Below are 57671 nucleotides of genomic sequence, written 5' to 3' on the forward strand. Positions count from 1 at the left end.
TATCAAGAATAGAATCATAAAGAGCAAAAAATGTTAAACGCAATTGGTTGTATTGAACTGAATTCGATTGCCCGGGGTTATTTGGTGGCAGATGCCATGCTCAAAGCCGCGAGCGTCGAGATTTTATTTAACCGGACGATTTGCCCGGGTAAGTTTATGGTGATGGTCGGTGGTGATGTGGCTGCAGTGAATGCGTCGGTAGAAGCCGGTCTCCGAATTGGTGGTGCCGAAGTTATTGATGAGCTGATTATAGCCAATGTTCACCCCGATGTTTTCCCGGCGATTGCGGGCACTCGTGTTGTCGAACATACCGCCGCACTGGGGATTGTTGAAACCTTCTCCGTGGCAGCCATTGTTGAGGCGGCAGATGCGGCAGTAAAGGCGGCCAATATTGAGCTGCTTGAAGTGCATATGGCAATGGCCATCGGTGGTAAGGGGTTCGTTACTCTGACCGGTGATGTTGCGGCGGTTCAGGCTGCGGTTGATGCTGCGGCCGAGCGTATCCGTGATAAAGGTGTTCTGGTTGATAAGGTTGTTATAGCCCAGCCGAGAAAAGAGATCCTGGAAGGAAAGGTGTAGCCAAAAGAAGAAAAGAATTTATTGCCGGAGGGCATTGCTTTTCGGCGTTATATCAAGAAAGGCAAGGAACATTACGGATCATTACGATCCGCGTTTAACAGTTTGTGTGATTTTGAAGTTGAGTTGAGCCATGTGTGATCGCACAGGGCAGGGTTCGTTCATTCTGAAAAAAGGACTTTTCTCTGAACTGGCGATTGTTGATGAATTATCAGGAAGGTAGAAACATCATGAATGACATTATTCTTTATATTATGGTGGGCTTTATGGTGCTCGGCGCGATAGACAAGGTGCTGGGTAACCGCTGGGGCTACGGAGAGCAGTTCGAAGAAGGCTTTATGGCAATGGGTGCATTGGCGCTGGCAATGGTCGGGGTAGTGAGTCTGGCACCTGTGCTTGCAAACATTTTGAGTCCGGTTGTTGTTCCTGTATATACCGCGCTGGGTGCTGACCCTGCTATGTTTGCCGGTACTTTGCTGGCTAATGATATGGGTGGTTACCCGCTGGCGCAAAGTATGGCTGAAACTGAAGCCGCTGGTGTATTTTCTGGTTTGATCCTTGGTGCCATGATGGGGCCGACACTGGTATTCACCATTCCTGTTGCTCTTGGCATTATTGAAAAAGAAGACACTCAATACCTCGCGCGCGGTGTGTTGATTGGCCTCACAACCATTCCTGTCGGTTGTTTTGTCGGTGGTTTGGTTGCTGGTTTCGATATGGCAATGATTTTGGGTAACTTGGTACCAATCGTGATTGTTGCAGCATTGATTGCAGTCGGTTTGTGGTTGAAACCTGATGCTATGATCCGTGGCTTTGAAGTTTTCGGTAAGGGTGTTATCGCAGTTATCACTTTGGCATTGGCTGCCATTGTGGTCGAAACTCTGACTGGCCTGGTTATTATTCCGGGTATGGCTCCAATCTCAGATGGTATCGAAATCGTCGGTGCTATTGCGATTGTGTTGGCCGGTGCATTCCCTATGGTTCACTTCATCACTCAACATCTTAAAAAGCCGCTGGTTAAATTGGGCGGGTCTTTAGGTATGGGGGAGACTGCTGCTGCCGGTCTTGTCGCAACCATGGCGAACAATATCGCGATGTTTAATATTTTCAAGGATATGGACAATCGTGGAAAGGTTATTAACGTAGCGTTTGCCGTGTGTGGTTCGTTTGTATTCGGTGACCACCTCGGATTCACAGCCGCTGTGAACAGCGATATGATTTCTGCGGTTGTAGCAGGTAAGTTGGTCGGTGGTGTTTCTGCTCTGTTGCTGGCTGTATATGTTACCCGCAATATGTCTTTCGATGAGCCGAAAACGAAGGATGAACCAAAAGAAGCCGTTGCAAGCTAATTAGCATCAGCTACGTTTCTTTTATTAACAATTAATGTCGGCCCTGTGTTTGTCTATCTACACTCAAAGTGTGTGACTGTCCGGAGAATCTGGCGATGGCAAAAGAGAAACCTGGTATCAGGGCCGAACAAATGAAAGAACGTAAAGCTCAGGATATGAACCCCTCAGGGCGTTCTCAAAAGCGTAAAGGCATGAGCATGCATCAGGGGATCGCTCCGTGGTGCGATTGCTGCGTCTGTGAAGCTGAGCCTTATTGGGCTGAACTGGCTGACGAGATGGGCATCAGCCTGAGCGATTATGAAGATGATCAGTGAGAGTATTCGTTGATTTATGCTATGTGTTATTCCTGATTGTAAAACGCGATTTTTTCAGTCGGTGTTGGTACACATTGCGATAAGCTTTGTTGTAGCCAAACGGTGAATTGTTGCTCCAGATCGTCAGGTGCTCTTTCCTGACTGAGTAAGATGTAACTATGTCCCGACAAGATAAAACCAAATGGTGCGATGAGGTTTCCTCTTTTTAAATCATCAGCAACAAGGGGATAAGAGCCTATTGCAGCACCTAAACCGTCTACAGCAGCTTGAAAGCAAAAGTAAAAATGAGCAAATGTTTGATGAGTTTTATCGGATATAATCGTATCACCGTAACTTGATGACCAGTCTTCCCATGCTTGTGGCCTTGTTTGGCTATGAAGTAGTTTAACTTTGCTTAAATCTTTATTGATCTGATGCCAGTATTCAGGCGAAAAAACAGGCCCAACCCACTCGTCAACTAACTTCGTTTTTTTATAATCGTGAAGCAATTCAAAATCATTGCGACGTATTGCCAGCGATAATCCACTTGAGCCTAATGTTACAGGCCCGCCAGCTGTCGAAAGTCGTACATCTGCACCAGAGTTATGATGAAAATCAGATAGTCTCGGCATTAACCAACGCATCGTTAGCGTCGGTTCACAAGAGACTTCTAAGCACTGATTTTTTACTTGAAATAGTTTACTAACACCAGCCTCAAGTGTTTGAAATGCTTGCTCTGTGTAGCTTTTTAACAATTCCCCCTCTTGTGTTAAGCGCACATTTCTCCCCTGTTTGTAAAACAAAGGGTGGGAGAGGTAATTTTCAAGAACTTTAATCTGTTTGCTCACTGCACCATGAGTGATGTTTAACTTAGCCGCTGCTTCGCTGTAACTTGAGGAAGTGGCCGCAGTGTGGAAAACATGGAATGCTTTAAGATGTCTCATGCGTGAATTTTTCTCACATAATGATTGAGATTGTTTCGATTATAGTCAGCTTCAAAAGTACATACAATGAGACCCAATAAGACATCATAAATGATATTTGGAGTGCATATGGAGCTTATAAGTTTAGCGATTCTCGGAGTGCTCATTGTAATCAGTCCGGGGGCTGATTTTGTTTTAGTCCTTAAAAACAGTATTAACCAGGGTAGAAAAGCGGGCATTTGGACAGCGATAGGTGTCAGTTTGGCAATATGTGTTCATATTGGTTATTCGATGCTGGGAATAAGTTACTTAATCTCACAAAACCAGATGTTGTTCAATGCAGTAAGATACGCTGGTTCTGCATATTTGATCTACTTGGGTATTAAGGGGATTATTTCTGCTGACAATTGCGCAGAAATAGAAAAAGTCACGGAAAACCACATAAAGGTTTCTCAATATTTAGTACAAGGGTTCTTGTGTAATGTTCTGAACCCCAAAACAATGCTTTTCTTCCTTAGCATTTTCAGTCAAGTCATTACACCTGACACAAGTGAGAGCCATACTGCTCTTATGTATGGCGTTTATATGATAGTGCTACATGGCGTCTGGTTTAGCATTGTTGCAGTACTATTTACTTCTGAAGTGCTTCAGGCCCGTTTACTTAAAATGAAGAAAAAACTGAATCAAATGTGCGGAGTGGGGCTATGTTCGTTTGGGGCTATGCTAGCGATAAAGTCGTAATGTTGATGATGGTATAAAAAAAATAGCCACACTATTGTGGCTATTTTTTGTCAACTCTATGCCAACCGATCCTAACATTGATTAGGATGGATTGAGTTCGCAAGTGGCTTACAGTTACTGAATGGTTCTGATGAGTCTGTTCAGTTCATCAACCAGTTTTTCAGTGTTTGGATCCTGTTCCTGCATTGCCATCATCATGTCTTGTTGCAGTTGTTCCTGCATGGTCATCAGCTCTTTGTCGGCAATAATGGCCTGACGTTGCTCCGCCATTTTTTGCTTGGCTGCTGTAAACTCTTTAATAAGCTCACTACGCTCTTTTTCTGTCAGGGATGAGTCCTTAACCTGCTCCTGGATTTCCTGGGCTTTGTTGATGAACTCATCCGGTTCATAGCCTACTTCTTTAGCTTTTTGTTCGAACTTAGCTTCCAGCTCTTTTGACTGGGTGATCAGTTCTGGGTTTGCCTGCAATGTTTGCTGACGAATGCTGGTCAGGTCGCGCTGAATGGCGTTGATTCGGTTGACGGTATCCCGCTGCTCACGGCTGGCATCTGCCGATATCGCGCTGGCATTGGCAAATGGTGCTAGTACCATAGCGGTGATGAAAAGCAGCGGTAAAGACATTTTGATAAACCAGTGCTTTGATGCTGACTGATGCAGGGTTTGAGTACTGATATTGTTCATGGCTGAAACCTCTTAGTAATCGTCTTAATCGTACTTATCGCGATAGAGTTCAATCTATAAGAGCGGGTTACAGCGAATGTCAGCGATGTGTCATGAATCCTGTGCGTAGGCTGAACAGGGCAAAATTGAGCTTGTAGGTGAGATTGTATGCGAGGGAGTGGGGGGATAAATAGAAAAAGGCCGGCAATCCATCTGCCGGCAACGAGAGATAGTGATTTCAGTCTTTACTGACCGATAGGGTTATTGTTCTTCAGCCGCAAGGAATGCGGTATCTAATTTACAGAACGCCAGCAACAGGTTAACGGCTGCGGCATAAAAGCCGAACTTGTCGCGTTCGTTACAATCTTTGGCAAAGGCCGGCAGCCAGTTCATCAGCATAGTTGAAATGAATGAGTGCTGAGCTTGCATGATTTCTTCAGCCTTCGCTTCATCTTGCTGCTGGTTTGCCATGATGATCAGGTTACCCATGAAGTCCAGCTCGACAGCAAGGTGATCTGCCGGTTCGTTGAATTCTTTGCGCTGGGCGATATCGTACTTTTCCATCCAGTCATGCATTTCTTGTGCTGGCTTGTCGTTAAGCAAACCGCTGTCGCCGACATACATAGATGCATAAGGAAGGGCACCGGATTTTGGTGTGCTCAGGAACAGGCCGCAGAAATCAGCTGCTAGTTCCAGTTGAGTGTCTTCACGAGTTTTAAGACGATTGATCGCTTCACGGAAGTTTTCAACCGGCTGTTTCAATTCTTCTGTCATGCCCAGGCCGGACAGGAAAGTGTACATATCACCACCGTGATACTGTTCCAGATCTTCTGCTGTCAGCTCACGGGCCATCAGTGATGACATCCACCAGTAAATTTCTGCACGTTGTTCGTTGAAAGCAATAAACTCTTGCATGGGCACTCCAGTATAAAGCAGTCTCAGCTTGTTAAGTTGTTATCTTGCCGGACTGTACAAAACATATTCAGATAAAATCTCGACTGTTCCGTGATTATATGTGAATAGGTTTTATGAGGGTAATAAAACCAATTAAAAGGTAATGGAACAGGCCATTACCTTTTATTCTAATTCGCAACTCTTGTGTTATGAGTTGCCGGAGAGGGACTCTCCGGCATTATCAATTAACGACAAGAAGACTTCAGATCCATTGCCGGGAACAGAGGATCGATGTCAGTCACTTCTGTTGGGCCGTGGAAACCAGTTACAGCTGGTACTTTACCTTTGTACTTCTCAATCTGAACAACAGCAGAAGCAGCTGAAGTCGCCTGAGCAAGTTTAGATGAACCGATGTCCTGAGTCAGAACGTTTGGATCACCGTAAGTACATAGTGTACCTGGCTTACCGCCTTCAAGCGGGCTGTACCATGCACCTTCGTGGATACGACATACGCCTGGCTTGTAGTCGTCAGTAACTACAGCACCAGCCAGAAGTTCACCACGGTCGTTGAATACGCGAACGATGTCACCAGACTTGATGCCACGCGCTTTCGCATCTTCAGTGCTGATGTAGATCGGCTCACGATCTGCTACAGCGTATGTTGCGCGGTGCTCAGTTGAAGAACACAGCTGTGAGTGCAGACGGTGTTTAGGGTGCGTACTCTGCAGGTTGATCGGGAAGCGATCAGAACGAGGACCACCGTGGCTACGTTCTTTCTTCTCGAACCACATTGGGTGACCCTGGCAGTCGTCGTAACCCATGTCAGCGATTGTCTTACAGTAGATCTCGATCAGACCAGTAGCTGTACCTAGTGGCTCCAGATCCGGTTCTTTACGGAATGATTCGTGACGAACCCACTCTTTACCAGCAGGGAAATCAACGAAGCCTTCGCCTTCCCAGAACTTCTTGAAGTTAGGCAGACGTACGCCCAGACCACGGCCCTGAAGACGTGCACCGTTGTAGATTTCTTCGATCCACTGCATCTGAGTCTTACCGCCTGTGAATGCTTCTTCACGGTCGAAACGGCGACACAGGTCACGGAAGATATCGAAGTCATCGCGAGATTCGAACATTGGCTCAACAACTTTCGGCAGGGCAATGATACCCGCGTTAGAGTGGTTACCGTACTGTTCGATATCGTTACGTTCGTGCGTAGTTGTTGCAGGAAGAACGATGTCAGAGAAACGACAAGTCGCAGTCCACTGGTGTTCGATAGTTACAACCGTTTCCAGTTTACGCCACGCCTTGATCATCTTGTTACGATCCTGGTGGTGGTTGAACGGGTTGTTACCACAGAACACAGCCATCTTCATTTCTGGGAATGTGATGTCGTGGCCGTTCCACTGGATTTTCTTACCTGGGTTTTCGATACAATCAACGAAACGAGCTACCGGAATGTAAGTTGAGTAGCCTTTGTAAGAACCGTTGTGGATAGGGTCAACGCCAGTTACACCACTGAAGCCAGACATTAGCGGGCCGTTAGAGGTGATAGAACCAGCATCGTTGTAGTGCCAGCCGAAGCCGAAACCACCACCTGGCAGACCGATCTGACCAAGCATTGCTGCAACAACAACCAGCATCCACGCGTACTGCTCACCGTGCTGCATACGCTGTAGACACCAGCCGCCGATGATCTGAGTACGGCCAGAAGCCATAGTACGAGCCAGTTCACGGATCTTGTCAGCGTCGATGCCACAGATCTTTTCAGCCCACTCAGGTGTCTTCTCAACGCCGTCTTTCTCACCTGTCAGGTAAGGAATGAACTTGTCGAAGCCTGTAGTGTAGTCAGCGATGAAGTCTTTGTTGTACAGGTTTTCTTTGTACAGTGTGTGAGCGATAGCCAGCATTAGTGGCACGTCAGTCTGCGGGTTAACCGGAACCTGCTCGCCGCCAACGAACTTCTGAGTATCTGAAACAACTGGATCGATGTAGAGTACTTTGATCTCTTTGTTCTTCACTTTCTCAGCCAGCTGCTCGTAGTAAGCGTATGGGCTGTGGTCTGGTACTAGCCAGCCAACCTGAAGGTTCTTGATTGGGTCAGAACCCCAAACAACGATAGTGTCAGAGTGCTCAAGAACCAGCGGCCATGAAGTCTGCTGCTCGTAAACCTCCATCGCACCAGCAACGTAAGGCAGGATAACCTGAGCTGCACCGGTAGAGTAGTCACCCGCTTTAGCAAGGAAAGTACCGTGAAGGCCGATAGCACGCATCATCATGGTACCTGCAGAGTGCAGTTTACCAACTGACTGCCAGCCAGTGTGACCAGCGTACAGTGCACTTGGGCCGAAGTTGTTCTGGATACGTTCCATTTCGTGGTAGAAGAAGTCCAGAGCCTGAGACCATGGCACACGTACGAAACGGTTGTCACCACGCTGAGTTGTATCAGACTTGTAGCCGTGCTTCAGCCAGTCGATACGTACCATTGGGTATTTAACACGAGCAGGGTTGTAAACAACTTCACGTACACCGTTGATCATTGAAGTAGGGTGCTTGTCCTTTTCGAAAGGAACCGTGTCTACCCAAACGCCGTTTTCAACTTTTGCACGGAAAGCACCCCAGTGAGAACCAGAAAGTACTTCACCGGTGAAGTTTGCTTTTTCGTGTGATGCTGCCATCGCTTTGCGAGGAGCAAGCAGGCTGGTCCCAACTACAGATGCTGCACTCGCAGCAACCATACCTGAAAGGAAGCGACGGCGTGAAACGCCTTTATTTAGAATTTGAGTCGCCATTTAGAAATCCTTAAATTTTAAAATTCTTTTTTGAAGAGCGGTGGGGGGGGAAATAGCCCACCGCAGATCAGGAATTAGTGTTTACCAGCGCCGCCAGTGTCTTTACCGTGGTTCTGCAGGTATTTCAGCAGAGTACGCTCTTCGGTCTTGGTCAGGCGGTAGTACGCGCTCATCGCGTTCAGGCCTGAGATCCAACCGTTTGCAGTAAAATGCGCAGGGTCTGGTGCTGCATGACATGCGTTGCAAGTAGCGCCGAACATGCCTTCTGCGTAGTTCCAGATTGGCTGGATGTTGTCGATCATGTCTTCAGCTGTGATCCAAGCTTCAACAGAAACGTGCTGCCAAACGATGTCAGTTGCAGGGTCAGTCTTTTCTTCGATTAGCTGTTCTGTTGCTTTAACGTCACCACGGATAGTTGCCTTGAATACACGTTTACCCATGTACTCAGTCATTACGCGACCTTTACCCGCTTTTTCCAGCCAGCCGTCAACTTTGATCTTCAGCATGTTGTCTTTACGCTCAAGAACAGTTACTTCAGAAGCAGGAAGCAGCTTACCTTCAGCTTTAGCGCCTGCGTCAGCAGATGCGAACAGATCTTTTTCACCAAGAGAGTAAAGTACTTTAGCGTCAGCGGCTTGAGCATTAGCAGTTGCTTGCAGCTCTTGGAAATCTTTCTGGAAACCACCAGCCATGTTTGGCAGTTCGTGGGCAATACCTTTGTGACACTCGATACAGTTCATGTCAGCAGCAGCGGCTTTGTTCATTTCCATCGCAGCTTTAGCAGACTGTTTAGAGTGATCCATTGCATCGTATGAGTGACAGCTCTTACACGTCTTAGAATTCTGGCTCTTCATACGCGCCCAAACCATTTCAGCAAGCTCTAGACGGTGCTCTTCCAGTTTCTCTGGAGTGTCAATTTTCTTGGTGATGAAATGGTTGTATACGTCTTTCCAAGCACCCAGCTTACGCATAACTTTGCCTGGAAGATCTTTTGGCTGGTGACAGTCAACACACTCTGCACGTACACCAGAAGCATTCTTGTAGTGAATGCGTTGTTTGTATTCTTCGTAGTTCTGCTGCATGGTGTGGCAAGAAGTACAGAACTCAGTTCGAGAGGCGAATTCGAAACTTTTGTGAACGACAACTGTTCCTGCCAGTGTGATAACAATACCGACCAAAACAAGAGCAAGAATAGAATACTTGCTACTTGGCTTAGTCAACGTTTGCCAAAGTTTTTTCATAGTGGAAGATTCCATTAAAGATTTAATGTCTCCGTAAAGCACGGTGACGTATGGTTTTTTATGGTTTAATCTTAATTCCACGATGTGAATAAGGATATGGGCGGTAATTAACAGCTTGGTCGCCGTTGTGACAAATTGTGAATAACCGCTTCGTGTGCTACCGTTTTTAAGAGACAGCCGAAACAAATAAAGAGATAAACATGAGTCATCACGTACTTGTTGTAGAAGATGAGATTGTTACCCGAACTAAGCTTGTCGGGTATTTTGAAAATGAAGGTTATAAGGTGAGCCAGGCCGATAGCGGTGATCAAATGCGTGAGATCATGGCTAGTGAAAAAATCGACCTGGTTATGCTTGATATTAATTTGCCGGGCGAAGATGGTTTGATGCTTACTCGTGAGCTTCGCAGCCGCTCTGACGTGGGTATTATTTTGGTTACAGGACGTACTGACAGCATCGACCGAATCGTTGGTTTGGAGATGGGTGCAGACGACTACGTAACAAAACCATTTGAGTTGCGTGAATTGCTTGTACGCGTAAAAAACCTGTTGTGGCGCATGACTTTAGTAGAAAAAGCTCGCGATGAAACTATGGTTGAAATGCAGGAAGACAGCATCATTCGATTCGGTGACTGGCAGTTTGATATCAACAAACGCGCGCTGACTCATAATGGTGTGCCTGTGAAACTAACAAAGGCTGAATATGAGCTGCTTGTTGCGTTTTCATCTCACCCGAATGTTGTTTTGAGCCGTGAGCGTATTCTGAATATGTTGAGCCATCGTGTAGAAGCACCAAACGATCGTACTATTGATGTATTGATTCGTCGCATGCGTTCTAAGATGGAAGCAGATCCTAAGAACCCGCAAATTTTTGTAACGGTTCATGGTGAAGGTTATATGTTTGCTGGTGATTAATTTTGCACTCAGTAGTGAATAATTAATCCTGACAATAAATAATTCAGATTGAAACAATTTGAAATAAATAAGCCGGTATATTTAGTATATCGGCTTTTTTGTATCTGGCGAAAACAACGTTTTATTGTCCTGAATCAAATGATGTTAACTGCTATTAATAATCGAAAGGCGAATAAAACAGCATTCCTATTTTTGTGGTTGATGATTATTTAAACGATATCATCAATGCTAATATGAAGAGGCGGGATATTTTAAAAAAAATATTTCTGTTTCAGGTGGAAAATAAGACCAAATTTTCGCTTATTTTCACAATAAATGGATTCTGGTTAGTGACTATTTTTAGTTAATTTAAATTTCACGCTCAAAAAGTGTTCGTTTGTTTTTCTTATTTTGGATTGTTTGATATTCATTCTCATTTAATGTGATTGAATTTGTCTTAATTTGAATACAAAAACAGCCAGTTTTATAGACTGGCTGTTTTGTTATCTGAAGCTTGTAACTGTAAGAGCAGAGTTGAACCGTCAATTAATGGCTGAGAATTTCTTCTGTCAGCGCCATGATTTTCGGATAACTTATCTCGCTTTGCAGTGCTAATAGCTGCTGCTCCGACAGAACGTCCTGTAGGATTTGATTTGTGGTCAGCGGGTTGGCCAGTACCACTCGGAAAACAGTTGTCAGGTAACGGTCCCATTTTTCCGGGTTGATTCGGGTACGGGATACAAACGACTTACCGGATTCACGCTGTCTCTTCTGAATGAATTGTGTAAGGTCATTCAATGATGCAAGCAGTTCAGCTTTTTGTTCTGGTGTGGCAATAGCCAGTGCTCGCTGAGTTGCCTCAGGTACATAACGATAGGTCAACAAACACAGCTCCGGTTCACTGACCAGCTCAAAGTCAGGATGTGCATCGATCCGTTCTGCAAAGTATCGCGCTTTCTCAATACTGTTGTTGATGAGCAGCTCATAACCTGGTCGGCTGATAATGTTCAGGCTGGCAAACAGTAGCATCGCCATACCACTTCGCGAACCTTCCAGCGTATGACTGCCCAGATCTTTCGAACCTTCACGCAGAATATATTCGGCATGGTGCTCGATAGCCGCAGCCGACGTTGGGTTCTTGAAGATCACCATACCTGCGCCCATCGGTACATAAAGCTGTTTGTGGGCATCAATGGTCACAGAGTCTGCCCGTTCAATACCTTTGAGCAGGGTACGGTACTTGTTCGACATCAGTGTCGCGCCGCCCCAGGCCGCGTCAACATGGAAGTGACAATCGTGTTCTTCGGCAATATCTGCCAACTCTTCCAGTGGGTCGATGTTTCCGGTTTCTGTGGTACCGGCAACGCCAACGATGGCGAATGGTTTGATGTTGCGTTCTTTTAGTGAGAACAGTGTTGATTTGAGATCATCAATGCATACCCGGTTATTGCCGTCTGTCTTAATTGGAACAAGACAATCACGCCCGATGCCCAGTACATCGGCAGCTTTTTTCAGCGAGTAGTGACCACGTTCAGAAACCAGAACGGCAAGATCATCATAACCGTAGTGTTTCATTGCCCGGAACAGGCCTTCCTGTGCGACACCGCGGAATTCTCCATCAGGCTTGAGTGCGTTGTTTCGCGCAACCCAAAGGGCAGTAATATTGGCAACAGTACCGCCCGAACAAAACGCTCCCAGAGAGTGGTCTGCACTGTGCATCCACTGGTCGTAGAACGCATTGTCCTCATGGAAAATAAGGTTGTGAAGCATACCCAGAACCTGACGTTCAAGTGGGGTAAAGGCTTTGGACGTCTCGATCTTTACCAGATTCTGGTTCAGGCCGATCATGATTTTTGACAGTGGCATCAAAAAGTACGGTAGTGCTGACGTCATATGGCCAATGAAGCTTGGCGCGGAGGTGTGCACAGATTGTGCAACCAGTTTATCCAGCAAGAACGCAGTGTGATCGGAGACAAATGAAGGATTTTCCGGAATATCAGCAGATGAAAAATCCTTCTCTATCTCAGTCAGTGGCTTTTCCCTTGCCGCAATGTGTGTTTGCAAAAAGGCGTTAAGATTTTCTGAGATTTCTTTTTCAATCCGACCCAAAGTCGAATTGGGTGCTTCCGGCACCGTAAAAATGCGATGCAGCGAGTCAACTGAAGCATCGGCTTTTCTATTATCGACTGCCATATTTAGTTGATACTTTGATGAAAGTTGGCAAATTGTTGCTAATTTAATGCAATTTGAACAGCTTGTCCCGAAAAAAGTGATTGCAGATCACTGTTCTATTTAACAGTTTACACTGCAACAAATGAAAGAAACGACTGATTATTGTCGATTTTATCACTACTAGAAGCGGTAATTCAGACCAGCTGACAGAAGTAACGAGTCTTCATCATAGAAGTTGATGTTGGAGTTACTTTGATTATAACCAGCCAGTGAAACTATCCCCCAATTCTCCCACCCGAAAGGTTCCTGATACTCATAGGCAAGGAAGACACCCCAACGATTATCTTTTTGTTTTTGGTCGAAAACCGGGTTAGCTGCATTAAATTCTGCACGATCATAGCTTAATGTCAGCGCAAGGCTGGAGCTTGGCAGGAACTGGATGAAACCGATTTCTGCTCCGTAGATATCATTGGCCATGGCATCACCGTCAGCATTGATTCGACTGTAATTTACAGCGCCGCGGAGTAACAAGCGTTGGTTAACTGATTTGAAATAGCTTAATTGAGTGAAAAGGATATCTGATTCACGTTGTAGTAATGCCTGCTCTGTAGCACTGAAGTTGCGATGACCACTTTTTTCATTATCTATATCCTGTCGGCCGCCAGCGATCTCAGCCGAGAAGTTCGAGCCCAGAATTCGATCATATTGAAGACGAAGGCCCCGGATTTTGCTGTCTGTTTCTTTGCGGACTTCACCAGTAATAAACGGATCTTCCCAGGTAGATGTCTCAACTAGTCCCGGTACATAACTGATGCTAATCATCCCATTGTCAGGAATGCGTTGACGATAACCCAATTCAACATGAAATCGGCCCAATGCTACATCTGAACGGCTGGTACCAAAGTATACTTGCTTGTCAGCCGACTCCATGGTGTAACTGATAGTACCAAGCGGGGTGAACAGGGCATCGCTTTGGGTATCACCATTGTTGTCGAGAGTGTCGGTGATTGTATTATCGGTATTGAATTGGGATGTCTCGCGGGTATAGCCGGTAAGGAAAGAGAGATCTGCGCCAAAACCCGGCTGCCATGATGGATCGGGGGCCGCCAGGGCAGAAGTAGAAATAATGCCGGTAAGTAGGCAGAGTTTACAGTGCTTCATTATTGCTCCAGGTTATTGTTTAGTTAGGCACTAGCTATATGGGGGAAAGGTATAATATTGCTTTTGAAGGCAAATTTATATTCCATCACGGGCAATAAAATGTCAGTAAATCGTAAAAATATCAACCTATATTCATATGAAATGGTTGGGTGGGTTATACGTAACTTACGTCAATAAAACAGCCGGAAAAGAGGAGCTTCCCCGGCCGGATAGGGGGGGACTTGATTACTTACATTCGATATCGGCAATGGTTGCCATTTTTTTATTGTAAGCATTGAGCGGGTTATCGATATTTCCTGGGTGTGTCAGCAGATCAGCAAAGGCACTACGCAGTTCATAGTTTTTAGCGTGGGGCTTGCGTTGGCGATCATCAAACACGGTTTTGGCAGTCTTTCCCAGTTCACTGTCTTGCTTAGAAAGAGCTTTGACATCCTGTTGGCTGAGTTTCAGCCATGATTCAACGGGCTGAGAGAAATCCAGTTTGTCCTTATCGTTTTCTAAATACCAGTCGAATGCCGAGCGGTTCAACTCGAAGTGATGTTTGCGTCCGTCAAGGAACCACTGGCCTACATCCTTTAGATCTTCATCTTTTTCTACAGCCAGCTCGACAAGGCTTTCATACCAGGAAAGTGATGCATCGACATACTGATGATATTTGTCACTCTGACAGTTGGTAGCTGCTGATACCGATGCTGGCAGTAATGCCAGAGAGAGTAAGATAACAGGTAACTTCATTGACTTTCCTTGGTTGTTATTCTTGTAGGTTTTATTGGTCAATTGTAATGGCGAGATTGCATAGTGGAAAACAATTCTTTGCAGGAATGGTTGGTGGCTAGCAAAGTTTTTGATAACAGTGGAAAAACAAAGGGCTCTTATGAGCCCCTTGTTGGTGATAGTTAGCTTATTATGCTTAACGGTTTTGTTGTTTCATTGCCAGCGATATGCAATATGCTGCGCCGCCCCAGGTAATGCCGAAACCAAACACCATCATGATAATTGCGCCGAATGTCATAGTTATGCCTCCTGATGAGTTTGAGGTTTAGATGCCAGGTTGATAATCACAGCCACAACAAACATTGCTGCAACCAGACCCCAGCCAAGCAGTAGCAGATCAGACATGGCATAGCCGCCATAACCTTCCTTGAAGGTATTGATCAGGTTAGTGCTAAGAATCACTGCCAACATAATCGGGCTCAGGAAGCGAATACAGATCTCGAACCACTTGCCGACACAGAATTCCGAAATGTTGTTCGCATAGCTGCGAACATCCGCAGCTTTAAACAGCCAGCCGATTACCAGCAATTCAATTAGGCAGCTGGTCAGCAAAGCAACGTTGTTAATGAAGTAGTCGATCAGATCCAGCAGTAGTAAGCCACCGTTTGTTGCAAATGCCAGTGACACAATAAAACCGACACCACACACTATCGATGCTGCTTTTTTGCGCGACCAGTTCATTTTATCGATCAGAGCTGATGTTACCGCTTCAATGATGGAAATGTGCGAGCTCAAACCGGCAACAACCAATGCCAGGAAGAACAGTGGGCCCAGAATATACGGGGCAGGTAACAGGTTAATTGCCGCCGGAATAGTTACAAATGCCAGACCGACACCCGCAGAAACCACTTCTGTTATTGGCTTGGCTTGCTCTTGTGCCATGTAACCAAGCACACCGAAGATCAGCACACCGGCAGTAATAGAGAAGCCACAGTTGATCAGAACGGTCATGAATGCATTGTTGTTGATATCTGATTTTTCAGGCAGATAGCTGGAGTACGCAATCATGATGGCAAAGCCGACACTCAGGGTGAAGAAGATTTGACCATATGCAGCAGACCAGACTTTTGCATCCATGATTTTGCTGAAATCAGGCTGGAACAGGTAATTAAGGCCGTCAAGGGCGCCAGGTAAGAACACGATACGGGTGATAAGACCCATTACCATAATAAACAGCAGTGGCATCAGGATTTTGTTGGCTCGTTCAATACCGCCTTTAACACCACCAAAGATTGCGGCAAAGGTGATGCCCCACGCCAGAACCATTGGAATAGCAATATGTAACTGTAAGCTGCCAAGCTTTGTTGGGGAGTTCTCACCCAACTTCAGGTATTCGCTGAAGAAGAAGCCGTTCGTATCGCTGCCCCAGGACTGCGTAAACGAATAGCTGAAATAAGAAATTGCCCAACCGATAACGGCAACATAGTAAACAGCGATAATGGCAGCGATAAACACCTGGAACCAGCCAAGCCATTCCAGCTTCACACCGATTTTAGAGAAGGTACGCGGCGCAGCACCACGGAGCTTATGACCCAAGCTGAATTCCATCAGCATAAACGGGATACCGGCGGTTAACATGGCAAAAAGGTAAGGAATAAAAAATGCGCCACCGCCGTTTTCATATGCCATATACGGGAAACGCCAAATATTCCCCAGTCCAATCGCGGACCCTACGGCAGCCAGGATAAACCCGGCGCGAGAGCCCCATTGTTCGCGTTTCATAAACATCTCCTTATGTACTGCAATTCTCTATGAAACAAAGAGTTCTAAGTTATTTCTTCTGTTATTAATCTTCCGGCAACGTGGGATCTGGATTGAAATGCCACGTTAATGAGTTGAGATTAGCCAGAGAGAAAATGTAAAGCAATAGACTGTAACTTTGTTAATGTCTTGCTTTTGTGGTGTTAACTTTTGTGTTTTTCCCTTTCCGATGAGACAAAAGTGAGCAGTAAAATCGTATTGCCAGATATTAATGTTGGGTTTATGTGAGCTGCTAGGTGGAAATTTTATTTTTATTTGAGGGTAAAAGAGGCTAAAAATACGCCAAAATATGGCTGTTTTGCTTACTCGAAAGTAGAAAGGCCAGATAATCCGGCCTTTAGAGTAATAACTTAAAACGAATAGGTAATGCCGATATTAGTTTGCAGCTGACTGATCCAGTCGGATTCAATCTTTATCCGACATGTTTCATCCCCGGTAGGCAGGGTACAAATTGCGTTTGTATTGCTATCAATAAGGTTTGCTAACCAGCGAGCTTCCAGAACCAGTTTTGTATTGCTGTTGATTTTGTACTCTGCTCCGCCAAAGAATCCGCCGGAGAAAAGCAGATCATTACTGGTCCAGTCTGACTCTGAGATTGTTGTACCTACACTGGCACCAAAAAAAGAGTCAAATGAGGGATTAACATCAAAACGAAGTGAGCTCTGGAATTGGAAATAAGTGAATGAACCATCCCCTTGGATATTTTCGGCTTCATTCGGTTGATGGCTGATAAACAGGCCGATTCTCCCGGCTCCCATATCGGTATCCAGGCTGAATGCAATATGAGGATCATCTTCGATGCGTATCGCGTTGCCGTTTTCATCGGTGATGTTGCTGGTAAAGGCGTATCCCACATAAGGTGTAAAGTAAAACGTGTTGTCCGACTGAACTTGAGGTGAAACGAAGGCAGTCAGGGTAGTGCACAAGAGTGTTGCAACTAATGGTAGCTTCATTGCTGGCCTCTATTCCGTTGATTCAGCATAAATTTAATTGTGACAGCTATCTGAATATAGTGCTTTTTTAATAATTAGAAACTTGATGTGACCACAAAAAGAGGTTAATAATATGTTAAATCAACATAGTGAGTGGGGGATTTCATCATGGATCGTGATTTCAAACTAGCTGTATTTACCGCCGTGATAACTTTGACTGTGATAATGACCTTTGCTGTTATTTCAGTGACAGCATAAGTTATTAAATTAAAAGCTTTTTGATGTTCATTCAGTTTTCGTTCTGATATGTGCAAGCTAAGGATGGTATGCTGTCGACAGTGAATTTTCGGATTCTTTGTTGCGAGTAGAATATGCAGAATCATCTGCCGTTTAGTTTGAATGAATTGGATTTACAGCATGTTAACGCATTCTCAACACGTTTGTTGGGTGCAAACAAGCTGAGGATCGCTTTGGTTGTACAGGGTGGGGGACAGCGCGGGATATTTACTGCTGGCGTTTTCGACGCTTTTCTTGAAGCGGGGTTCGACCCGTTTGAACTTTATATCGGCACTTCTGCCGGTGCGCTGAATCTCTCATCTTTTATTAGCCGGCAACATCAGTTCGGATACAACTTCATTGTCAATTACACCACAGAGAATGAGTTTTTTAATCTCTACAAGTACCTTAGTAAACAGAAACCAATGAACCTTGACTGGGCACTGGAATGTGTTGCGTCCGGTGGCTCTTTACCTCTCGATATTTCTACGGCAAAGACAGTTTTACAGCACAGAACTGCGCTTGCCTGCGCAACTCGAAAAGATAACCTTCAGGATATTTATCTGCCAATGTACCAAAGTGACTGGCGTGATGTACTTCGTGCATCTTGCGCTATTCCTGTGATTTATAACCAGCCGGTTAATTTGCGTGATCTTGAGTGGGTTGACGGTGGTGTGAGCGCAGCTGTTCCGGTCAGGGAGGCCTGGCTTCGTGGCGCTGATTTAGTGGTGGTGGTCAGAACAGAGCCTGTCACTGGCCTGACAGATGAAAGCAGCGTTTTTAATGATTGGCGTGAAAAAATAGAAACGGCACTTCCTGATTATATCGATCGGCTTAGCCTGAATCAGTCGCTTGATAAGGTGAAGTCTATTCGTAATGATTTAACACAGCGTTTTGAACAGTGGAAGCTGGTCCGTCAGGAGCAGAAAGTCAAAACGGAACCACTGGACGATAAGGCGGATAGTATTGCCAACACTATTGAGCAGTCTAGAGGTAGTAACTGGCGTTTACTGTCTGCTGATAATATTGAGCGTTTCTTGTCCATAGCAGGGAAAGGTAAGAGTGCTGAAATACTTGAGATGCTCAATCGTTACTATAAAACCTACGATGAAATGAGCCAGTTCCTGTTGGATCCGCCTGAAGGGCTCAAAGTGATTCAGATAACGCCGGAGCGACCATTGAAGAGCAGGGCGCTATTGAGTGATAAGGACGACCTAGAGGTTGATTATCGCGAAGGTAAGCTGGTGGGACGACATTTCGTGGAGCATTTTTCTGAAACACTGAATGAAATCACCGCGCTGAAACAACTGCGTCGAAGAATTTGAATTGTCGGAGATATAAAAAACGCCAGCTAATAAGCTGGCGTTTTTTTGAGTAACTTAGCGTGAATGAATTACGCAAGTACCTTCTGTAGCCACGGCCAGCCTTGTTTCTTACGGCTTAGCGTGTTTTCCATCATCAGTACGCCGTTGTCTGCGTGCTGATCAAGCGTTGCGTTCCACTCACCTTTGTAAAGCAGGCGGGTAGTGCTTGTTGTGATGTCAGTTAGCATCAGTGCAGCCATTGCCAGGCCTTCTTCGTCACAACGACGTTGAAGATCAGCGTTTAGCTCTTCGATCATACCGTCAACCTGCTCCAGAGTAGCAAGCTCGATCTGACCAACAACAACGTTACGGTCGTTGAATGGGTATGCTTTTAGGTCTTTTTCAACCAGCTCAGAAGCGCTCAGGCCTGCGATGTCAGTTTTAGCGATCAGCAGATCTTTGATGAATGCATCCAGATCCTGAACGTCAGCAATCTTAGCCAGCTCTGCTACTGCGTCTTTATCTTTCTGTGTGCAAGTTGGTGATGCGAAACCAACAGTGTCACTCAGGATTGCAGACATCATCAGAATCGCAAGAGGGCGAGTGATTTCTGCATTTTCCATCTTGAACAGGTTGAACAGGATTGTACAAGTACAACCTACAGGCCAGATCCATGCTTCAAGCGGGTTAGTAGTGGTTACATCACCCAGACGGTGGTGGTCAACAATACCTGCGATTTCAGCATCAGCGATGTCATCAGGACCCTGAGCCAGATCAGAGAAATCTACCAGCCAGATGTTTTGACCAGCAACGCCAGTGCACATTTCTGGTTGTTCAACATCAGCCTGAGCCAGGATGTGCTGAGTTTCACGGTTTAGTTCACCTTGACGTACAGCCTTTGCTTCCAGGCCACGTGCTTTTAGAAGTTCAGCACAAACAAGTGCTGCGCAAATGCTATCACTATCAGGGTTTTTGTGCCCTACTACTTGAATCATCTTGTATCCTTTAACTGCCAACCACAGCGATTTATGCTGTATGACTTATCAAAAAATCCGCCCTGAGACCTTTGCTCACGATCAGGCCAGAAATAGTAAACCGTGCAATTTTAGAGTTTTTTTTAGAAATAACAAATGAAGTTGAGTAAAAAAGGTGTGGTTGCTTAAATCCGCACCCGATCTGGTTGCTATCTGAGTTGAACAGAGCCATTTGGAAGCTCCCCCCCGGCGTGCAAGACTTGTTTCGTTAGGGGAGGATTGAGGGGAAACCTGCATTTTTGCCAGAGCGAGAAAGATCAGCGATTAGATGGCGAGAAGCTGCCATCAATGACTTGTCAAAACCTGTACGAAAACCCAAAACTAAGAAATAGTCTTATTAATTACTAATAATAAATTACGATTTCAGGACTTTTTTAATTTATTAGCGAAAAAAAGTGTGGATATGCTTTAGGAAACATTATTAAGGTCGTTAGACTACCCCTATACATGTCCTTTCTATAAATAGCTGCTTGCAATTATGTGGATATGATTTATGTGACTCAAGTTGTTTGAGTGTGTCGTTTTATATTTCTTTGAATCAACGCGCTGCCTGATTATCTGTGCAGAACCCACCTTTTATTATCTATTTTGCGTTTGATTTCATTTGTTTTAAAACAGTTGCATTAGCTTATTGAGTTGTTGGATTCATTAATAAAGCAAAGTAAATTTATCTATGCTCAACTTTACAGTGAAACAAAAGTTATATTGTGCGCTAATTTCGTTAGCCGTGGTCATTTTATTTCTTGGTTTGATTTCGAACCGGAATATGGAAAAACAGGAACTGCAAACCACCATTGTTCTGGGGTTGAAGGAGGCTGACACCAAGCTGTTTCTGGCTCGTTTAGCTCAGGCTGACTATATGGTGCAGGAAAAGCTGGAATTTCGAGACAATGTAAGCCGTTCGGTTCAGTCTGCGCTTGAAGCCCTTGAAGAAACCAAGCAGATGATGAAGGTTGAAGAAAACCGCCATAAGGTAGATGGTATTATTGATTCAATTCAATTGTTTAATAATAGTTTTACCGACTTTGTAAAAGCAAAAGACAATACAATTAAGGTTCGAAATGATTTCCTGATTGCTGCAACAAACTTCTCTAATACGATTGATAATGTTTTGTTGTCGATAGAAACGTATTATACGGCTAACCAGAGTGATTTTGCAGAATTTGGTCGGTATCGTGAAGCGAAGTCATTAAAAGATAAATTTAATGAACTTCGTGTTGATATTTGGATGTATAACGAACATCCGACAAAAACAAAAGCTGAAGAAATAAATAATAAAATTGATAACCTTCAGTCGCATATTCTTGAACTTCAGAAAATAATGTTGTCCGCTGAAACACAACAATATTTAAAGGTGCTTGATAGTCAGTTTGACACATATCGTATGCTCTTTTCTGCAACGGTTAATGATGTAACAACGATAAAAGCAACCAGCCAGCATATTCTGGATAATGCGAACAGAGCCTCAGAACAGGTTTACGCGTTAGTTAAAAATGAACTGAGCGTGGCAAAATCAGTACAGTCTCGTCTGGAAATGATGACTTATGCTGCAATTATGTTTTCAGTAGTGCTTAGTGCTGGTTTGAGTATCTGGCTTGTGCGTTCAATCATGCAGCCATTGTCTCAGTCGGTTGGTTTTGCTCAGCAGATTGCTCAGGGCAATCTGACACATCATATTGATCTTAAAGGCAATGATGAATTTACCACTTTGAATCAGGCGTTAAATCAGTCATCAGACTCACTACGTGACATTATTGGACAGGTTAAGAATCTTTCAGCTGTTTTGGCTGATTCAAGCAATGCAATTGAGGGCTCCGTAACCGGGTCAACTCAGTCGGTGCAATTGCAGCAGACTGAAACAGAGAATATTGCTACTGCAATTAATGAAATGACTGTAGCTGCAACGCAAATTTCAGCTAATGCAGATCAGGCGTCCGAGCAGAGTGATCATGCCACTGATGCAGCAAGCACTGGTAATGAAGTTGTTCAAAATACCAGTGATGCAATGAATGCCTTGTCCGATGCCATGCTCAGGGCTTCAAATGTCGTCAATAAACTGAATGAAGATACCAATAATATCGGCAATATCCTTGGCGTTATTCGTGGTATTGCTGATCAAACCAACTTGCTGGCGTTGAATGCGGCGATTGAAGCGGCACGTGCTGGGGAGCAAGGACGTGGATTTGCGGTTGTTGCAGATGAAGTACGAAGCCTTGCACAAAAAACACAGGATTCTATCGAAGACATCACTGTCATTATCGAGGCCATTCAGGCAGGTGCTTCTGATGTCGTAGAGGTTGTGAACACGTCAACAGAACAAAGCGATAAAGTTCAGGTGTTGTCCCGCCGTTCGGGCGATGCTTACAAAAATATTGTTGATGCGATTTCGGTTATTACTGATATGAACACTCAAGTGTCTGTTGGTGCTAAGGAGCAGTCTGTTGTTGCTGAAAACATCAACACGAACATTCTTCAAATCAAGGCTATTGCTGATGAGAATGCTGCGGGCCTGAGCAAAATCCAGACTCAGATTAATAATCAGCTGGAACAGACTGAAGCTCTGAACAAAGTTATTGCCTTCTTCCGTATATAGTGAAAACCAAGCGCGTCAGCATTAATCTTGCTGGCAGGTAGCTTTTCAAAAGCCAGTGCAGGGATAACCTGCTCTGGCTTTTGTTCTTTATAAGTTGTATATATAGTGCAACTTATAACCTTTAGCAGGGCGATATATGAATACAGACAAAGGATATTTACCCAACCTTGTTTTGCTGTTGCCGGTAGTGCTGAGCTTTTGGCTGCTGGGGGCGCATTATCTGAGGTTCGGCAATATGACTGTTTTCCTATTGTTGCTTGTTTCCCCTTCGATTCTGTTGTTACGTCGGTTGTTGATTGTCCGGTTCGTTCAGTTTTGTTTGGGAGTCATTGCCGTCACCTGGATGCAAATCACATATCAGATGTTGGAGATGCGCTTGATGATGGGGGATGACTGGATGCGAATGGCTCTGATAATGGGCGGTGTGATTATTTTCACCCTGCTGTCTGCCTGTTGTTTTCTCCATCCCAAACTTGAACGTTATTACTCGGCAAACCAGTGACTTAGATAATGTGACAGAGTGCATAATGTGAAAAAGGTATAATTGTTATAATATAACAATTATATTGCTGGCTAAAACGAATCTGCATTGTAGTGTTGAACTCAAAATCAGTGTTAAGTGATGTTGTGCTGTTTTAGTGTAATAATTTTAGATATCATCTAAGCAATAAAAGAGGAATGCTCAATTCTCAATCAAATTCTTTAAAATCAAAGTCTTATGATGGTTGGGTGTTATGTGGAGTAAATTTGCTTTTATGGGAATGTGGCTGAAAAGCTGAACAATCTCTGGTTTGAAACCAGGTAAGAGTGCTGATTGACTCCCATACGAGTAATGAAGAAATACTTAGGAACATCATGGTAAATGTAAGGGCGCGAGTGCCTTTTAAAGTTGGCTTAAATAGCGATATACCAGCCGAGTTACTTTCATTTAACGGCCTTGAATCTGGCAAAGAGCATGTCGCTCTGGTTTTTAAAGGCGCAGACAAAAATTCAGAGCCGCCACTGGTTCGAATGCATTCAGAGTGTCTGACTGGGGATGTATTCCATTCATCCCGTTGTGACTGTGGTGAGCAGTTGGATGAGACGATTAACCGCATGGGCGCGCAGGGCGGTGTTTTGCTTTATCTTCGTCAGGAAGGGCGAGGTATCGGTCTGTACAATAAAATTGATGCTTATGAGCTGCAAAGCCAGGGCATGAATACGTATGAAGCCAATAACCATCTTGGATTTGGTGACGACTTACGCGATTTCACCGAAGCTGCTTTGATGCTAAAAGCACTTGGCCTGAAAGAGATCCGCCTGATCACGAACAATCCGAAGAAGATCAATGAGCTGGAAGCTCTGGGGATCACCATTGCTGAAGTTGTGGGTACTAAGGCTTATATCAAAGATGGTAATGAAAGTTACCTGAGAACCAAAGCTAGCCACGGTAAGCACAGATTTAACTTCGATTAATCTTCGAACAATCATTACAAGACCCCGCATTCGCGGGGTTTTTTATGAATATTAGATTTAACGTTCACCCAGCACTTCAAAGTCATCATAAGTTAACTTTACAGAGCCATCAGGTTGACGTTCCCAGCGTTCTTCATGAACGACACCAAATGCTTTGTTCATCGTCCATGCTGAGCGAAGAATAAAACAGTTCCCGTCTTTTTGTTCCCAACTTGTATCTTGATATTCAACGTCCTGGTAGCCTGAATCGATAATTTGCTGCCAGAATGCGCGGATTTCTTCTGTTCCCCGAAAGGTTCCAAAAGGCCGTGCATGCATTACTGCATTTTCTTTATATTGTCCGGCGCAACCAGCCGCATCCTGTTGATTAAAGGCTTTTTTCCATTGGTTGATGCCGTTTTTGAATGATTCTGGTACTTGAGTTGTCATTGTATCCATCCTTTTGAAGTATGCGATTGCTTGGGATGGTGTAAGGATAAAAAACACATTAGTCGTGAAAAACAGATTATTATGTAAATACTGTTTAACAAAATCGAACAATGCGATGAATTATCTCCGTCATATGGCTGTGTTTGCCAAAGTTGTCGAGCAGGGCTCTATCAGTGCTGCCGCAGAAGAACTGAGCTTGTCTAAGTCTGTGATCAGCCAACACTTGAAAGTGCTTGAACAGGAGCTGGGGATTGTGCTTCTGAACCGGACAACCAGGAGGCAAACTCTGACTCCGGCTGGAGCGGCATTTTATGAAAAATGTCAGCAAATGAATCAGCTGGCTCAGGAAGCATGGGAAGGCGCGAGAGAAAGCCAGCTTACACCGACCGGTTCTGTCACCATTACCGCCCCTCATGCTTTGATGGGCAGTATTGTTGCTCCGGCTATCGGCGAATTGGTTTCTGTTTATCCTGCGATCATTCCACATCTTGTTGCCGAAGATGGGCGGCTCGACATTATTGAGCATGGTATAGACCTAGCGATCCGTGTCGGTGACTCTGCATCTAGTAGTTACCGGCAGCGGCGTATCGGTCAGTTCAGGGATGTGCTGTGTGCTGCACCGGAATACCTGAGTCAATTTGAGGACGAGTTTTCTTTTTCTGAAGATCTGTCGGAAGAACTCAGTATTTGTGATTATGTGGCGAATGCCTGGCAGGGGAAATATGTTATCCACCATCTCCATTATTCGACTCAGAATGATCCGGTAACACTTATGCTGCATCCGACTCGTTTTGCTGATTCACTGCCAACGACTGTGGCTTTGATTGAGGCTGGCGCAGGATTAGGGATAGTTCCTGAATTCATCTTTCACCAGCGGGAGGAAGCCGGGGCCTTAACAGAAGTCATTCCGGGGAGCTATTTGTCACCGAATCCTGTTTATGCGACACATGCCTTTAATCATTCGATGCCGTTGCTGGTCAGGCTTTGCATTGAGGCGATTGAATCCCGGTTATCGTCACCGTCTGTAGTGGTGACTTAACAACATATTTGGTATGCCTTGCGGTTAACTAATAATAAGCAAAAATGCATTAGATTAACTAATGTAAATCATGACAAAAATTCGTGCTTACAATCACATTCATTTCTTGCTTAAGCATATCTTCAAGATTACTATCTCCGCACACCACATAGTGGTTGAACCTGATTTTCTTATAATACCCTTACATACCATCATGATATCTCTCTAGCTTAGAGGAATATTCTGTGTTTGGGTGTTTATTCTCAATATACGGTAAGTTTTCATTATTTTATTCTGTGATTAAGGAGTAGGTTGTGATTAAGCAATCTTCTACTGCTGGTATGGCAAAGCTGTTATTTTTAGTAATCATTCTTGCTGCGGTTGGGCAAATGACGCAGACGATGTATGTGCCATCAATTCCGGTTATGTCGGAGTATTTTGCAGTTAAGTCTTCTTACCTGCAGGCGGTAATGGCAGCTTATCTGATCCCGTATGGATTATCACAGTTTGTTTATGGCCCGGTGTCTGATCGCATTGGTCGTCGTCCGGTAATCATGATTGGTATGGTGATCTTCCTGCTGGGTACAGTAGCTGCTTTACTTGCACCGTCGTTTGAGTGGTTTCTGGTAGCCAGTTTTGTGCAGGGGCTGGGAACAGGCTGCAGCGGTGCTATGTGTCGAACAGTGACACGCGATTGCTATGATGGCGCAGAACTTCACCGTGCCAACAGCTTGGTCAGCATGGGCGTGATTTTTTCACCCTTGCTTGCTCCTGTAATGGGCGGATACTTGTCGGCTACGTTTAATTGGCACGCAAGCTATTTGTTCCTGTTGGTATTCGGAGCGTTAGTGACTGTCGCCATGATGCTGATGTTTACAGAAACGCTGCCAGTTGAGCGCCGTCGCTATGAGCGCGTATGGGTAAGTTACGCTTATGTGCTGGGTAACCGCCGTTTTCAGGGATATGTTCTTTGCCTGATTGCGACATTTGCCGGAATTGCAGTATTTGAAGCTGCCGCAGGCGTGCTGTTGGGCAGTGTTCTGGCACTTGATCCTACAACCGTAAGCTGGCTGTTTATTTTGCCGCTACCGGGGTATCTGGCGGGTTCATGGTTGTCTTCGGCACTGGTTAAGCAGTGGGGGAATGGTCGTGTGCTGTTTCTGGGTGTACTGGCTCTGACTGTAGGTGCGCTGACCATTTTTATCCCGGGGTTAGCCGGTGAAGTGACTGTCAGCTCATTGATTGGCGGTGCTTTTATCTACTTTATTGGTGCTGGTATTCTATTCCCGGCGGCAACAACAGCTGCGATTCAACCATTCCCGCACCATGCAGGAACTGCCGGAGCTGTTCTTGGTGGTCTCCAGAACTTAGGTGCAGGTCTGGCAACTTTGGCAGCATCGCTGATGCGAGCAGAAGATCAGTACAGTCTTGGTGTGGTGATGACAGTAATGGCTATTCTGGTTGTATTGAGCCTGCTGTGGGTTCGCAGAAGCCAACGTCAGGATACACCGGTTCTGGTATAGATTGCGTTAGAGCTGGATACAGAAAGGCGGAGCACTTTGCTCCGCCTTTTTTGCATTTAAAACCGCTTATATGGGCGGGCTTAGTCGCGCTTCCACAGAATGTGGCAGAATTTGTGTTCTGGATCGCGGCTCACCAGCATGCGGGCAAACACATCATCCAGTTCATCATTTTCTTCATTAACAAGACCGATGCGTACTTCGGCATAAACTTCTTTGTCTACATCAAAACCTACATGACCAGCCCAGTCGTCTTTTGTCTCGACAATTTCTGCTGCGCCGCGATCTTCAAATTGTGCAGTAAAAATAATGACGTCTGCAGGCTCCAGGCTGTCTTGTGCCATTTCCAGGAAAATGTCGTATGCCGCGTCAATAACGTCATCGTAAGAAATCAGGTTTGATGTTTCCATGTATAGCTTAAATCTCTGATGTTGAGTGAAGGGGCATTATAACCAGCGAAGGAGAAAATTGGTAATGATTGGAATGAGGGGGAGGTTTGCTACGGAATTGGTGGGGGATATTAAAAAGGGATACAAAGAAATGTATCCCTTCTTCGGCAAATCTAACGATTAGTCTGCGCGGCTCATAAAGCGGCGTTCCTGAACGTTGATCTTCACTTTTTCGCCGGTTGAGATGTACTCAGGTACCTGAACAGTCAGGCCGGTTGCAAAGCGAGCCGGTTTGGTACGGGCAGAAGCTGAAGCACCTTTGATTGACGGATCAGTTTCTTCGATAACCATTTCAACAGAAGCAGGAAGTTCCAGGCCGATAGCTTTTTCGTCAGCAGTCAGTACAAGCAGGCCTTGAATATCTTCAGTAATGAAAAGCAGCTCATCTTCGATGTCGCTCTTGTTGAAGCTGTACTGAGTGTAATCTTCACTATCCATGAAGATGTATTCGTCGCCATCAATATAAGAGAAAGTAGAAGGGCGGCGTGATAGGTCAACTGCGGTCAGAATGTCGTCGCCTTTAAAGCGTTCTTCAACTTTCAGGCCGGTTGCCACGTCAGTAAAGCGCATTTTGTACAGCGTTGATGCACCACGGGCGCTCGGGCTCTGTACGTCAATATCTTTTACAAGAAGTAGCTTGCCGTTGTATTCGACAGCTGCGCCTTTTTTAATCTCACTTGCTTTAGGCATAAATCACGCTCTTATTCGAAATAAAAGAAAACGAGAAATTATCATGGTTATAGTGGAATACCAAGATTTTCATTAAGTTCTGATAAATGGGTATTGCTTGTTTTTATACGTTTTTTTAACGCAGCAAAGTAATCCGTGTAGGGCATAGGTTGTGCGTAGTAGAAACCTTGGCATCGCTGGATTCCTAACTGAGCAACATGCTCAGCTTCTTCGGCTGTTTCCACCCCTTCCGCAACCAGTGTACAGTTCAATTCAAGACCCATTTCAGCGATGTTGCCAAGAATCGAGTGGGTAATCGCATCGGTGACAGATGATGCGACAAAGGTTCGGTCGATTTTCAAAATGTCGAAACTCAGGGTTTGCAGGGTTGAAAGCCCCGCATAGCCAGTGCCGAAATCATCCAGTGCCCAGCGGACGCCAACTTCTCTCAACCTCTCCATGCCGGATAGCAGTAAGCCCAGTTCCGCTGTGGCAAAGGTTTCGCGCTCGGTGAACTCCAAAACGACATTATTCTGAAGTACCGGATATTGCTTTATCAGTCCAATCAACGATTCTACATAGTCAGTATTGGTAATCATTGAGGCCGTTACATTGACGGAAATATAACTGTTGGGCGCAAGTTCATTGATCGTCGATTTTTCATAAGCCGCACGCTCTAACAGTTGCAGTGTGATTTGGTTGATCTGACCTGACTGTTCTGCTGCCGGAATAAACTCTGCTGGTGTAATTATCCCCGATTTTGGATGATTCCACCTGACCAGCAGCTCTGCACCATGCCAATGATTGGTGTTGGCATCGACGATAGGCTGATAATAAGCAATAAACTCTTTTCTCTCTATTCCACGCTGAATATCATTTAAAAGCGAATGGCGCCAATTAAAGTACGCATGTACGGTTAAAGTAACGATACATGAAAGGCTGATAATAATAAGTGCGGCGTATGGGAGTTGTTTAAACCATATTTTAAAGAATATTTGGTTAGTATAACCGCCAACTGCATGGAAAGGATACTTTGCTGACTGTTTAGATGCAGAATAAACAATATGTTTCGAGCTTTTATTCTCGCAGTTATATAAAGCATTATCGTTATTACTTTTGAAGCAAGCAAAAACTTGGTGATGGTCCGCTAATTCATCAATCCAGAAATCCATGTAACGAGCATTAAATAGCACTTGGTACCAGCCATTATTTGCAGGCACCATGAAAAAGATACCTTCTACATTTCGGCGTTCACTAGTAGCACGGTAAATGATGTAATCACTCGAGTTGTCAGTGAGTTTTAGGTGTTTATTATCAATAGCTTGCTGGTTGTTGTGGTCTCTGTCGCTACAAATAAAGCGATCATTTTCAATATAGGTAATTTCCTGAATAACACTGGAATTAAAGATAATATCTTCAAGCTTCTGCCTGTTTTCAGTACTGCATGGCAAGCTGTGATGATCTAATTGCGTTAATTGAGCCTCTACTTGTTCAAGCGTGAATTCAATACTTTCAACCAAATAAGAGATGGAGTTATCCGTATTCTTATTGGCTACTTGTTTAACCCAGGCAATATCGATGATGAGACCAAGGATAAGAGTAAATAGTAGAATTTTTGCAGTATGAGAATGCTTCATTATGAACAAAAAAAGACCGCCATAGTAAATAAGGTGCAGAGGATATATCAGTTTGTTCCGTATTTACATAAATATTTAAAAAATAATAATAAAACAGCTTTCAAGTCATTTTATTGGCGTTAATTGTTTTGTGGGTGACGAAATAATGGCTGTAAAAGTGAGTAATTAATATATTTCGTCTTTAAAATTTTAACATTCGATTCGTGTAATCAATTTCATTGAATCATTGATGAAGTTAGCTCTGTGATGCAAGGGTTGTTAGAATAGACAACGCAGGAAAATCCTGTCATTAACAGATTATGTAACAACCAGTTGAAGGAAGAACGTGTGGCGAGAGCATTGCCCGTACTTGATGGTGGAACGCCTTTTCAACAAGACTACCTGCCCGTATTGCTGGACGCTGTAAAGCAATTAAGAGCCGGGTTGGGTAAAACATTACACAGTATATATGTTCACGGCAGTGTTGCCCGCAGGCAGGCGACCCCAGATAAGTCAGATCTGAATCTGACCGTTATTTTAAACCGCCCGCTGAATACCTCAGAGCAGTCAGTGTTGAATTCGATTCGTTGGCGCATTAGTTCCCGGTATCCGTTTGTGACGGCAGTGGAAATCAAGAGTGCCGTGATTGACGATGTTTTGTCGCTGGAGTCGATTTTTACCTGGGGTTTTTGGCTTAAGCATTGTTGTCTGTGCCTTTTCGGTGATGACCTTTCAACACGCTTTGGCTGTTTTGAAGCCAGCTGGGATATCGCTAAAGCGCTGAATGGTGATATTAAGACTGAGCTTGATGATTACAAAAAGAAAATCATGGCTACCAAGGTGGTGAAAAATTACCTGGATTACTGTGAGTATATTGCCAGGAAAATGCTCTGGAGCTGTTTTTCACTGGTAATGCACCGTGAACAGACGCTGGCACTGTCTATTGAAGAGTGTGCAGATATCTTTCTGAAATATTACCCGGATAGGGAACAGGAGATCGAGCGCCTGTTCATTTTGGTCAGTCGTACACAGGTGCCCAAAAAAGCCTCTCTGTTTATGATTGAGTCGTTTGGCGGCTGGATTGTGTCTGAATTTGAGAGGATTGACCGAAAGATTGGTTAATCATTTCTAAGCTACTTATTAGGCGGCTATTTGCTGCCTTGTCTCGATAACATAAGCAGAGGTTTTTTTGCAGACACAGTCAACAGGATTTGTCCTGACCAGACAAAGCCGGGATGTCCGGGGCCAGACCGAGATTGTACTTTGGGTGAAAACCGAACAAGGACCATGCCGTTTAGTTGTGCAGGGAGATAAGCCTGTATGTTTTGTTACGGAAAGTGACTACCCAAATGCAGTGCAGATCTTGCAACAAGCAAATATCCCGGTTACCTGGCGTCAGCTGACGTTGAAAAATTTTCAACATAAGCCAATGTATGGCTGCTACTGTCAGACAGTTCGTGACAGTTTACAATTGACAACGTTGTTGCGTGGAGAGGGGATTGAAGCGTTTGAAGCGGATATCCGACTAGCTGACCGCTATTTAATGGAGCGCTTTATTCGCGGCGGGATTGCCTTTACCGGTAACATTCACCCCAAAGCGGGTTACAGCGAGTTTACACAGGTAAAAGCTAAATCTGCGGAATACCTTCCTAAGCTGTCTGTGGTCTCATTGGATATTGAGTGCTCAGAAAAAGGTGTGCTTTATTCGGTCGGTTTACACAGCGATATGGACAGCCGTGTCATTATGGTTGGTGAACCAAAAGCCGGAGAAGAGCAGGAAACATGGATCCAGTGGGTGGCGTCAGAAAAAGATTTGCTACTGGCATTGGAGGCGTGGTTCATCAGCTTTGATCCTGACATCATTATTGGCTGGAACGTTATCGATTTCGATTTTCGTTTGCTATTAAAGCGTGCGGAATGGAATAAGTTGGGATTACGGATTGGGCGCGGTAAGCAGACACCGCATTGGCGTCAGTCTGCGCAGAATCCAAATCAGGGCTTCATATCCATTCCTGGCCGAGTGGTGCTTGACGGCATTGATACCTTGAAGACTGCGACTTATAACTTCCGTTCCTGGTCGCTGGAATCGGTATCGCAAGAGTTGCTCGGAGAAGGCAAGGAAATCCATAACGTTCATGACAGAATGGACGAAATCAACCAGATGTTCCGCAAAGACAAGCTTTCTCTGGCGCGCTATAACTTGCAGGATTGCAAATTGGTTACCCGGATTTTTGCTCATACCCATTTGCTTGATTTTGCCATTGAGCGCAGTCGCTTGACCGGGGTTGAGCTTGACCGCGTTGGCGGCTCAGTCGCCGCATTTACTAATTTGTATTTACCTCAGCTTCATCGTGCCGGTTATGTGGCACCAAGCCTCGACAGCGAAAATTGGATTGCCAGTCCGGGTGGTTACGTCATGGACTCGAAACCCGGCTTGTATGACTCAGTGTTGGTTTTGGATTTTAAGTCGCTGTACCCTTCGATTATTCGCTCATTTCGTATCGACCCTATGGGGCTAGTGGAGGGGCTGTTACTACAGGAAGGAAAGGGTGATGGAGAAGCGATTGCCGGTTTCCGTGGCGGTCGGTTCCATCGTAGTAAGCATTTTCTACCCCAAATGATCGAGGAACTGTGGGCTGCTCGTGATCAGGCGAAACGCGATGGTGAAAAAGCCTTCTCTCAGGCGATTAAGATCATTATGAACTCGTTTTATGGCGTGCTGGGATCGTCTGGTTGCCGTTTCTTCGATCATCGCCTTGCTTCATCTATCACGATGCGCGGACATGAGATCATGAAAACCACGAGGGAGTTGATAGAGGGAAAAGGCTACGAGGTGATATACGGTGATACGGACTCAACGTTTGTATCCTTGAATGCTGCTTTTTCTTCAAAAGAGGCCGATAAAATAGGTCAGGACTTGGTTGCCTATATCAATCAATGGTGGACCAATCACCTGAAAGAGGAATATAACCTTGAATCAGCTCTTGAGCTGGAATACGAAACTCACTATCACAAGTTCCTGATGCCGACGATCCGGGGCCAGGAGACAGGCAGTAAGAAGCGTTATGCGGGGCTGGTGAAACGCGGTGACAATGAGGAGATTGTATTTAAAGGCCTTGAGACAGTACGAACCGATTGGACTCAGTTGGCGCAGGAATTTCAGAAGACGCTGTATTATAAAGTCTTTCACGATCAGGATGTGGAAGAGTATGTTCGCCAGTATGTTGAGAAAGCGAATGCCGGTGAATTTGATGATAAACTCATTTATCGCAAAAGGTTACGTCGTAACTTGTCTGAGTATCAAAAGAACGTGCCTCCACATGTTCGTGCCGCACGGATGGCTGATGAAGTGAACCAGAAGTTGGGTAGGCCGTTGCAGTATCAGAATGGTGGTTGGATCGAGTACTTGATCACACTTAATGGCCCTGAGCCAAAAGAAGCATTGCAGAGCCCGGTTGATTACGGACATTATGTTGATAAGCAGTTAAAGCCTGTCGCTGATGGTATCTTGCCTTTCATCGGCAAAAATTTCGATGAAATCACGGCTCCTCAGCTGGGGCTGTTTTAGTAACTAGCATTGAGACGGACAAGTAAAAACGCGCACGAAATTATCGTGTGCGTTTTTTTGATCCCTGAGATCTATGCTGATCAGTCGAAATACTCGACATTTGTCACTGCGGATTTGATCGCGTGGATCGGATCAAACTTAATAGCGCCGCGGTTAGGTGTACAGACTTTATAGACATCACCACAATCAAAGATTGCCAGCACGGTTTCATCGGTGCGGAAAACGCTCGGTAGTGTTTTACCCACTTCGCAATAGCAAGTCTGGCCTTCATGTTGCCATTCTAGTTTATAAACGCGGTGAGATTGGGATGGAGCAGAGACGTGGTTGGCAATTGATGAGAATACAGATTCAGCTTGTGTAGAACTTGATGCCGATGGGACGAAAAAATCCATGGTTCCCTCCTGTGAAGCGTTATTTCTTAAAGCACTTATGGAAATAAACGCAGATAAATATTCAAACTATCGCTCCAGATAGCCGGAAAACGGTATCAAAATCTGCATTGATGTGCAAGATGGTTGAATAATCAATCATTGATATCATTTTTGAATCAAACAGTTAGAAAAGTAAACAGTGACTAAATCGCTATATTTGGTTCTGTAACCGGATCTGCCGTATTATTTAAATAAAGCATAACGGGAGGAGTGTATGGAACAACTTGAGTTTTTCTCGATTCCGAGCCCGTGTGTTGGTGTTTGTCAGGTTAATGAGCGTGGTTACTGTAAAGGTTGTATGCGAAGCAGGGAAGAGCGTTTTAACTGGCAGAAAATGACGCCAGACCAACAGAGAAATACCATCCGTTTATGCCGTCAGCGTTATCTCAGGATGAAGCGGAGAGCACAACAGGACACTCAGTCAGCCGCACAAGCCGAGCAGGATGTGACAGGTCAGCAGTCGCTTTTTGATTAATATAGCCGGATTTAGAAAGCAGTTTGTTCAGATGTAAAAAAAGCGCCACAAGGGCGCTTTTTTGAAGACTATGAACTCGCAATTAGATGCGTTTGAAGTCCATGTGGTCAACTTTTGGCTTGTACGCGTGACGCTGGATGTCTTGCGGCTTAACCTTAACTTCTTTACCGTCAACCACTAGAGTGATTGCTTCGTAGAACTCAGGCTTGTCCATTTGGTTGATCACGTCATCGTGGTTTAGTTCGATAGCTACTGGAGCTTCTTCACCACCGTAGATGATTGCTGGGAACTTGTTTGTTAGACGTAGACGGCGGCTCGCACCTTTACCTAGGTCAGTACGTACTACTGCTTCGAATTTCATCTTAAATACTCTTTAAGTTAGTTTAACGAGACATTAAGTAATGCGACCTTACTTAATGTCTTAAATCGAGCGCGGATACTAACACCCAAATCAGGAACCGGCAAGATAAAATCATAATAAAATGTCTTAAGTACCTATATTCTCATCAGTTACTCTATTCTTAATTCGTTTTGGCTGAATTTCATTCGCTTTTTCTTTTTGCCTGATCTGTAAGCTAACTTCTTGGCATCAATAATTATGGTCTTTTGCTAATTAAAGGCAATTCACACAAAGTCACAACACAAGTGATAGTAATTATCATTTGTATTTGGTATTGTTCTTGTCGCTCTTATATTGATAAATGTAACCATAAGAAGGGAATATGAGTAACAAGCTTTCTATTGTCGCCAGTTCTGTATTACTCGCGCTGTCACCAGTATTGCAAGCCCAAGAGGATGTTTCTGTTTTTGATGAAGTGGTTGTTTCGGGAACCCGTTCAGAACAGAGCATCAAAAACGTACCTTCAAGTATTTCGAAAGTAAGTTCCGAAGACATTGAGCAAAATTTAGCAACCAATGTACAGCAGGCGTTGAAGTATGAGCCAGGCGTTCAGGTAAACGGTCAGGGTCGATTCGGTGTAGAAGACTTCACTATTCGCGGCATGAGTGGCAGCCGAGTTAAGGTCATGGTTGATGGTGTAGAGCAGCCGGCATCATATAACCCCGGCGCAGATGTGATGCGCAAGAACAACAATAATTTTGAGCTTGATACTCTTACTGCTATTGAAGTGAATAAAGGGCCATCTTCAACCCTTTATGGTAGTGATGCATTAGGCGGTACAGTTTTGATGCGTACTAAAAATCCGGAAGATCTATTGAATGATGGTGACGATACCCATGTTGGCTTGAAAACAGGTTATGCAAGTGCCAGCGATGAATATAAGGCGACGGTCGAATTAGCGAATCGTACCGGCGGTTTGGAAACGATGGTTATCTATACCTATCGTGATGGTCAGGAAACAGAAACTCACGCCGACGGTGCTGATATTGTCGGTTCTGAACGTGGTGCGGCAGATCCTCTGACTTACACTTCGCACAATGTATTGGGTAAAGTTTTCTACCAAGTGAATGATAATCATCGTGTTGGCCTGACTGGTGAGTACTTCACTCGAGAGCAGGATATTAATCGCCTTTCCCGTGAAGGGTACGATGCTGGTGGTGGTTTTATGCCGGGTTTTGTTTACACCAAAGTTCGGGGTGATGATAAGGATGAGCGCATTCGTTTGGGGTTAGAGCACGAATGGTTGGCGACTAATGTCGCTTTCGATAGCCTTGAGTGGAAGCTTAACTGGTCGGAGAGTCAATCCAAGCATAATAACTACGATCATACTGGTCGTTACGGCAATCGTAATCGTGCTCGTTCAGGGACAGATGAAAGTCTGCAGTTTGATGCTCAGCTACAAAAAGAGCTGGAGTTGGCATCAAGCCGTCATGAATTAACTTATGGCCTTGCAGCCTCGGATACCTCGTTTGAGTTGAGTTATACAGACTACTTCCTTGATAGCGGCACAAGTAAACCTGGTTCAATGGAAGTACCTAAATCTGATTCAGAAAAGCGTGCAGTATTTGTTCAGGATCAGATGTTCTTTATGGATGAACAACTAGTTGTGACTGCTGGTCTTCGTTATGACGACTACAAGGCAAAACCTGATGCAACATCAGGTTTGCAAGAGCATAACAGTGATGCTCTGACATCTCGTCTGGGAGCGGTGTACCACTGGACAAATAATATCAGTACATATGCGCAATATAGCGAAGGCTTCCGTTCTCCGACAATCTATGAACTGTACTACGACAAAAATAATGCTTCACATGGCTATAAGATCGTCTCTAACCCGAATCTGAAACCGGAAGAAAGCCAGTCTTATGAGGTTGGTTTACGTGCAAATAACCGATTGGGTGCACTTGAGATAGCGGCGTTCTTCAACGACTATGAGAACTTCATTAAGAGTAAAACAGAGAGTATTAATGGTGTTGATGTTACAACTAACGAGAACATAGATAAGGCACGTATTTACGGCGCAGAATTCAAAGGTAGTCTGTGGCTGGATGAAGCATTGGGTGCCCCGATGGGCTCATATGCGCGCCTTTCAATGGCTTACCTTGACGGTGAAAATAAAGAAAACGGTGACACCCTGGATACTATTGCGCCGTTCACGACAGTTGTCGGTTTAGGCTATGACGCACCGAGTGATATTTGGGGGAGTGCCCTAAGCGTTACTATGGTTGCAGCCAAGAATGATTGGGAACGTCCTGAATCAGGTATGAAGCCTAATGTTAAAGCGCCTAGCTACACAGTGGTGGATTTGACCGCTTACTATCGTCCGATGACGGATTTGACTGTACGAGCAGGCCTTTTTAATGCGTTCGATGAAAAATATTGGTTATATCAGGATCTTGAAGGCGTATACGAGAGCACCGTTGGCAAAGATCGCCGGACTCAGCCAGGTCGTAACTGGGGTATCTCGCTGGATTATGCATTTTAATATAATTTGCTGATATATAAGCAAAGCCGCACACAAGTGCGGCTTTTTGCTGTTTGGGACTCTTTGTATGAGCAAGAATGGTTAGTCTTTTTTGTATTGATCGAGATCGAACAGTTTATCCCTGATAGCCCAGAAACGGCCGCTTTTGCGGGCAATAATAATTTCTGGCGGACGTAGCCGATGTTCATTGTTAGCAACTTTGGTTGGTGCCGTATCTGTAAATGGACGGTGGCGATCAACCAGATGTGGGTTAATAAACTTTTTGAGGAAGTTATCTTTTTGAGTTTTGGTGGATAGTGGCCAGATCTCGCTGATTTCCGAATCTGCATCACTAATATAGATGACTTTCAGTTGTGGTTTGCCAAATTTGTTTTTTCCCGGCTCCAGACGCAGATCGGTACATTTCATGATCATTGCATCTTTGAGCTTCAACGCATCACGTAGCTTTTTGTCCGGATCCACCATTACGGCATCACAGATGTGGCAGCGTCGGGCGGCAATGTCATTATCGGCTCCACATTCTTCACAGTATTTAGCCCGGAAGCGGTAACCGCATTCTTCTCGTTCGCCGTCATCATCCTCAAAATAGCCCTGACAGCGGCGACCATAGTGTTCAATCAGGAATCCGGCGGGATCCAGTTTGCCCCAGAAGCTGTTTTTAAATCCGCAGGCAGGGCAGGGAACCATGATGACTTCACTGGCGCTGTCGGGTTTGGGATCGCCGACTTCCGGTTGGTACAGGTCATAACAGTTTCCTGCATACTCCAGAATCAGGCAGTCTTCTTTTCCGTCATACAGACGCAGGCCGCGGCCGACAATCTGTTGATACAGACTGATGGATTCTGTTGGGCGCAAAATGGCAATTAAATCAACGTGCGGGGCGTCGAAGCCAGTTGTCAGCACCGAAACGTTGACCAGATATTTTATTTCTTGTTGTTTGAAAGCTTCAATGATGCGATCACGTTCATCAAGAGGGGTATCGCCGACGACTAAAGCCGCTTTCTCTCCCTCAAGGTAACCCATTATTTCCTGAGCATGATTGACGGTCGAGGCAAAGATCATTACCCCCCGGCGATCTTTTGCATAGTCAATAACCTGGTCGATGATCATAGGGGTAGCACGGCCGGATTTTTCTATCACACTGTCTAAATCCGCTTCCCGGTATCGGCCATTCGAGGCAGGCTTCAGGCTGGAAAAATCATAGCCAATGACCGCCATATCCATGATTTTGGGTTCGGTCAGGAAGTTTTCATCCAGCAGGTAGCGGATTGGCAGCTCGAAGATGCAGTCACGGAAAAAACGGTCCTGCTCGGTCCTTACCTGTCCGCGGGTGTGGTATTTGTAGATCCAGCCCATTCCCAGTCGGTATGGCGTTGCTGTCAGGCCAAGGATTTTGATCCCTGAATTCACTTCCTGCACATGTTTGATCACCCGGCGGTAGGCGCTGTTCTCATCATCAGGTACACGGTGGCACTCATCAATAACCAATAGTGAGAACTCATTGGCAAACTGATCAAGGCTGTTCACCATTGATTGCACCGAAGCAAAGACTACTTTCTGATCGGTTTCTTTACGACCCAGCCCGGCAGAAAATATCGATGCTTTTAAACCATAGCTCTCATACTTTTGATGGTTTTGCTCTACCAGCTCTTTGACATGGGTAAGCACTAAAACCCGGCCACGGGCAATTCTTGCCAGTTCAGCAATGACCAGGCTTTTACCCGCACCAGTTGGCAGGGTGAGCACTGCAGGTGTGCTGTGTTTGCGGAAATAATGAATGGTCGCGTTAACGCTGTCTTGCTGGTAAGGGCGAAGGGTATACATGAGTTATTGATTTATTGACGCTGTTGAGTGAATAGCCGGGAAAGAGTGTAACCGAAAGTGACGGCGAAAGGCGATAGCCGTCACTGAGTAATGCTGTTTGATTTATTCCGCCAGACCCGCAGGTTGCGGGCCGTAGCAAAATAGTTATATGCAAAAGTAGCGGTATGTGGAGACAGGAAGTCGTGGTTCAGGACGCGATGTTCAACGGCACTTCTTCTTGTTGAATGGTTTTGGTCATCATGCAGAACTGACGGCGCGGGATGAAGCCGTGTTTTTCATAAAAGTTTCTGGCTCCGGCGTTGCCGATATTAACTTCAAGCGAAAGGGCACGGACACCGGCCTTGGTAACCTGGTACTCAATTTGAGGCACCAGTTCAGTGCCAATACCTTGTTGGCGCCATTCTGGCTTGAGGTAGAACTGATCAATCAAGCCGATACGGCCACCATGTTCAAGACTGAAGCTGTAACTGATGATGATATGGCCGGCGATGATTTTTTCATCGTCCTGTTCTACTTCAATCAGCCAGGCCTGGCCGAGTTCCGGGTTATTGATGAGCTGCTGGATAGCGTTGTTGGTCTGTTCAACTTTCTTGGGTAGAACTTCGTATTCAAATAGCTCCTCAACCAGTTTGAGCAGCATGTCAACGGATGACAAATTTGGCGCAACAAGAGAGATTTTCATAGTACGACCTTTGTTGTTAGTAGCCTCATCCTTGTGGATGAAGAAACCCTATGCTTGTACACGTATATACGTAGTCAATCTGTAAAATGTCTATTATTAGAGACCGCAAAAAGTCTGAAATGTTCTATGGGAATGAGCTTAGTTCTCCTCAGTAGATAATGCTGCAATTTTTATCCCAGTTGTTGAATTCAGTTACAAAAATATTATCGCAGACTCAGGTTCTAGGTACTCAACACTAAACTTGGTATGATATGCGTTTTTGTACCATGCGGAGCCAGTAATGAGGCTTGATAAATTCTTAAGTACCACTTTAGGGATTACCCGAAAAGAAGCCGGTAAGCTATTAAAAAATAAAGAAATTGAAGTTAACGGTGAGATTGTAAAAAATGGTTCGCTGAAAGTGACAGATGATTGCGACGTTGAATTTAACGGTCGCACGCTGAGCTTTATGGGGCCAAGGTACTTTATGCTGAACAAGCCACAGGGTTTTGTTTGTTCCCATGTTGATGATTACAACCCGACTGTTTTTGTGTTGCTGGATGAGGTTAGCCCGGAGAAACTTCACGTTGCGGGTCGCCTGGATGGCGATACGACCGGTCTGGTTTTGCTGACTGATGACGGTCAGTGGTCACACCGTATTACCTCACCGCGTCATGTTTGTGAAAAAGTGTATTACGTTGAGCTGGCTGATCCTGTGGCAGAAGATGTCGCAACTGCTTTTGCAGAAGGTGTACAGCTGCGTGGTGAGAAAGATCTGACTCGTCCGGCGAAGCTGGATATTTTGGGTGAACGCGAAGCGCTGATTACGATCTCTGAAGGTAAGTACCACCAGGTTAAGCGTATGTTTGCGGCTGTGGGTAATAAGGTTGTTGCTCTTCATCGTGAGCAAATTGGCAGCGTAGAGCTGGATGAAGATCTGGAGCCGGGCGAATACCGTCCGTTGAGCGAAGAAGAAATAGCTTCGTTCCTGAAGTAACAACAAATTAAATTAGCAATTGATTATGACTAAGGCGGTTTTTACAACCGCCTTTTTTATTGTTGCAAGCCAGCATTAATAGGTGTTGGTGCATTGATTTGCAGGCTAAATTAGTTGCCTAAAGTAGAAATAGATCATTTCCTGACAGGAATGAATCATATTGATATTTTCATCGTACAATAAAAATCTTTTCCCTCCGAAACACCGACGTAACAGAGAATCTATGACCACACAAGACAGCCCCAAATTAAGCTTGCAATTAATCCTGATCCTCGGCGCGATCGCCGCCCTGACTCCTTTGGCAATTGATATGTATCTTCCTGCCATGCCAAGTATTGCAAGGGATTTGGCTGTATCACCAAGTGCTGTACAGACAACGTTGACAGCCTATACCGCAGGCTTTGCCATTGGACAGCTTTTGCATGGCCCGTTAGCGGACAGTTATGGTCGTAAACCGATTCTGATTATCGGTGTTTTTCTGTTTGCCTTTGCCGCTTGTGTGAGTGCCATGAGTCAGGGTATTGAAGCGTTGACTTGGGTTCGTGCGGCACAAGGTTTTTCCGGAGCGGCTGCGGCTGTGATTATCCAGGCACTGGTGCGTGACATGTTTGAGCGTGAGGAGTTTGCCCGAACCATGTCGTTTATTACGCTGGTAATGACAGTTGCGCCACTGGCAGCACCAATGATTGGTGGTTACCTGTCAATCTGGTTTGGCTGGCGTGCCATTTTCTGGGTACTGGCGCTGTTCGCTGTCATTATTATTGTTGCTGTTCTTGGCAAAATTCCGGAAACCCTGCCGAAAGAGAAGCGCCTTCCGTTCCACCTGGGGGCGACATTGAGAAACTACGCCAGAATGATGACAACGCCGGTTGCGGTTGGTTTGATTTTCAGCAGTGGCTTCTCTTTTGCCGGTATGTTTACTTTCCTCACTGTTGGCTCATTTGTATACATTGATTACTACCATGTCAGCACACAGCACTTTGGTTTGCTGTTCGGTCTGAATGTTGTCTGCCTTATCCTGATGACCAGTATTAATGGCCGTATGGTTAAGAAAATGGGTTCACACTGGATGTTGCGATTTGGTCTGACTGTTCAGCTAATCGCCGGTATCGGGTTGGTTTGTGGTCAGTTGTTTGAGCTTGGCTTGTGGGGTGTGGTTATCCCTGTCATGCTCTTCGTCGGAACCATTTCTATTATTGGCAGTAACACAATGGCTTGCCTGCTGGCTAAGTATCCTCATATGGCGGGGACAGCTTCGTCGCTGGCAGGTACAATGCGCTTTGGCACGGGAACCGTTGTCGGTGGTATGGTGGCAATGATGCCGGACGCAACAGTGTGGCCAATGGCCCTGACTATGGCATCATGCGCAGTACTGTCGGCGGGATTCTATTGGTTTATGTCCCGTGACGCGTAAGGAATTCTATGGCTAACTTTTATCAAGAAATCTACAAACTGGTCTCGGACGGACTGAATGAACTGGCGGAATCGGTGCAGTCCGGTAAAACGCCCGGCAACCCGGTAAGTGAAACTAACTTTCTGAACCTGTGGGTAACGAAAGTGATCAAGCAGCAGCGTTATCATCACTGTGTGGCTAAAACCTTGCTGGGATGGCAGCAGCAGGCCCGCAGTATGGGTAAAAATGCCCAACTGAAACAGCAGTTTGAGCATATCCGGCAGACACTGGCCGGTATTCCGCGTGAAGAAAATGATGAAGCGAAACCGACTACGGCTGCCCAGATTCAGTCACTGTACGAAAAACTGGAGCAGGCAGACTGGGTTGTGGCAACTGAGTATGAGGTTAACCGTAAGGTGACGCATCATACTGATGGTCAGGCGTCACTGGTTGTTTGTGCCAAACAGTACAAAGAATCGGTATCTGAGCAGGGTGAAGTGGTTAAGCCATTGTCTTTCTATATTCGTGGTGATGTTCGTGAATTTGTGGATGCGGCATACGAGCAAGGTTTGCTGATGTATAAAGTTACTGACTACAAGTCGATTGTGAAATACCACGGCGAATACATGGTTTATCCGGCAAATGCAGGTATGTGTCTGCCGGAACTGCCAACTGTATAAATGCTAAATTAAGAAGCGAGTTGTGAGGTTTATTCCTTGCAACTCGCTTTTCTATTTTTAGCTTGTTCTGAACCTGATTTCTTCAAACATATCTTCTCAACTTCCGTACCTTACTATTCCGTTACTGATTTCCCTTCCTGAGCCTTGGCTTTACAACGTTTGACCAGAGTATGAGTCATGCCTCTGAAAATAAACAAATGTGCCGGCATCATGGCGAACCAGTAAAGTAAGCCGGAAAACCCAGCCGGGTGCCACCAGGCTCGAATGTCGATTTCTCTGTACTCACCTTTATCTTCAATGGTGAACTCCAGTCTTCCCAATCCCGGAGCCTTCATTCCAAACAACAGCGACAGGAAACGGTTTGGCTCGATATGGATAACTTTCCACGAATCGACTTTATCGCCCAATTCCAATTTGTCAGGGTCACGGCGGTAACGGGTCAGGGCATCGCCGCCAATCAGGTGATCCATCCACTCGCGTATTCGCCATAGGTAATTGGCATAGAAGTAACCTTCTTTACCTCCCACCAGTTGTACCTGTTGCCATAGCTGCTCGCTGGTGGCATCGGTGCGAAGGGTATACCCCGCCTGTTTTGGGTAATAGCCATAACCGGACTGCCATCGTGCCAGAGCATCAGGGTCATAGCCCCAGATTTCGTTACGAACAACTTCGTTTTCATGGCTGAGGCATTCTTCAACGGATTCATCATAATTGAGGAGGTGTTGCGGGATTAGTGACTGAATCGCGCTGCCGTCAGCAGGTAAATCGTGTCTGAGTCCACCAACAAGTGCACGGGCAATATTGGTGGGTACTGATGTGATAAACCTAAGCCAGAGCGCGGCAAAGGAGGGCGTAAGAAACGGGATCGGCAGAATGCGAACCTTTTTGCCAATATGGTTGCCGATTTTACGCATCTGCTCTGCGTAACTAAGGTTTTCCGGTCCTGCGACATCAAGGATTTGGTGGCGGCAAGGCGTGAAATGCAACAGCTCTAACAGGTAGTGAAGCAAATTGCGAAGGGCAATAGGGGAGTTGCGGGATTTCACCCATTTGGGGGCAATGATAATGGGTAGGTGATAGACGAAATCCCTCATCACTTCAAAAGCAGCAGAGCCAGGGCCGACGATGATCCCGGCGCGTAGTTCAGTAATGGGGATACCACTGTCGCGGAGAATTTCTCCGGTCGCTTTTCTTGCTGCCAGATGTTTTGTATTACCGTGCAGCGGTTGGAGAGCTCCCAGATAAATAACGCGTTGCACGTTGCTTTTTTTCAGTGCCTGACTGAAGTTGCTGGCAGCTTTAACTTCGTAATCAATGAAATCATGGCCGTGATTCATACCATGAACAAGAAAAAATACGGCATCGACGTCAGAGAGAATATCATCGAGATTGTCTGGCTGATTGAGATCCAGTTCAACCAGTTCTACATCGGGAAGTTCTTCCCAGCCCCTTTTCTTTAACAGCTTCAGGTTTCGGCCTGTGGCTTTGACTTTGTAGCCGCTGTTAGCCAGCTCGGGAACTAAATGGCTGCCTACATAACCGGAGGCACCAACAACCAAAATTGTCCTTATCATTGATTACATGCTCCCTGCTGTAATGCGCTTTTCAGGATAAATCGAATAGGCGATTGATTTTTCCCCGTAAAAAGAGTTGTCAATAAAAATGTAGTGGATAAAATTCGAGCTGTCTTCTTGTCTTATGTTTGGATACCTCCATGTCTCATCCTGTCCTGCTCCATTTCAAAGGTGAATTTTTCCGTCGCCTGATGTTGATTGCTTTTCCTATCGCATTGCAGACAATGCTGTTTTCGAGCCGTAGCCTTGTCGATATTCTGATGTTGGGGCAACTGGGTGAGCTGGATGTGGCGGCGATTGGTATCGCCGGTAAAGCACTGTTTGTTGCTACCATTATGTTGTTCGGGGTGACCACTGGCGGGGCATTGCTAACAGCGCAATACTGGGGGGCTCAAAACAAGCTGGGGGTAAAACAAAGTACCGCTCTGACCGTGGTGATGACTACTATCACTGCGATGATTGCCGGCGGTATTTTCTTATTTTTCCCGGAGCAGGTGATTGGCCTTGCAACTCAATCGGAAGCGGTGATTGAGCTGGGTGCTGATTACCTGAGAATCACCTCAATGAGTTTGTTTGCGGTGGCATGGGGTAGCAGTATGGCGGTTGGTCTTCGTGCGATGCACCAGCCGGGGATCAGTACCTTCTTCAGTGCTATCGGTATCGGTTTGAATATGTTCCTGAACTGGGTGCTGATATTCGGTCAGTTTGGTGCGCCTGCAATGGGCATCGTCGGCGCGGCAGTGGCGACCTTGGTCAGTGGGCTGGTCGAAGTATCTTTGCTTTATAGTTACCTGTACTCACGCCGACACCTGTTGGCGTTCGGATTCAGTGTTTTGCTGGAAGTGTTGGACTGGGTCAAAATCAAACGGTTTCTGTCGTTGTCGCTGCCAACCACGTTTAACCATCTGGCATGGTCGGCTGGTATTTTTGTTTACCATGCAATTATTGGTCAGGCGGGTGTTCAGGGGCTGGCCGCGTTGTCTGTTATGACGCCGATTGAGTCATTCTCACTGGCGTTAATTATCGGTATCTCCAATGCTTCTGCGGTGATGATTGGTAACCAGCTTGGTGCTAACCGGATGGAAGAAGCGTATTATCAGGCCTGGGCGGTTTCTTTTTTCAACCTTTTCTGTGGCGTGATGGTTGCGTTAACCATGCTGTTGATGAAAGACACGGTTCTGGATCTGTTCTCAGCTCTGTCCGGAGATACTCGTGAACTGGCTGGCCATTTCTTTTTGGTGTTTGCTCTCACCATTATTGTGAAAAGTTTGCCGATGACCATGATTGTCGGGGTGCTGAGGGCCGGGGGAGATATTCGGTTCTGTTTCTATCAGGATATTGCTGCGCAATGGTTTATCGGTATCCCGGTTACTGCTTTTGCCGCGCTTGTTTTAAAATTACCGTTAGAGTGGATTTATGCCATGTTGATGCTGGAAGAGTTGGTGAAAGTAGTCGGCTCAACAATCAGGATTAAGACCCGAGCTTGGATGAATAATCTGGTCGCAGGTACACACTGATACAATACGCAAACAGACTGAATAAAATTGTTTTTTATTACTGCATTATTAGCAATTTGAACAATAAAAAAGCAAAGGGAAACCATATTTACATATCAGTTAGTTGCAGTTTGCTTGTATGTGTTTTGTACAAATTGTGGATGGTTTGTATCCCTTTGCATTTTATTTCTCGGTCAGTGTTTTAAAATACTTTCTCGAATCCGGGGTTTGCGGTAAATTTCTCTCCCGGAAAATACCTTGAATTTTTTGGGGATTAGGATGTTACGACTGGTAGGGCTCTGCAAAGGCTACCAGGACGGCGGTGAATATCACTCTGTCCTGCAGGGAGCTGAGCTGGAGCTAAAACAAGGTGAGCAGCTGGCCTTAATGGGAGAAAGCGGCTCGGGGAAAAGTACCTTGTTGAACCTTATCGCAGGCCTGGACACAGCAGACTCCGGTGAGATTTGGTTAGGAGATACACCAATTCATGCGATTTCTGAACGTGAACGTACCGCGTTTCGTCGTAACAATATTGGTCTCGTCTTTCAGCAATTCAACTTGCTGCCTACTTTGACTACTGCCGACAATATTCGCTTTTGCCGTCAGCTTAAAGGGCTGGAGGAAAAGCCAAAACTGTGGCGACAAATCATTTCTGCACTTGATCTTATGCCGTTGCTCGGACGTTATCCGGAAGAAATGTCCGGCGGTCAGCAACAGCGTGCAGCGATTGCCCGTGCACTTTATATGGAGCCGGATATTCTGTTGGCGGATGAACCGACCGGAAGCCTGGACGAGCGTAACGCCGGAGCAGTAATTCGTTTGTTGGTTAATCTGACCAGCCAGCTAGACTGTACTTTGCTGTTGGTGACTCACAGTAAGAAAGTTGCCGAACACATGAGTGGCTGCATTCGACTTCAGGGAGGACAGCTTCATGTCAAACCCCGTAGCTAAAGCGCTCTGGGGGCACTATAAGCGCCACCCATTCCAGATTGTATTGGTATGGTTAGGCCTGACTCTTGGTATTGCGTTGCTGGTTGGTGTAATGGGCGTTAACCAGCAGGCGCGGGAAAGCTATCGGCAGGGTGAGCAACTTTTTTCTAATCCTTTTCCTTACCGTATTCGCCACAGCCAGCCTGCTATCAAAGTACCACAGGGGTTCTACATTCAGCTTCGCCGCGCTGGTTTTAACCAGTGTGTGCCGATGGATCAACACCGAATTGTTACTGAAGACAGCCGTGATTTTGAAATCGTGGGGATTGATCCCATCGCGATGTTTTCTAATTTCCGCAATAAAGTAACCACACCTCAGCAGTCTCAGATGATGGAGCTGATGCGCCCGCCATTCCCGATTGTACTCGGTGAGCAGCTGGCCCGTTATATGGACGTTACTGACGGCCAGTATCTTAAACTTGAAAACGGCAAAGAGATCGGCCCGCTGAAAGTGGTGCAGGAAGAGCGCATCCGCGGAACCCGAATGGTTGCTGATATGTCTGTGGTTCGAAATCTGTATCCGGGATCCGGGCTGACATCTATTCTGTGTGGGAAAATGTCACCGCAGCAGCTGGTGGCACTGGAAGAACAATTACCTCCGGCATTGAAGCTGGACCGTCATCAGAGTGCGACACTTGAGCCGCTGACGGATGCGTTCCACTTAAATCTGTTTGCGATGGGTATGCTGGCGTTCATTGTTGGCTTGTTCATTTTCTATCAGGCGATGTCACTGTCTTTTTCTCAGCGTCAGCCTTTGGTTGGCCTGTTACGTCAGGCCGGTGTGTCTGCGCCCCAGTTGGCCAGGGCTTTGATTGTGGAGTTAATTGTATGGATTGCTCTGGGCATGGTGGGCGGTAACCTGCTTGGCTTGGTACTGGCTCAGCAATTGCTGCCTTCTGTGGCAGAAACGTTGAGTGATCTCTACGGTGCCAATGTCAGTCTGTCTGTCAGCTGGCACTGGCAGTGGGGACTGGCGTCTCTGGCTATTGCTGTTGGCGGTAGCCTGCTGGCATGTGGCTGGCCTCTGGTTCGTCTGATCAGAGCTCAGCCTGCACGCCTGTCTACACATATGTCTCTGGTGCGTTTCAGTGGTCGTGAATTTGCCTGGCAGGCACTGTTCTCTTGTATGTTCATTGGTGCCGCTGTGGCGGTATATCAGTTGCCACATGGACAGACAGCCGGTTTTGTTCTGATTGGACTGGTGTTGATAGCCAGTGCGTTGTGTATGCCATTCCTGTTGTGGAAACTGTTCCAGGTCCTTGGCCTGATTGTCCGTTCAGCCCGTCTGAGATGGTTCTTCAGTGATGCCGCGGCCAGCCTGAGCTATCGTGGTGTAGCCGCGATGGCCTTCATGCTTGCCCTGGCTTCCAACATTGGTATGGAAACTATGGTAGGCAGCTTCCGGAATACTACCGAAACCTGGTTGGATCAGCGTCTGGCGGCCGATATATATGTTCGCCCTTCGCTCAATGTTGCACCGCGCATTGCTTACTGGCTGGAAGGTCAGGAAGAAGTGGGTCAGGTTTGGTGGCAGCTACGTAAAGAGTTGCCGACAGAAACTGGTACTTTGCAGGTGGTCAGCATAGGTATCAGTCAGGGCGAGCAGCAGGCGCTTTCTATTAAAGTGGCAATACCTGAATACTGGCAGCGCTTCCACCATAAGCGGGCAGTGTTAGTCAGTGAGTCTCTGGCGCTGAAAAATGGCTGGTATCCGGGGCAGGAAATTGACCTGCCTGCACCTATGGGAAGTAACTGGCTGATTGCCGGGGTCTATTACGATTATGGTAACCCGTACGGTCAGATCATGTTGTCGCAGAAACGTTGGCAGAAATTCTGGCTCTACAAAGGGCAGGTTGGTCTGGGCGTTCTTCTCAAGCCTGGCGCTGACGGTCAGGCATTAATTAGCAGACTGGGTGACCGATTCCGTCTGTCACCGGAGCGGGTGCGCAATAATGTTGAGCTGATGGAGCAGGCAATGCGGGTATTCGATCGTACCTTTGTTGTTACCTCAACACTTGGCAGGCTGACTTTATTTATTGCGGTGTGCGGACTGTTTTTTGCCACTGTAGCGGGGGAAGTCTCGCGTCAGCGTCAGTTTGCTTTGCTGCGTTGTATGGGGATGACCGGACGTGAACTAGCCGCGCTGGGTGGTGGTCAGTTATTGCTGATAGGTTTGATGACAGCGGTTATCGCTTTGCCGTTAGGTCTGGTTCTGGCTCAGTTGCTGATTGATGTTGTACTGAAATACTCGTTCGGCTGGACCATGCCTGTTCAGTACTTCCCGTTTGAATACCTGATTTCACTGGGGTCGGCATTAGTTGTTCTTTTGGTTGCAGGGGCATGGCCGGTGTGGCGTCTAGTTAAACGCTCAGCCATTATGTCGCTACGGGAGGCATTCTGATGATAACTGCTAAAGTGCGATGTGTACTGAAAGCTTTGTGCCTGGGCGTGACGGGTTTGAGTGTGTTGGCACTGACCGGTTGTGAGCAGGCCGATCAAAGTGCCAATACCGCTGAAATTCTGCGTCAGGACGAAGCGAACCAGTTTGCGCAGGTGGTTCCCGGAAAAGAGTGGAAGTTCCCGCAGGACCATTTAAGTCACCCTGAGTTTCGTACCGAATGGTGGTACCTGACTGCCAACCTTGAGTCGGAAGAAGGGGAAACTTTTGGTGTACAGTGGACATTATTCCGCTTTGCTAACGATGCCCGCGAAGGAACCGGCTGGAACAGCCCGCATATGTTTATGGCTCATACGGTTGTCACCACCAAAGACAAAATCTGGCATGCCGAACGGTTTGCCCGAGGAGGGATCGGCCAGGCCGGCGTTACGCAGAATCCTTACCGTGCGTGGTTGGATAATTGGTCATGGCGATCTTATGGCGATTCTCCGTTTCCGGGACGTCTTCAATTTGCCGACGATGACATGGTGGCCGATTTAGCCATCCGAAATACGGGCGCCTTGGTATTTCAGGGTGACAACGGCTACAGCAAGAAGCATCCTACCGCAGATATTGCTTCATACTATTACAGTGCGCCGTTTCTGAAATTAAACGGCACACTAATGCTTGACGGTAAATCCTATCGAGTGAAAGGCGACGGTTGGTACGATCGTGAATGGAGCAGCGAAGGGTTAACCGAAAAGCAAGAGGGTTGGGACTGGTTTTCTGTTCATTTAGACGACGGAAGGGCCCTGATGGTATACCAGATCAGGGAAAAAGAGTCTCAACCGTATTATTTTGGCTCGCTGAGCTGGCCTGATGGCAAAACAATACTATTACAGCCAGAGGATATCAGACTGACGCCGGTGTCGTATGTGGCACAAGGCGGCAAAGATACTCCGATTAACTGGCGAATTGATATACCTACACAGCAGATACAACTAGAAGTGGATGTTGTCCGCAAGGAGCAGTGGTTGCCGTTCGTATTTTCCTATTGGGAAGGTCCGATTAAGGTTAGTGGTAGTCACTTGGGACAAGGATTTATGGAGCTAACCGGCTACTAGGTTTAATGCGGTCGGCAATGCCATAAAACGAAAGGGCGGAGTAAATTGGTAAATTATTTAACTATTGATGAACAGGCACTTTCCCAGCGATTAATGAATTATCGCCGAGAGTTTCATCGTTATCCTGAATCGGCGTGGTGTGAATTTTTTACGACGAGCCGTATTGCGGCACACCTTAAGCTCTTAGGGTATGAGCTTTGTTTCTCGGATGAGATTATTGCACGAGAAACCGTAATGGGGCGCGATGAATCAAGCGTCGCCAAAGCTCAGGAGCGCGCAATCAGTTGGGGGGCTGATTTCGAATTTCTGGCTCAGATGGACGGTATTACCGGCGTCGGAGCAATCTTAGATACGGGGCGTCCCGGTCCTGTGATCGCATTGCGATTTGATATTGATGCTGTTGATGTAATGGAAAGCCAGGAGGATTCTCATCGTCCGCGCTTTCTGGGATTTGCATCTCTGGCTCCGGGGGTTGCCCATGCCTGCGGGCATGATGCACATGCATCTATTGGCCTCGGTATTGCGGAAGTGCTTGCCGAACACAAAGATGCATTGTGTGGCAAGATTAAGCTGATCTTCCAGCCGGCAGAAGAGGGGTGCCGGGCTGGTAAAGCGATTGCTGAAAGTGGCTGGCTTGATGATGTCGACTATTTCTTAGCAGCCCATATCGGCATGAATGTACCAAGTGGCACACTGGTTTGTGATCCGCAGCATTTCCTGTGCAGTTCCAAGTTCGATCTTCATTTCACGGGCAAACCAGCTCATGCCGGTATTGAGCCGAATGCCGGACGTAATGCGCTGGCTGCTGCCTGTACCGCAGTGTCTCAGATGCTGGCTATTCCTCGCCATCGCGATGGGATGACCCGTATTAATGTCGGTCAGATGCATGCCGGTGACGGCCGAAATGTTATTCCGGCTAACGCAGTGCTGATGGGGGAGACCCGCGGCGAAAACCGTGAGCTTAACGACTATATGTATCAGCAGGTTGAGCGTATAGCTGAGGCTTCAGCGGCTATACACGGGGTGAAAGTGGAGATCAAAGCACAGGGTGAAGCGATTGGTTTGCACAACGATCTTGAGATGGTCGAATTACTCGAAACCATCGGTCTTCACAGTGGTTTCTCTCATGTACTTCGTGAGAAGGATTTCGGAGCCAGTGAAGATGCCGGTTACCTTGTTGACAGGGTACAGCAGAAAGGCGGTAAAGCAATTTACTGTTTGGTTGGTTCTAACCTGACCGCTGGTCACCATAACGGCGATTTTGATATTGATGAAAGCCGAATGCTGCCAGCTGTAAAGTTGTTCATTAACGCGATCACTCAGATTCACTCGACGATTCCACAGGAAGATGTCGTTAACAGATAGTGGTTTAATCATTACCGTTGATTAGTCGCTAATAAGCCTGCCGGAGCGCATTTTATCTGATGCTTCCGACAGGCTTTTTCTTTAAAAACCCTTTGCTTCATTACAACTAAGACACTTTCTCACCTTATTACCCAATATCTTCACCTAGTCTAATTATTTAATTCGTAGTTAGTCTGAGAAGCTAATGGCCGATAATAAAGCGCAGTCTTTGCCGCAATTGGTACGAGACTTTTCTTCACTTCATCCCGGAAAGTGGTTGGTTCCGTTTTGCCTGAGCGAAAAGTTTAAGTTTGCCTGCAGAGTCGCTATTAGCTTAACTCTGGCTTTTTTAATACCTATGTCCTTAGGCTGGCCGCAGGCTTCAACTGCAGCCACAACAGTGATGCTGATTGCTTCAACGGGCAGTCGCAGAGAGTCCCTTGCTAAAGGGACACTCCGTGTAATGGGGACCATTGTTGGTGCGATTATCGGTCTTGTATTGGTCGGTGCCTTTGCTCAGGATCGATTGCTTTACATGCTGGCAGTCTCGCTGGCTGTGACTGCCGTCTTCTATATCCGTAATGCTTACCTGGCAGATCCGACCCTGTTCATGCTCACCGGGGTGATGATCCTGATGATGTTCAACGGCGGTGATCCGGAAGGGGCTTTCATTTATGGTCTTGATCGTACTTATATGACGGTATTCGGCGTGGTGGTTTATACCCTTGTCGGCATATTTATCTTCCCGCCACAGGTCGAACAAAACCTCCGTCACCTTGCCGATAGCCTCGGCGAAATCCAGAGTCAATTGTTTTTACAGATCACGCGGCCTTGTGCGGATGCTTCAGAGCATGAAAGCGAATCATCGGAAGGAGATGAGCCGTCTCAATCGGAAGAAAGCACTTCGGCTGAAAGTGAACCTGAAAGCGGTAAAAATGCGAAAGCCGATATTCCAGCCCTGGTTGGAAAAATGTATGCCGCACAGGAAGCACTGGAAGCTCGCTACAAAAGTATTAGTGCTGAATGCAGCGATATCTCATCGTATAAAACAGAATGGGATCATGTGTTGCACTACTATCGAAAGCTGACCGAGTTGTTGGTTTTTGCTGCTCGTGAACATCGGCAACTCGCTGAGCAATCTTCTGCGTTTATAGAGAACTATCAGCTACAAGTTGATGAAATAGCCCATTTATATCAACTGATGCCGCAGGGATGGGAGAGCAGTTCACCAGATAGTGAACAAGAGACACCTCCGGTTGCGTACTCGACGACGAAACTTGAAGTGGCCACACACCTGGAGCGGGGTGCTGCTATTACGATGGGATATTTGCTGGAAAATATCCGCGAAAAGCTGGAGCGACTCTACAGCAGTGTCTGTTGCATTGATTCAGTAACTGGTCGGATGCAGTATCACGAAGAGCTGGCGGGTAAAGACGCCAGGTTTAACTGGTGGGATGCCGAAAACGCCAAATCTGCTGTTAAAGCGTTTTTTATCTATTGGCTGACGGGAGTGATCTGGATTTTATTTAACCCGCCCGGTGGTTATAACCTGGTGGTATTTAGTACTCTGTTTGCTTCAATTCTTTCATTTATGCCGCTTCACCCGGTGATGCTGTTTATATTGTTTACTCTCGGGTTCATTTTTTCCGTGCCGGCTTATGTTTTTCTGTTGCCACAATTAACACTTGGTTCAGAGCTGGCCGTGTTTATTTTTACCTATACCTTTGTCGGATTTTATTTATTAAAAGGGCCGATCACCATTTTTTTCCTGATAGGCATGTTTACGTTAGGAATCGATAACAATATGGTTTATCACTTCGGTATAACCCTCACCATAGTGATGTTATTTTACCTTACCGTATTCATGGTTATTTTCTCCTACTACTTTCCTTTTTCTTCAAGGCCGGAACATCTTTTGCTGGTAATGAAGGAGCGTTATTTCCGACATGTTTACCGATCCATTGTCGGGTTTCAAGTGAGGGAAAAAAGCTGGTGGCAACAGTGGCTATTAAGATGGCACTTGATAACAATGAAGGCGACGGTTAAAAAGCTGGCTTTATGGTCGGGCAAGGTCAATGTTGACTATTGTGAGTCGGTAACTGCGCAGCAGCTCAAAGATTTTTGCCATCAGTGTGAAGTGCTTAGTCACCATTTATTTATTTTGTCTGCGGCTGAGTCTCGCTTGAGTAAAAACCGGTTGGTCTCCACAGCCCGAGAACAATATCAGGATAAAGTCATTCCTGAAATCGCATTCGGGCTGACTCATCACCGTGTCTCAGATTCGAGTAACAACGATGTTGAGCAATATATAGCCGACGAAAAAAATAGTTATAGTCTGTTGGAAAATCAACTGGATAGTTTTTTTGAAAATATTGAATGGTCGGATTATTCAAAATCAGACATAGCCGGTTTCTATATCTACCTAAACTTGAAAAAAAATATTTTTCAGTCGCTGATTCAATGCAAAGTTACCAGTGAAGCTATTTATTGGCAGCAATTGAGTCAGAATCGTTTTTAGGGGGGAGCAGTACAAAAAGTGAGGTCGCCTTTTGTTGCGTTGTTCTCTTTATTCTTGATGACCGGATGCTCGGTGCTGGGACCTGATTTTGAGGGTGTGGAACCTGTCGAATTACCGAATGGCTGGAATAAAGACACAGAAACTGACACCAGTTGGAAAACCGCTCGCTGGTGGTTTCAGTTTCAGGACCCGGCTCTAAACCGTCTGGTTGAGGTGGCTTCGGAACAAAACCTGGATCTGGAATCTGCAGGTCTGAGAATTTTGCAGGCGAGGGCGGCTTTAGGTATTGCCGATTCATTTAATTATCCTCAGGCACAAACCTTCTCCGGAAACCTGGCCAAAATCTATCAGAATGAAAATACATTCGACAATGCCACGCTGAATTTTGATGCCGGGTGGGAGCTGGATGCATGGGGAAAATTTGCTCGTGGTGTTGAATCGGCTGAAGCCGGTCTTTATGCCTCCATCGCGTCTTATCACGACATTATGGTGAGCATTACGGCAGAAGTGGCCAGAAATTATGTGAACTACCGGACTTTTCAGGAAAGAGTGCTGCTATCTGAGCGTAATATTGAAATTCAGGAGCGGGTGGTGGAGATCACCGAAGCACAACTTGCTTCCGGAAACGTCACCGAGCTGGATGTGCAGCAGGCGAAAACACAGCTTTATAACACCAAATCTGCGCTTCCGTCTCTGAGGATTGGCATGATGCAGTCAAGAAATGCTCTGGCTGTACTTCTGGGAACTTTGCCAGACGAGATCGAGCCGATGCTGGCTTCAGCACTGATTGACTCCAAGATCAAAGTCTTTGATCAGAAATATGATCGTAATCAGGTGAAGCAGTTGTTTGATGTGTACGAGCGCCACTCTCTTATTCCTCGCCCGCCACTGGTCAGTACCACTGTCGATGCCTCACTGGTATTAAGAAGGCCGGATTTACAGCTTGCAGAACTTCAGGCTCATGCTCAAAGTGCGCAGATTGGTATCGCTGAGGCAGAATTTTACCCGCGGTTTTCACTGTTCGGAGCCATAGGGATCAACAGCACGGTGCCTGCTGGTAGTGAGTTCAGTTTTAGTGATTCGTTAACTTTGTCATTAGGCCCCGCTTTTTCCTGGAATGTGTTTCAGTACGGTCGGGTTGAAAACAACGTCCGTTTTGAGGATGCCCGCTTCCAGGAAACTCTAACTAACTATAACAAACGGGTGTTACTTGCTGTTCAGGAAGTCAGCAATGCACTTGAAGCTTACCAGCTAAACAGTTTGCAAAAGGAGCTGGCTTTCAGCTCAGTCAGTGCTTCTGTCCGGGCATTTAACATCTCCCTGACTCAGTATGAAAACGGTCAAATCACGTTCGAACGCTTGCTCAGTTCGGTCGAGAAGATGACCCGTAGTGAAGATACTTACGCTCAGGTTAAAGGTAATGTCGCCAATCAGGTGATTGCACTTTATAAGTCCCTAGGCGGTGGGTGGGAAGCCAACACGGGGAAGCCGTTTGTACGGGAAGATGTCGCAGAGCAAATGAAAGCCAGAACAGACTGGGAAAACATGCTGGATGATTCGGTATTGCCGTCATTGTCTCCGAATAACGTCGAGACAGCCCCATGGGTTTTCGGCAAACCTAAGGCAGCTTCGACCGAAGAGGCGGAAAAGGATGACGGATCAGACCCTTCGGCTGAGCAGGGAGAACCATGATGGATATGCCTCATGAGCTGGCCATTGGAGATGTGTATTTTTCGCCGTTGTTGCTGGTGGTGATTTATGCGGTGATTGCGACTTGGGTGACCGTTGTGATTCTGAACAAAATCCGGCTGTCTCGACTGATTGCCTTTCCGTCGCTGACGTTTCTGGCCATCACCATGTTTTATGTAGTGGCTATTGATGCCTTTTTCCTGCGGTTTTAGGTGTGAAGATGAAGAAGATAAAAAAGCTATTCGTTATCGCGCTTAATGTCCTGATTATTGGCGGGGCGGTATGGCTGGGTTATCAGAAATTCGACGAGTATTTCAATAACCCATGGACGCGAAACGGACAGGTCAGGGCTAATGTTATCAAGGTTGCCCCAAGGGTTTCCGGGCCAGTGGTTTATGTGGCGGTGAATGACAACCAGTTTGTGCGCAAAGGGGACCTTCTGTTTCAGATTGATGACAGCACATACGAGGTCGCACTGTCACAGGCCGAAGCTTCACTGGAAAGGGCCGTCGTTAGCTCCCGCGGAAAGAAAATTGAGTATGAACGGCTGCTGGATATCAGAGCACGCGATAAAGGCGCAGTGTCGCTCAAAGATCTAACCCGGCGGCAAATTGCGTATGAAGAGTCACTGATTCAGATAAAAGTTTCTGAGCAGCAGTTGAATGCAGCAAAACTGAACATGGCGTTTACCCGGGTTTATGCTTCAGTAGACGGATATGTCTCGAATCTGGATATCAAAGAAGGCACGCAGGCGGTGGCGAATCAGCCTCTGTTGGCTTTGGTTGATGTAAACAGCTTCTGGGTGTTTGGTTATTTTCGTGAAAGTCAGCTGGAGAACATCAGTATCGGTGATGCGGCAAAGGTAACGCTGATGGCTTATCCGGAACAGCCGATTGAGGCGGTCGTTGATTCGCTGGGCTGGGGAATCGCACCTAAAGACGGGACAGTTGGCTATAACCTGCTGCCAAACGTGAATCCGGTTTTTCAGTGGATTCGACTGGCGCAGCGGATCCCGGTACGGATATCACTGAAAGATCTGCCGGATGGCATTGATCTGAGATTTGGGCTGACGGCATCCATTATGGTGATGCCGGATGAGACTCAGAACCATGAGTGAGGCTGAAGATGCATTATGGGCAATAAAATCAGTGAAAAGAATAATTTCTATTACCTGACCCTGGCATTGATCATTTTGCTGATCAGTTCTTCTTTTCAGCAGGTACTGACCAGCGGTTTGCTCGATCTGCTTTTGCAGTTTGTCACCGTACTGAATTTTATTGTCTGTCTGGTGAGTCTGCGATTTGACAAAAAGTGGTATCGATTTCTGATTGCCTTGTTTGTCTGCTGGCTGGTTGTGGCCGTAGGCAGGCAACTGATGGGCATAAAGCAGATAGATGTAGTGATGCTGCTGCTTACCTTTACTTTTTTCCTTGGCACTTTTGCTTCGATTTTCCGGCAAATTTTGATGACGGGCAGTATTGATACCAATAAAGTTATCGGCTCCCTTGCGTTGTTTTTGTTGCTCGGATTGATGTGGGCGATTCTTTACCTGTTGATTCTTGAATTTTCCTCCGACGCCTTTACCGGCATGACTCAGTTGCCTTGGGGCGACAATTTCTCCAATGCCGCCTATTTTAGTTTTGTCACCCTGACCACATTAGGGTATGGCGACATCAGCCCTGTTTCACCGGTTGCTCAGGTGGTTGTGTATTTAGAAGCCATCGTGGGTGTGTTCTATATGGCCATTGTTGTGGCCAGTCTGGTTGGCGCAAGCCAAAGTAATCAGGATAAGGACAATGGATAACAAACTTGAAAAGCATCAAAGCAAGATCTTTGTTAACAATATGGTCGAATCCTCGATTCGGATTGGCTTATTGTTTGTGTTGGTTGTCTGGACTTACGACATTATCAAGCCATTTATTATTCCCGTTCTGTGGGGCGCAATTATTGCAGTAGCTTTGATGCCGCTGACGATGAAGCTGGAACGGGCGCTTAATGGAAAGCGAGGGCTGGCGGCCACCATTCTGGCTTTGCTGGGAATTACTTTGCTGGTGGCACCCTTCGTGATTGTATCCGGCTCAATATACGAGGCTGTTGCACGAATGACAGAGGTGTTGCAGGAA

At 45.9% G+C, this 57671-nt stretch carries 51 protein-coding genes (1 of these 51 only partly in view); 30 read left to right on the forward strand and 21 right to left on the reverse strand.

Features of this window, described 5'->3' with window-relative positions; translation table 11 throughout:
• Window positions 1–30 precede the first annotated feature (30 nt).
• From C942_RS00285 to C942_RS00295, 3 genes are all read left to right on the forward strand, one after another.
• Window positions 31–579 carry a BMC domain-containing protein gene (locus C942_RS00285; protein WP_007461155.1) on the forward strand — a complete coding sequence of 183 codons (549 nt, stop codon included), beginning with the start codon at window positions 31–33 and terminating at the stop codon, window positions 577–579.
• A 227-nt stretch (window positions 580–806) separates the two neighbouring features.
• A complete protein-coding gene (gene eutH / locus C942_RS00290; RefSeq protein ID WP_036798251.1) occupies window positions 807–1925 on the forward strand; it encodes an ethanolamine utilization protein EutH in 1119 nt (372 codons plus the stop codon).
• Window positions 1926–2020: 95 nt separating this feature from the next.
• Entirely contained in the window at window positions 2021–2239 is a 219-nt protein-coding gene (locus C942_RS00295) for a hypothetical protein (RefSeq protein ID WP_007461160.1), read from the forward strand.
• 26 nt (window positions 2240–2265) lie between these two features.
• On the opposite strand, the gene C942_RS00300 is transcribed toward C942_RS00295, so the two are convergent.
• Window positions 2266–3162 (reverse strand): LysR family transcriptional regulator, encoded by an 897-nt coding sequence (locus C942_RS00300; protein WP_007461161.1) that lies wholly within the window; start codon window positions 3160–3162, stop codon window positions 2266–2268.
• A gap of 108 nt (window positions 3163–3270) precedes the next feature.
• Here C942_RS00300 and C942_RS00305 point away from each other — a divergent pair, with 108 nt between their 5' ends.
• A complete protein-coding gene (locus C942_RS00305) occupies window positions 3271–3882 on the forward strand; it encodes a LysE family translocator (RefSeq protein WP_007461163.1) in 612 nt (203 codons plus the stop codon).
• 114 nt (window positions 3883–3996) lie between these two features.
• On the opposite strand, the gene C942_RS00310 is transcribed toward C942_RS00305, so the two are convergent.
• From C942_RS00310 to torC, 4 genes are all read right to left on the reverse strand, one after another.
• Window positions 3997–4563 carry a hypothetical protein gene (locus tag C942_RS00310; RefSeq protein WP_007461166.1) on the reverse strand — a complete coding sequence of 189 codons (567 nt, stop codon included), beginning with the start codon at window positions 4561–4563 and terminating at the stop codon, window positions 3997–3999.
• 240 nt (window positions 4564–4803) lie between these two features.
• Complete coding sequence (torD, locus tag C942_RS00315; RefSeq protein ID WP_007461167.1) at window positions 4804–5457, reverse strand: molecular chaperone TorD; 654 nt, start codon at window positions 5455–5457, stop codon at window positions 4804–4806.
• A gap of 224 nt (window positions 5458–5681) precedes the next feature.
• Window positions 5682–8225: a trimethylamine-N-oxide reductase TorA gene (gene torA / locus C942_RS00320; protein ID WP_007461169.1), complete on the reverse strand. Its 2544-nt coding sequence runs from the start codon at window positions 8223–8225 to the stop codon at window positions 5682–5684.
• Between the two features lie 74 nt (window positions 8226–8299).
• Window positions 8300–9466: a pentaheme c-type cytochrome TorC gene (gene torC / locus C942_RS00325; RefSeq protein WP_007461171.1), complete on the reverse strand. Its 1167-nt coding sequence runs from the start codon at window positions 9464–9466 to the stop codon at window positions 8300–8302.
• Between the two features lie 200 nt (window positions 9467–9666).
• Here torC and torR point away from each other — a divergent pair, with 200 nt between their 5' ends.
• Entirely contained in the window at window positions 9667–10380 is a 714-nt protein-coding gene (gene torR, locus C942_RS00330; RefSeq protein ID WP_007461173.1) for a two-component system response regulator TorR, read from the forward strand.
• A gap of 525 nt (window positions 10381–10905) precedes the next feature.
• Here torR and panP read toward each other — a convergent pair.
• The 6 genes from panP to C942_RS00355 form a co-directional block, all read right to left on the reverse strand.
• Window positions 10906–12552, reverse strand: a complete 1647-nt coding sequence (gene panP / locus C942_RS00335; protein WP_007461174.1) for a pyridoxal-dependent aspartate 1-decarboxylase PanP — start codon at window positions 12550–12552, stop codon at window positions 10906–10908.
• Between the two features lie 159 nt (window positions 12553–12711).
• Window positions 12712–13692: a DUF2860 domain-containing protein gene (locus tag C942_RS00340; protein ID WP_007461176.1), complete on the reverse strand. Its 981-nt coding sequence runs from the start codon at window positions 13690–13692 to the stop codon at window positions 12712–12714.
• A gap of 225 nt (window positions 13693–13917) precedes the next feature.
• Window positions 13918–14427 (reverse strand): hypothetical protein, encoded by a 510-nt coding sequence (locus tag C942_RS00345; RefSeq protein WP_007461178.1) that lies wholly within the window; start codon window positions 14425–14427, stop codon window positions 13918–13920.
• Window positions 14428–14602: 175 nt separating this feature from the next.
• Complete coding sequence (locus C942_RS24950; RefSeq protein ID WP_157097524.1) at window positions 14603–14704, reverse strand: MetS family NSS transporter small subunit; 102 nt, start codon at window positions 14702–14704, stop codon at window positions 14603–14605.
• Between the two features lie 2 nt (window positions 14705–14706).
• Window positions 14707–16188 (reverse strand): sodium-dependent transporter, encoded by a 1482-nt coding sequence (locus C942_RS00350; protein WP_007461181.1) that lies wholly within the window; start codon window positions 16186–16188, stop codon window positions 14707–14709.
• Window positions 16189–16577: 389 nt separating this feature from the next.
• Window positions 16578–17180, reverse strand: coding sequence for a porin family protein (locus tag C942_RS00355; RefSeq protein WP_036798153.1), 603 nt, complete (start codon window positions 17178–17180; stop codon window positions 16578–16580).
• Window positions 17181–17327: 147 nt separating this feature from the next.
• On the opposite strand from C942_RS00355, the gene cydH reads away from it, so the two are divergent.
• Both cydH and C942_RS00360 read left to right on the forward strand, forming a co-directional pair.
• Window positions 17328–17417, forward strand: a complete 90-nt coding sequence (gene cydH, locus C942_RS25705; RefSeq protein WP_157097525.1) for a cytochrome bd-I oxidase subunit CydH — start codon at window positions 17328–17330, stop codon at window positions 17415–17417.
• Window positions 17418–17530: 113 nt separating this feature from the next.
• Complete coding sequence (locus C942_RS00360) at window positions 17531–18760, forward strand: patatin-like phospholipase family protein (RefSeq protein WP_007461184.1); 1230 nt, start codon at window positions 17531–17533, stop codon at window positions 18758–18760.
• A 68-nt stretch (window positions 18761–18828) separates the two neighbouring features.
• On the opposite strand, the gene C942_RS00365 is transcribed toward C942_RS00360, so the two are convergent.
• A complete protein-coding gene (locus C942_RS00365; protein ID WP_007461185.1) occupies window positions 18829–19734 on the reverse strand; it encodes a manganese-dependent inorganic pyrophosphatase in 906 nt (301 codons plus the stop codon).
• Between the two features lie 805 nt (window positions 19735–20539).
• Here C942_RS00365 and C942_RS24245 point away from each other — a divergent pair.
• From C942_RS24245 to C942_RS00380, 3 genes are all read left to right on the forward strand, one after another.
• The gene (locus tag C942_RS24245; protein WP_007461187.1) at window positions 20540–22366 is read left to right on the forward strand and encodes a methyl-accepting chemotaxis protein; all 1827 of its coding nucleotides are present in this window, start codon (window positions 20540–20542) and stop codon (window positions 22364–22366) included.
• A gap of 136 nt (window positions 22367–22502) precedes the next feature.
• Window positions 22503–22868, forward strand: a complete 366-nt coding sequence (locus C942_RS00375) for a hypothetical protein (protein WP_007461189.1) — start codon at window positions 22503–22505, stop codon at window positions 22866–22868.
• Between the two features lie 353 nt (window positions 22869–23221).
• On the forward strand, window positions 23222–23821 hold the full coding sequence (locus C942_RS00380) for a GTP cyclohydrolase II (protein ID WP_007461191.1): 600 nt from the start codon (window positions 23222–23224) through the stop codon (window positions 23819–23821).
• Window positions 23822–23878: 57 nt separating this feature from the next.
• On the opposite strand, the gene C942_RS00385 is transcribed toward C942_RS00380, so the two are convergent.
• Complete coding sequence (locus C942_RS00385; RefSeq protein ID WP_007461193.1) at window positions 23879–24250, reverse strand: YybH family protein; 372 nt, start codon at window positions 24248–24250, stop codon at window positions 23879–23881.
• 115 nt (window positions 24251–24365) lie between these two features.
• Between C942_RS00385 and C942_RS00390 the strand changes: the two genes are divergently transcribed.
• Complete coding sequence (locus C942_RS00390; RefSeq protein WP_036798157.1) at window positions 24366–25289, forward strand: LysR family transcriptional regulator; 924 nt, start codon at window positions 24366–24368, stop codon at window positions 25287–25289.
• A 293-nt stretch (window positions 25290–25582) separates the two neighbouring features.
• Complete coding sequence (gene emrD, locus C942_RS00395) at window positions 25583–26791, forward strand: multidrug efflux MFS transporter EmrD (protein WP_007461197.1); 1209 nt, start codon at window positions 25583–25585, stop codon at window positions 26789–26791.
• A gap of 80 nt (window positions 26792–26871) precedes the next feature.
• Here emrD and C942_RS00400 read toward each other — a convergent pair whose 3' ends face one another.
• The 3 genes from C942_RS00400 to C942_RS00410 all read right to left on the reverse strand — a co-directional run bounded on the left by C942_RS00400 (window position 26872) and on the right by C942_RS00410 (window position 29543).
• On the reverse strand, window positions 26872–27198 hold the full coding sequence (locus C942_RS00400; RefSeq protein WP_007461199.1) for an HI1450 family dsDNA-mimic protein: 327 nt from the start codon (window positions 27196–27198) through the stop codon (window positions 26872–26874).
• Between the two features lie 159 nt (window positions 27199–27357).
• Window positions 27358–27927: an elongation factor P-like protein EfpL gene (gene efpL / locus C942_RS00405; RefSeq protein WP_007461200.1), complete on the reverse strand. Its 570-nt coding sequence runs from the start codon at window positions 27925–27927 to the stop codon at window positions 27358–27360.
• A gap of 47 nt (window positions 27928–27974) precedes the next feature.
• The gene (locus C942_RS00410; protein WP_007461202.1) at window positions 27975–29543 is read right to left on the reverse strand and encodes an EAL domain-containing protein; all 1569 of its coding nucleotides are present in this window, start codon (window positions 29541–29543) and stop codon (window positions 27975–27977) included.
• Between the two features lie 327 nt (window positions 29544–29870).
• Between C942_RS00410 and C942_RS00415 the strand changes: the two genes are divergently transcribed.
• Window positions 29871–30644 (forward strand): nucleotidyltransferase domain-containing protein, encoded by a 774-nt coding sequence (locus tag C942_RS00415; RefSeq protein ID WP_007461204.1) that lies wholly within the window; start codon window positions 29871–29873, stop codon window positions 30642–30644.
• Window positions 30645–30711: 67 nt separating this feature from the next.
• Entirely contained in the window at window positions 30712–33090 is a 2379-nt protein-coding gene (locus C942_RS00420) for a DNA polymerase II (RefSeq protein ID WP_036798159.1), read from the forward strand.
• Window positions 33091–33170: 80 nt separating this feature from the next.
• Here C942_RS00420 and C942_RS00425 read toward each other — a convergent pair whose 3' ends face one another.
• Window positions 33171–33482: a hypothetical protein gene (locus C942_RS00425; RefSeq protein WP_007461207.1), complete on the reverse strand. Its 312-nt coding sequence runs from the start codon at window positions 33480–33482 to the stop codon at window positions 33171–33173.
• A 253-nt stretch (window positions 33483–33735) separates the two neighbouring features.
• On the opposite strand from C942_RS00425, the gene C942_RS00430 reads away from it, so the two are divergent.
• The gene (locus tag C942_RS00430) at window positions 33736–33996 is read left to right on the forward strand and encodes a DUF1289 domain-containing protein (protein ID WP_007461209.1); all 261 of its coding nucleotides are present in this window, start codon (window positions 33736–33738) and stop codon (window positions 33994–33996) included.
• Window positions 33997–34078: 82 nt separating this feature from the next.
• On the opposite strand, the gene rplY is transcribed toward C942_RS00430, so the two are convergent.
• Window positions 34079–34357 carry a 50S ribosomal protein L25 gene (gene rplY / locus C942_RS00435; RefSeq protein WP_007461211.1) on the reverse strand — a complete coding sequence of 93 codons (279 nt, stop codon included), beginning with the start codon at window positions 34355–34357 and terminating at the stop codon, window positions 34079–34081.
• A gap of 361 nt (window positions 34358–34718) precedes the next feature.
• On the opposite strand from rplY, the gene C942_RS00440 reads away from it, so the two are divergent.
• Window positions 34719–36881: a TonB-dependent hemoglobin/transferrin/lactoferrin family receptor gene (locus tag C942_RS00440; protein ID WP_007461213.1), complete on the forward strand. Its 2163-nt coding sequence runs from the start codon at window positions 34719–34721 to the stop codon at window positions 36879–36881.
• Between the two features lie 81 nt (window positions 36882–36962).
• Here the strand turns inward: C942_RS00440 and C942_RS00445 are convergent, their stop codons facing one another.
• Window positions 36963–38705, reverse strand: coding sequence for a DEAD/DEAH box helicase (locus tag C942_RS00445; protein ID WP_007461215.1), 1743 nt, complete (start codon window positions 38703–38705; stop codon window positions 36963–36965).
• A gap of 187 nt (window positions 38706–38892) precedes the next feature.
• The gene (locus C942_RS00450; protein ID WP_007461216.1) at window positions 38893–39387 is read right to left on the reverse strand and encodes a GNAT family N-acetyltransferase; all 495 of its coding nucleotides are present in this window, start codon (window positions 39385–39387) and stop codon (window positions 38893–38895) included.
• A 280-nt stretch (window positions 39388–39667) separates the two neighbouring features.
• On the opposite strand from C942_RS00450, the gene rsuA reads away from it, so the two are divergent.
• From rsuA to C942_RS00465, 3 genes are all read left to right on the forward strand, one after another.
• Complete coding sequence (gene rsuA, locus C942_RS00455) at window positions 39668–40363, forward strand: 16S rRNA pseudouridine(516) synthase RsuA (RefSeq protein WP_007461218.1); 696 nt, start codon at window positions 39668–39670, stop codon at window positions 40361–40363.
• A gap of 223 nt (window positions 40364–40586) precedes the next feature.
• Window positions 40587–41777 carry a Bcr/CflA family multidrug efflux MFS transporter gene (locus C942_RS00460; protein ID WP_007461220.1) on the forward strand — a complete coding sequence of 397 codons (1191 nt, stop codon included), beginning with the start codon at window positions 40587–40589 and terminating at the stop codon, window positions 41775–41777.
• An 8-nt stretch (window positions 41778–41785) separates the two neighbouring features.
• On the forward strand, window positions 41786–42436 hold the full coding sequence (locus tag C942_RS00465) for a DUF2913 family protein (protein ID WP_007461222.1): 651 nt from the start codon (window positions 41786–41788) through the stop codon (window positions 42434–42436).
• A gap of 113 nt (window positions 42437–42549) precedes the next feature.
• Here C942_RS00465 and C942_RS00470 read toward each other — a convergent pair whose 3' ends face one another.
• Window positions 42550–44010, reverse strand: coding sequence for a DUF2867 domain-containing protein (locus tag C942_RS00470; protein ID WP_007461224.1), 1461 nt, complete (start codon window positions 44008–44010; stop codon window positions 42550–42552).
• 140 nt (window positions 44011–44150) lie between these two features.
• Here C942_RS00470 and C942_RS00475 point away from each other — a divergent pair, with 140 nt between their 5' ends.
• The 11 genes from C942_RS00475 to C942_RS00525 all read left to right on the forward strand — a co-directional run.
• Complete coding sequence (locus C942_RS00475) at window positions 44151–45527, forward strand: MATE family efflux transporter (RefSeq protein ID WP_007461226.1); 1377 nt, start codon at window positions 44151–44153, stop codon at window positions 45525–45527.
• Between the two features lie 258 nt (window positions 45528–45785).
• Window positions 45786–46457 (forward strand): ABC transporter ATP-binding protein, encoded by a 672-nt coding sequence (locus C942_RS00480; protein ID WP_007461229.1) that lies wholly within the window; start codon window positions 45786–45788, stop codon window positions 46455–46457.
• Complete coding sequence (locus C942_RS00485) at window positions 46438–48897, forward strand: ABC transporter permease (RefSeq protein ID WP_007461231.1); 2460 nt, start codon at window positions 46438–46440, stop codon at window positions 48895–48897. Before C942_RS00480 ends, C942_RS00485 begins: the two co-directional genes overlap by 20 nt.
• Window positions 48897–49997 carry a lipocalin-like domain-containing protein gene (locus tag C942_RS00490; RefSeq protein WP_007461233.1) on the forward strand — a complete coding sequence of 367 codons (1101 nt, stop codon included), beginning with the start codon at window positions 48897–48899 and terminating at the stop codon, window positions 49995–49997. Before C942_RS00485 ends, C942_RS00490 begins: the two co-directional genes overlap by 1 nt.
• 45 nt (window positions 49998–50042) lie before the next feature.
• Window positions 50043–51362 carry an amidohydrolase gene (locus C942_RS00495; RefSeq protein ID WP_007461236.1) on the forward strand — a complete coding sequence of 440 codons (1320 nt, stop codon included), beginning with the start codon at window positions 50043–50045 and terminating at the stop codon, window positions 51360–51362.
• 271 nt (window positions 51363–51633) lie between these two features.
• Window positions 51634–53859 carry an FUSC family protein gene (locus tag C942_RS00500; RefSeq protein ID WP_157372528.1) on the forward strand — a complete coding sequence of 742 codons (2226 nt, stop codon included), beginning with the start codon at window positions 51634–51636 and terminating at the stop codon, window positions 53857–53859.
• A 57-nt stretch (window positions 53860–53916) separates the two neighbouring features.
• The gene (locus tag C942_RS00505; RefSeq protein ID WP_051035677.1) at window positions 53917–55551 is read left to right on the forward strand and encodes a TolC family protein; all 1635 of its coding nucleotides are present in this window, start codon (window positions 53917–53919) and stop codon (window positions 55549–55551) included.
• A 5-nt stretch (window positions 55552–55556) separates the two neighbouring features.
• A complete protein-coding gene (locus tag C942_RS00510) occupies window positions 55557–55760 on the forward strand; it encodes a DUF1656 domain-containing protein (protein WP_086004382.1) in 204 nt (67 codons plus the stop codon).
• Window positions 55761–55777: 17 nt separating this feature from the next.
• The gene (locus tag C942_RS00515; protein ID WP_036798270.1) at window positions 55778–56665 is read left to right on the forward strand and encodes an HlyD family secretion protein; all 888 of its coding nucleotides are present in this window, start codon (window positions 55778–55780) and stop codon (window positions 56663–56665) included.
• Between the two features lie 15 nt (window positions 56666–56680).
• Entirely contained in the window at window positions 56681–57352 is a 672-nt protein-coding gene (locus C942_RS00520) for a potassium channel family protein (RefSeq protein WP_007461246.1), read from the forward strand.
• Window positions 57345–57671 carry the 5' portion of an AI-2E family transporter gene (locus tag C942_RS00525; protein WP_007461247.1) on the forward strand. Its footprint extends 801 nt past the window's final position, so only the first 327 of its 1128 coding nucleotides appear in the window; its start codon is at window positions 57345–57347; its stop codon lies beyond the right edge, outside the window. The genes C942_RS00520 and C942_RS00525 overlap by 8 nt, the downstream gene beginning before the upstream one ends.

The organism is Photobacterium marinum (assembly GCF_000331515.1).
In the GTDB taxonomy this organism is placed as follows: Bacteria; Pseudomonadota; Gammaproteobacteria; order Enterobacterales; family Vibrionaceae; genus Photobacterium; species Photobacterium marinum.

Excerpts from the sequence above, each read along its gene's own strand:
- C942_RS00285 (WP_007461155.1), top strand. The coding sequence starts at position 31 with ATGTTAAACGCAATTGGTTGTATTGAACTGAATTCGATTGCCCGGGGT.
- eutH (WP_036798251.1), top strand. The coding sequence starts at position 807 with ATGAATGACATTATTCTTTATATTATGGTGGGCTTTATGGTGCTCGGC.
- C942_RS00295 (WP_007461160.1), top strand. The coding sequence starts at position 2,021 with ATGGCAAAAGAGAAACCTGGTATCAGGGCCGAACAAATGAAAGAACGT.
- C942_RS00300 (WP_007461161.1), bottom strand. The coding sequence starts at position 3,162 with ATGAGACATCTTAAAGCATTCCATGTTTTCCACACTGCGGCCACTTCC.
- C942_RS00305 (WP_007461163.1), top strand. The coding sequence starts at position 3,271 with ATGGAGCTTATAAGTTTAGCGATTCTCGGAGTGCTCATTGTAATCAGT.
- C942_RS00310 (WP_007461166.1), bottom strand. The coding sequence starts at position 4,563 with ATGAACAATATCAGTACTCAAACCCTGCATCAGTCAGCATCAAAGCAC.
- torD (WP_007461167.1), bottom strand. The coding sequence starts at position 5,457 with ATGCAAGAGTTTATTGCTTTCAACGAACAACGTGCAGAAATTTACTGG.
- torA (WP_007461169.1), bottom strand. The coding sequence starts at position 8,225 with ATGGCGACTCAAATTCTAAATAAAGGCGTTTCACGCCGTCGCTTCCTT.
- torC (WP_007461171.1), bottom strand. The coding sequence starts at position 9,466 with ATGAAAAAACTTTGGCAAACGTTGACTAAGCCAAGTAGCAAGTATTCT.
- torR (WP_007461173.1), top strand. The coding sequence starts at position 9,667 with ATGAGTCATCACGTACTTGTTGTAGAAGATGAGATTGTTACCCGAACT.
- panP (WP_007461174.1), bottom strand. The coding sequence starts at position 12,552 with ATGGCAGTCGATAATAGAAAAGCCGATGCTTCAGTTGACTCGCTGCAT.
- C942_RS00340 (WP_007461176.1), bottom strand. The coding sequence starts at position 13,692 with ATGAAGCACTGTAAACTCTGCCTACTTACCGGCATTATTTCTACTTCT.
- C942_RS00345 (WP_007461178.1), bottom strand. The coding sequence starts at position 14,427 with ATGAAGTTACCTGTTATCTTACTCTCTCTGGCATTACTGCCAGCATCG.
- C942_RS24950 (WP_157097524.1), bottom strand. The coding sequence starts at position 14,704 with ATGACATTCGGCGCAATTATCATGATGGTGTTTGGTTTCGGCATTACC.
- C942_RS00350 (WP_007461181.1), bottom strand. The coding sequence starts at position 16,188 with ATGAAACGCGAACAATGGGGCTCTCGCGCCGGGTTTATCCTGGCTGCC.
- C942_RS00355 (WP_036798153.1), bottom strand. The coding sequence starts at position 17,180 with ATGAAGCTACCATTAGTTGCAACACTCTTGTGCACTACCCTGACTGCC.
- cydH (WP_157097525.1), top strand. The coding sequence starts at position 17,328 with ATGGATCGTGATTTCAAACTAGCTGTATTTACCGCCGTGATAACTTTG.
- C942_RS00360 (WP_007461184.1), top strand. The coding sequence starts at position 17,531 with ATGCAGAATCATCTGCCGTTTAGTTTGAATGAATTGGATTTACAGCAT.
- C942_RS00365 (WP_007461185.1), bottom strand. The coding sequence starts at position 19,734 with ATGATTCAAGTAGTAGGGCACAAAAACCCTGATAGTGATAGCATTTGC.
- C942_RS24245 (WP_007461187.1), top strand. The coding sequence starts at position 20,540 with ATGGAAAAACAGGAACTGCAAACCACCATTGTTCTGGGGTTGAAGGAG.
- C942_RS00375 (WP_007461189.1), top strand. The coding sequence starts at position 22,503 with ATGAATACAGACAAAGGATATTTACCCAACCTTGTTTTGCTGTTGCCG.
- C942_RS00380 (WP_007461191.1), top strand. The coding sequence starts at position 23,222 with ATGGTAAATGTAAGGGCGCGAGTGCCTTTTAAAGTTGGCTTAAATAGC.
- C942_RS00385 (WP_007461193.1), bottom strand. The coding sequence starts at position 24,250 with ATGACAACTCAAGTACCAGAATCATTCAAAAACGGCATCAACCAATGG.
- C942_RS00390 (WP_036798157.1), top strand. The coding sequence starts at position 24,366 with ATGAATTATCTCCGTCATATGGCTGTGTTTGCCAAAGTTGTCGAGCAG.
- C942_RS00400 (WP_007461199.1), bottom strand. The coding sequence starts at position 27,198 with ATGGAAACATCAAACCTGATTTCTTACGATGACGTTATTGACGCGGCA.
- efpL (WP_007461200.1), bottom strand. The coding sequence starts at position 27,927 with ATGCCTAAAGCAAGTGAGATTAAAAAAGGCGCAGCTGTCGAATACAAC.
- C942_RS00410 (WP_007461202.1), bottom strand. The coding sequence starts at position 29,543 with ATGAAGCATTCTCATACTGCAAAAATTCTACTATTTACTCTTATCCTT.
- C942_RS00425 (WP_007461207.1), bottom strand. The coding sequence starts at position 33,482 with ATGGATTTTTTCGTCCCATCGGCATCAAGTTCTACACAAGCTGAATCT.
- C942_RS00430 (WP_007461209.1), top strand. The coding sequence starts at position 33,736 with ATGGAACAACTTGAGTTTTTCTCGATTCCGAGCCCGTGTGTTGGTGTT.
- rplY (WP_007461211.1), bottom strand. The coding sequence starts at position 34,357 with ATGAAATTCGAAGCAGTAGTACGTACTGACCTAGGTAAAGGTGCGAGC.
- C942_RS00440 (WP_007461213.1), top strand. The coding sequence starts at position 34,719 with ATGAGTAACAAGCTTTCTATTGTCGCCAGTTCTGTATTACTCGCGCTG.
- C942_RS00445 (WP_007461215.1), bottom strand. The coding sequence starts at position 38,705 with ATGTATACCCTTCGCCCTTACCAGCAAGACAGCGTTAACGCGACCATT.
- C942_RS00450 (WP_007461216.1), bottom strand. The coding sequence starts at position 39,387 with ATGAAAATCTCTCTTGTTGCGCCAAATTTGTCATCCGTTGACATGCTG.
- rsuA (WP_007461218.1), top strand. The coding sequence starts at position 39,668 with ATGAGGCTTGATAAATTCTTAAGTACCACTTTAGGGATTACCCGAAAA.
- C942_RS00460 (WP_007461220.1), top strand. The coding sequence starts at position 40,587 with ATGACCACACAAGACAGCCCCAAATTAAGCTTGCAATTAATCCTGATC.
- C942_RS00465 (WP_007461222.1), top strand. The coding sequence starts at position 41,786 with ATGGCTAACTTTTATCAAGAAATCTACAAACTGGTCTCGGACGGACTG.
- C942_RS00470 (WP_007461224.1), bottom strand. The coding sequence starts at position 44,010 with ATGATAAGGACAATTTTGGTTGTTGGTGCCTCCGGTTATGTAGGCAGC.
- C942_RS00475 (WP_007461226.1), top strand. The coding sequence starts at position 44,151 with ATGTCTCATCCTGTCCTGCTCCATTTCAAAGGTGAATTTTTCCGTCGC.
- C942_RS00480 (WP_007461229.1), top strand. The coding sequence starts at position 45,786 with ATGTTACGACTGGTAGGGCTCTGCAAAGGCTACCAGGACGGCGGTGAA.
- C942_RS00485 (WP_007461231.1), top strand. The coding sequence starts at position 46,438 with ATGTCAAACCCCGTAGCTAAAGCGCTCTGGGGGCACTATAAGCGCCAC.
- C942_RS00490 (WP_007461233.1), top strand. The coding sequence starts at position 48,897 with ATGATAACTGCTAAAGTGCGATGTGTACTGAAAGCTTTGTGCCTGGGC.
- C942_RS00505 (WP_051035677.1), top strand. The coding sequence starts at position 53,917 with ATGACCGGATGCTCGGTGCTGGGACCTGATTTTGAGGGTGTGGAACCT.
- C942_RS00510 (WP_086004382.1), top strand. The coding sequence starts at position 55,557 with ATGCCTCATGAGCTGGCCATTGGAGATGTGTATTTTTCGCCGTTGTTG.
- C942_RS00520 (WP_007461246.1), top strand. The coding sequence starts at position 56,681 with ATGGGCAATAAAATCAGTGAAAAGAATAATTTCTATTACCTGACCCTG.